This is a genomic window from Azonexus hydrophilus DSM 23864, from assembly GCF_000429605.1.
GTDB lineage: Bacteria > Pseudomonadota > Gammaproteobacteria > Burkholderiales > Rhodocyclaceae > Azonexus > Azonexus hydrophilus.
Genome location: NZ_AUCE01000011.1, coordinates 169,341 through 223,230 on the forward strand (window position 1 = coordinate 169,341; position 53,890 = coordinate 223,230).

Consider the following 53,890-nt stretch of genomic DNA (forward strand, 5'->3'; position numbering starts at 1 on the left):
TCCGGCATCAGTGCCAGCAGTTCGGCAGCACGGGCGCTCATGACCATGAAGTCGGCGCGCGTACCCCAGTGGAACAGCGAGTACTTGGTCTTGTGACGCTCGACCTGCAGCGTGAATTCCTGACCGTTGCAGGTACCGACGAACAGCGACTCGCCCAGCTTCCAGTCCGACAGGATTTCGTAGGGCTGGCCGTTGTACTCGACGTGGTAGCCACCGGGGATCGGACGGGCCGTCACCGGGTGGTTTTCCTTCTGGTCACCGTTCAGGCGGACGACCATCCACTGATCGCCGACGATGCGCTCATGGCCTTGCAGCTGGCCGCTGATCGAGGCGGAGCGGTCGGTGAAGGCACGGTACACGTAGGCAGCAACCGAGACCAGCAGCGCCGGATCGTCGTGCGGCACCATCGAGGCGTCGAAGCCGGTCGGGTAGTGCTTGGGGATGAAACCGGTGTCGAAGATGCCGGAGTGGAACACCGGGTGCTGCATGAGCGCGGCCTGGAACGGAATGTTCGAGGAAATGCCGCGGATCACGAAGGCGTTCAGCGCATCGCGCATGCGGGCGATGGCGGCGTTGCGATCCTTGCCGTGCACGATCAGCTTGGCGATCATCGAATCGTAGAACATCGAGATTTCGCCGCCGTCGTAGACGCCGGTATCGACGCGGGTCGTGCCCTGGGCGTCGGTCGTCTCGGCCGGCGGCAGGAACTTGACCAGACGGCCGGTGGAGGGCAGGAAGCCACGGAACGGGTCTTCCGCGTTGATCCGGCATTCCATCGACCAGCCGTTGATCTTGACGTCGGCCTGGGTCAGCGGCAGCTTCTCGCCGTAGGCAACGCGGATCATCTGCTCGACCAGGTCGAGGCCGGTGATCAGTTCGGTAACCGGGTGCTCGACCTGCAGGCGGGTGTTCATTTCCAGGAAGTAGAACTCCTTGGTCGCGCCGGAGACGACGAATTCGACCGTACCGGCCGATTCGTAGTTCACCGCACGGGCCAGGGCCACGGCCTGTTCGCCCATCGCCTTGCGCATTTCCGGATCGACGAACGGGGACGGCGCTTCTTCGATGACTTTCTGGTGACGACGCTGGATCGAGCAGTCACGCTCGTTCAGGTACACGTAGTTGCCGTGGCTGTCGCCGAGCACCTGGATTTCGATGTGGCGCGGCTCGAGCACGTATTTCTCGATGAAGACGCGGTCGTCGCCGAAAGAGTTGCGCGCTTCGTTGACGCAGGACGAGAAGCCTTCGTGCGCTTCGGCGTCGTTGTAGGCCACGCGCAGACCTTTACCGCCGCCGCCGGCGGAGGCCTTGATCATCACCGGATAACCGATCTTCTTGGCGATTTCCACGGCGGCGTCAGGGCCGTCGATGGCATCGTTGTGGCCGGGGATGGTGTTGACCTTGGCTTCGATGGCCAGCTTCTTCGATTCGATCTTGTCGCCCATCTTGGCGATCGAGTAGTGCTTCGGCCCGATGAACTTGATGCCTTGTTCTTCCAGGCGGCGCGAGAACTCGGCGTTTTCCGACAGGAAGCCGTAACCCGGGTGCACCGCTTCAGCGCCGGTCTGCTTGCAGGCGGCGATGATCTTGTCGGCGACCAGATAGGACTCTTTCGAGGCCGCCGGACCGATGCAGACGGCTTCGTCAGCCAGGTCGACGAACAGGGCGTCCTTGTCGGCCTCGGAATAGACGGCGACGGTGGCGATGCCCATCTTGCGGGCGGTCTTGATGACGCGGCAGGCGATTTCACCGCGGTTGGCAATCAGAATCTTTTTAAACATGAGAGACCCTCAATTCGGAGTTACTGAGTAATTTGGGGCGCGCAGGGCGAGGCGGCGACGCTGGCTGCGACGAGACAGTACGCCAGTACGGCGAGGAGCAGACGAGGAAGCCAACGAAGCCATGCGCGATGCCAAATTGCTCAGAGGGGGATGTTGCCGTGCTTGCGCCAGGGATTTTCGAGTTTCTTGTCGCGCAGCATGGCCAGCGAGCGGGCGATCCGCTTGCGGGTGGCGTGCGGCATGATCACGTCGTCGATGAAGCCACGGGCGCCGGCGACGAACGGATTGGCGAACTTTTCCTTGTACTCGGCTTCGCGCTGGGCGAGCTTGGCCGGATCGTTCTTTTCCTCGCGGAAGATGATCTCGACCGCGCCCTTCGGGCCCATGACGGCGATTTCAGCCGACGGCCAGGCGAGGTTGACGTCGCCGCGCAGGTGCTTGGACGACATCACGTCGTAGGCGCCGCCGTAGGCCTTGCGGGTGATGATGGTGACCTTGGGCACGGTGCATTCGGCGTAGGCGTAGAGCAGCTTGGCGCCGTGCTTGATGATGCCGCCGTATTCCTGCGTGGTGCCCGGCATGAAGCCCGGGACGTCGACGAAGGTGACGACCGGAATGTTGAAGGCGTCGCAGAAGCGGACGAAGCGGGCAGCCTTGATCGACGACTTGATGTCCAGGCAGCCGGCCAGGACCAGCGGCTGGTTGGCGACGATGCCGACCGGATGGCCATCCATGCGCCCGAAACCGATGATGATGTTCTTCGCGTAGTCGGGCTGGATCTCGAAGAAGTCGTTGTCATCGACGACCTTGATGATCAGCTCCTTCATGTCGTACGGCTTGTTGGCGTTGTCCGGCACCAGGGTATCGAGCGAATAGTCGAAGCGGTCGACCGGATCGTTGGTCGGCGTGACCGGCGGCTTTTCCTTGTTGTTCGACGGCACGAAATTCATGAAACGACGCAGCATCGACAGCGCTTCGACGTCGTTCTCGAAGGCCAGGTCGGCGACACCGGACTTGCTGGTGTGGGTCACGGCACCGCCCAGTTCCTCGGCGGTCACGTCTTCGTGGGTCACGGTCTTGACCACTTCCGGACCGGTCACGAACATGTAGGACGAGTCCTTGACCATGAAGATGAAGTCGGTCATCGAAGGCGAATACACCGCGCCGCCGGCGCAGGGGCCCATGATCATCGAAATCTGCGGCACGACGCCGGAGGCCATGACGTTGCGCTGGAAGACGTCGGCGTAGCCGCCGAGCGAGGCAACACCTTCCTGGATGCGGGCGCCGCCCGAATCGTTGAGGCCGATCACCGGGGCGCCGACCTTCATTGCCTGATCCATGACCTTGCAGATCTTCTCGGCGTGGGTTTCCGACAGCGAGCCACCGAAAACGGTGAAGTCCTGCGAGAAGACGAAGACCAGACGGCCGTTGATCGTGCCATAGCCGATGACGACACCGTCACCCGGGGTCTTTTCGGCCTGATCCATGCCGAAATCGACGCAGCGGTGTTCCTTGAACATGTCCCATTCTTCGAAGGAACCCGGATCGAGCAGCAGCTCGATGCGTTCGCGGGCAGTCAGCTTGCCCTTCTTGTGCTGGCTGTCGATGCGCTTCTGGCCACCGCCGAGGCGGGCCATTTCACGCTTTTTTTCCAGCTGGCGGATGATGTCATGCATAGAAAACTCCCAAAATGGAACGGGTGATCAGTGTTTCAGATAGTCGAGCAGCGCATACGCGGCGGCAGCCGGCGTCGTATGCCCCGACTCGACGGAACGGGTCAGCGCGGGCAGATTTTCCTGCACGCGCGGATGATTGCGGAAATGTTGGCGCAGGCCGGCGTCGATCAGTTGCCACATCCAGGCCAGCGACTGGTGCTGGCGCTTGGCGTCGAACTCGCCGGTCGGCTTGAGCGCGGCCTGGTATTTTTCGACTTCGGCCCAGAACTCGGCGATGCCCTGCTTATGCAGCGCCGACAGCGCGATCACCGGCGGCGCCCAGTTGGGCGAGGCCGGGCGCAGCATGTGCAGCGCGTTACGCCACTGGGCACGAACGACGGCGGTCGCCTGCTTGTCGATGTCGGCCTTGTTGATGACCACCATGTCGGCGATCTCGACAATGCCTTTCTTGATCGCCTGCAAGTCGTCGCCGGCGTTCGGCAACTGCAACAGGCAGAACATGTCGACCATGCCGGCGACGGTCGTTTCCGACTGGCCGACGCCGACCGTCTCGATGATGATCACGTCGTAGCCCGCCGCTTCGCAGAGCAGCATGGCTTCGCGTGTCTTCTCGGCAACGCCGCCGAGCGAACCGGCCGACGGGCTCGGACGGATGAAGGCTTCCTCGCGCTGGCTCAACAACTCCATGCGCGTCTTGTCGCCGAGGATGGAACCGCCAGAGACTGACGACGACGGATCGACGGCGAGCACGGCGAGTTTCTTGCCCTGCTCGATCAACCAGACACCGAGCGCCTCGATGAAGGTCGACTTGCCGGCCCCGGGCACGCCCGAGATGCCGACCCGGATCGCGTTGCCGGTCTTCGGCAGCAGCGCGGTCAGCACCTGTTGGGCGCGCTGCTGATGATCGACACGGGTCGATTCGATCAGCGTGATCGCCTTGGCCAGCGCCCGACGCTGACCCTGGCTCACGCCATCGACCAGCTGCCGGTCGGCATCCGAGAGGAGATTCGCCTTCACCGGCGCCTCGTCCAGTTTCATCCCGGCCTTAGCCGCGCGCCTTGCGGATTTCTTCGAGCACGCGCTTGGCCGAATCCTCGATCCGGGTGCCCGGGCCGAAGATCGCCTTGGCGCCGGCCGCGTACAGCGCATCGTAGTCCTGCGCCGGAATCACGCCGCCGGCGAAGACGATGATGTCGTCGGCGCCCTGGGCTTTCAGCGACTGGATGATCTGCGGCACCAGCGTCTTGTGGCCGGCGGCCAGCGAGGAGCAGCCGATGGCATGGACGTCGTTCTCGATGGCCTGGCGGGCAGCTTCTTCCGGCGTCTGGAAGAGCGGGCCCATGTCGATGTCGAAGCCGAGGTCAGCGTAGGCCGTGGCGACGACCTTGGCGCCACGGTCGTGGCCGTCCTGGCCGAGCTTGGCGATCATGATGCGCGGGCGACGGCCTTCTTCTTCGGCGAACTTGGCGACATCGGCCTTGATTTCTTCCCAGCTTTCCATACCTTCGACAACGCCTCCGTAAACTCCGGAAATGGTCTGGTTATTGGCGCGGAAACGGCCGAAAACCTTTTCCAGCGCATCCGACACTTCGCCGACCGTGGCGCGCAGGCGGATCGCCTTGACGGTCAGGTCGAGCAGGTTGCCTTCTCCGCTTTCAGCGGCTTTCGTCAGCGCGTCGAGCGCAGCATTGACGGCGGCGCTGTCACGGCTGGCGCGAATGCTCTTGAGGCGGGCAATCTGCGCTTCGCGGACGGCGTGGTTGTCGATATCGAGGATGTCGATCGCGTCTTCCTTGGCCAGCTTGTACTTGTTGACGCCGACGATCACGTCCTTGCCCGAGTCGATGCGCGCCTGCTTGTCGGCGGCGCAGGTCTCGACCTGCATCTTGGCCCAGCCGGATTCGACGGCTTTGGTCATGCCGCCCATCGCCTCGATTTCCTGGATGATGCCCCAGGCCTTGTCAGCCATGTCCTGGGTCAGCTTTTCCATCATGTAGGAACCGGCCCACGGATCGATGACGTTGGTGATGTGCGTCTCTTCCTGGATGATCAACTGCGTGTTGCGGGCGATGCGCGCCGAGAACTCGGTCGGCAGCGCGATCGCTTCGTCGAGCGCGTTGGTGTGCAGCGACTGGGTGCCGCCGAAGACCGCCGCCATCGCTTCGATGGTGGTGCGGACGACGTTGTTGTACGGGTCCTGCTCGGTCAGCGACCAGCCGGAAGTCTGGCTGTGCGTGCGCAGCATCATCGACTTCGGGCTCTTGGCCTCGAACTTGGTCATGATGCGGTGCCACAGCAGACGGGCGGCGCGCATCTTGGCGATTTCCAGGTAGAAATTCATGCCGACGGCCCAGAAGAAGGACAGGCGGCCGGCGAAGGTGTCGACATCCATGCCCGAGGCGATGCCGGTGCGCACGTATTCCATGCCGTCAGCCAGCGTGAAGGCCAGCTCGATGGCCTGGTTGGCGCCGGCTTCCTGGATGTGATACCCGGAAATCGAGATCGAGTTGAACTTCGGCATGTGCTGCGCGGTGTAGCCGAAGATGTCGGCGATGATCTTCATCGACGGCTTGGGCGGATAGATGTAGGTGTTCCGCACCATGAATTCTTTGAGGATGTCGTTCTGGATCGTGCCGGACAGCTTGTCCTGGCTGACACCCTGCTCTTCGGCGGCAACGATGTAGCCGGCGAGGATGGGCAGCACGGCGCCGTTCATCGTCATCGACACCGAGACCTTGTCGAGCGGAATGCCGTCGAACAGGATCTTCATGTCCTCGACCGAGTCGATCGCCACGCCGGCCTTGCCGACGTCACCGGTGACGCGGACGTTATCCGAGTCGTAGCCGCGGTGCGTGGCTAGGTCGAAGGCCACCGACACCCCCTGACCGCCAGCAGCCAACGCCTTGCGGTAGAAGGCGTTGGAGGCTTCGGCCGTGGAGAAGCCGGCGTACTGGCGGATGGTCCACGGCTTGACCGCATACATGGTCGGCTGCGGGCCGCGCAGGAAGGGCGCGACGCCCGGCAGGGTGTCGGCGAATTCGAGGCTCTCGACATCCTTCTTCGTGTACAAGGCCTTGACCGCAAGGCCTTCGGGGGTATTCCACACCAGGTTGTTGACGTCACCACCCGGGGACTGCTTGGCCGCAGCCTTTTCCCAGACATCCAGGTTATTGGAATCAAAGAACTTTTCAGACATGAAACACCTCTCGCCGATTCGATTTTTTCGGGCCGATGATGCAGAATTCAAAATTCTACGCTTTCGCACCCGGCTTGACATGGTCAGCCCTACATAATACTGTATCCATAATTATGGAAGCAAGTCGGCAACGCACCGAGCTTGCCCACCGAGACCACACCATCACCATGAATCGCATTGCACCCACCGCGCTTTACCAGGAAGTCGCCGAACGACTGCGGCAACGCATCTTCGCGCACGAACTGACACCCGGCATGTGGATCGATGAGCAGAAGCTCGCCGAACAATATGGCATTTCACGCACCCCGCTACGCGAGGCACTGAAAGTCCTGGCCTCGGAAGGGCTGGTCGAGCTCAAGCCGCGCCGCGGCTGCTACGTCACGGAAATTTCCCGCCGCGACCTCGACGACATCTTCCCCCTGATGGCCATGCTTGAAGGCCGCTGTGCCTTCGAGGCCGTGAAGCGGGCCAAGACCGCCGATCTGGCGGCACTCAAGGCGATTCACGAAAAGCTGGAGTCGGCTGCTCGCGACGGTCGCATCGACGCCTTTTTCGAAGCCAACCAGGAATTTCACAAGAAAATCCAGGAATTGTCCGGCAACCGCTGGCTGCTCTCGGTCATCCAGGACCTGCGCAAGGTGCTGAAACTGTCGCGCCTGCACTCGCTGTCGCTGGAAGGTCGCCTGCAGCAGTCGCTCGACGAGCACCGGGCCATCCTGGCCAGCATGCTCTCCGGCGACGCCGCCAAGGCCGAGCGCGAAATGCACGATCACCTGCTGTCCGGCCGCGAAGCGCTGGCGCGCATGGATGCGCAGAACCTGAAAAGCGCTTGACCTGAAAAACACCTGATACAAAAACAAAACCCCCTGACGAGGCAACTCGTCAGGGGGTTTCTACTTTCAGTACCGCTTAGTGGTTGGATGCAGAGGCTGCACCGAAACCGGTCTGGGCACGCACATACTGGTCGCCGAAGGCTTCCTTCTCGGCCTGCGCGCGAACGCTGGCGTCGCTCGTCGAACCGATCCAGGCCAGCAGGAAGGCGATCGGCATGGCGAACAGGGCCGGCTGGGTGTAGGGGAACAGCGGGGCGGCATTGCCCAGCACGTCGACCCACACCGACTTCGAGAAGAGCACGAACAGCACGGCGGAAACCAGACCGCCGTAACCGCCCCACAGCGCGCCGCGGGTGGTCAGGCCCTTCCAGTACATCGACAGGATCAGCACCGGGAAGTTGGCAGCTGCGGCAACACCGAAGGCCAGGCCGACCATGAAGGCGATGTTCTGCTTTTCAAAGGCGATGCCGAGAACGATGGCAACGAAGCCGAGGCAGATCGTGGCGATCTTGGAAACGCGGATTTCAGCCGCTTCCGAAGCCGTACCCTTCTTGATCACGCGGGCGTAGATGTCGTGCGAGATCGCCGAAGCACCAGCCAGCGCCAGACCCGAAACGACGGCCAGGATGGTGGCGAAGGCCACGGCAGCCAGGAAGCCGAGCAGCATGTCGCCGCCGACCGCCTTGGCCAGGTGCATGGCAACCATGTTGCCGCCACCGATCAGCTTCTTGCCGATTTCGCCGCCTTCGAAGAAATCCGGGTTCTGGCCGACGATGATGATCGCGGTCAGACCCATCAGGAAGATGACGTTGAAGAAGTAAGCCACGAAACCGGAAGCGTAGAGCACCGACTTGCGGGCTTCCTTGGCGTCGGTCACGGTGAAGAAACGCATCAGGATGTGCGGCAGGCCGGCAGTACCGAACATCAGGCCGAGACCCAGCGAGATGGCGGTAATCGGATCGGCGAGCAGGCTGCCCGGATGCATCAGCTTCTCACCCAGCTTGTGCACCGACATCGCCTGGTCCATCACATTGGTAAAGGAGAAGTTGAAGTAGGACATCGCCAGGAACATGACCAGCGTACCGCCGGACAGCAGCATGACGGCCTTGATGATCTGCACCCAGGTCGTCGCGACCATGCCACCGAACGTGACGTAAACCATCATCAGGATGCCGACGGCGAAGATGGCGACGTTGTAGTCCAGACCGAAGAGCAGCTTGATCAGCTGACCGGCACCGACCATCTGGGCGATCAGGTAGAAGCAGACGACGGTCAGCGAGGAGATCGCGGCCATCGTGCGCACCTTGCCCTGGTCGAGGCGATAGGCAGTGATGTCGGAGAAGGTGAACTTGCCCAGGTTGCGCAGGCGTTCAGCCATCAGGAACAGGATGATCGGCCAGCCGGCGAAGAAGCACAGCATGTAGATGTAGCCGTCGTAACCCTGCATGTAGACCATGGCGGTCAGACCGAGCAGCGTGGCGGCCGACATGTAGTCACCGGCAATCGCCAGACCGTTCTGGAAACCGGTGATACCGCCGCCGGCCGTGTAGAAGTCCGACGTCGACTTGGTGCGGCTGGCCGCCCAGTAGGTGATGCCCATGGTCAGCGTCACGAAGATGCAGAACATGATGATGGCGTGCCAGTTGGTCGCCTGCTTTTCGGTCGCACCAACCGCGTCGGCGGCGATGGCGAGGGTGCACAGGCTCAGCAGCCCGAGTGCGGAAACGATCTTGCGCATTACTTGTTCTCCTTCCAGGCTTCACGAACGATCTCTTGCGAGAGCGCGTCGAACTCGGTGTTGGCCTTGCGGACATAAACGGCCGTCAGCACCCAGAAGAAGATAAACATGAAAAGTTCGGCGACCAGGCCGACGGTCCAGCGGGACCCTTCGGCAATCGGCTGGCCCAGCGATTCGGGCGCGAAGGCCACGACCATCACGAAGCCGTAGAACATGGTCAGGACGATGGCTGCCAAGGTCCAGGCGAAACGTCCCCTCTTGGCGACCAGCTCACGGAATTTGGGATTTTCCCGCATCCGCTCATACATAACGCTGCTCATTCTGTTCTCCTTATTAATTAATAATTACCGATGTAAATCGGCCGCAGCATTGTATCTTATATAAGACTTAACAACCTGACGGCATGTAAGACTTTTGCACTAAATGCCGCAAAAACGGAGAACCATGATGGGCAAGATCAATCGGACAAACGAAGGGGAAATCGCCACCCTGACCCTGGACAATCCGGGGAAACTCAACGCCATCGACTTGTCGATGTGGCAGACGCTGAGCCAGTACATGCGCGAGCTGGCCGCCGATCCGGGCATCCGCTGCGTGGTCATCCGCGGTGCCGGCAACGAGGCCTTCGCCGCCGGCGGCGACCTGGAAGAGTTCGTCACCGCCCGGGCAACGCTGGCACAGGCGCTCCACTACCACGGCGAGGTTGCCGCCGCCCTGAATGCCATTGCCGACTGCCCGCATCCGACCGTGGCCCTGATCCAGGGCGCCTGCATCGGCGGCGGCCTGGAAATCGCCGGCGCCTGCGACCTGCGCATCGCCGGCGAAAGCGCGCGCTTCGGCGCACCGATCAACAAGCTCGGCTTCTCGATGTACCCGGGCGAAATGGAAGGCCTGCTGCGTCTTGCCGGGCCGGCGGTGGTCAAGGAAATCCTGCTCGAGGGCCGCATCCTGAACGCCCGCGAAGCCTATGAAAAAGGCCTGCTGACGCGCGTCGTTGCCGACCCGCAGGTCATCGACGAAGCCTATGCCACGGCCCGCCGCATCGGCCACGGCGCCCCGCTGGTCGCGGCCTGGCACAAGCAATGGATCCACCGCCTGCTCGACGGCCGCCCGCTGAGCGACGAAGAAAAAGCCGCGTCCTTCGCCTTCCTTGACACCGAGGACTATCGGGAAGGGCTGGCGGCTTTCCTGGAAAAGCGCAAACCGGTGTTCAAGGCGCGCTGATCAGCTGCCGAAAACGGTGTGCAGCATCTTCGCCGAGAGCAGGATCAGCACACCGGCAAAGACCTTCTTCAGGGTTGCCACCGGCAACCGATGCGCCAGACGGGCGCCGAGCGGCGCAGTGAAGGTCGACACGGCGCTGACCAGCACCAGTGCCGGCAGATAGACGTAACCGATGGACCAGTCGGGCAGGCCGCTGCTGCCCCAGCCGTTGATCAGGTAACCGAGCGCCCCGGCCAGCGCAATCGGCAAGCCGATCGCCGCCGAAGTACCGATGGCGTGCTGCATCTTGACGTTGCACCAGGTCATGAACGGCACCGACAGCGAGCCGCCGCCGATCGCCACCAGCGCCGAGACCAGCCCGATGCCGCCACCGACGCCGACCATGCCAGCCTGACCGGGCAGTTCCCGGGTCGGCTTGGGTTTGACGTTGAGGATCATCTGTAGCGACACATAGGCCATGAAGCAGCCGAAGAAGATCGCCAGCGGCGCGCTATCCACACGCGAGGCGATGAAAGTGCCGCCGAAAGTGCCGAGCAGCACACCCGGCGTGATGCCGCGCACGATGTCCCAGCGCACCGCGCCATGGGCATGATGCGCACGCAGACTGGAAATCGAGGTCATCACGATGGCTGCCATCGACGTTCCCAGCGCGACATGAACCAGATGCTCGCGGGGAAAGCCTTGCGCAGCGAACAGCGTGGTCAATACGGGGACCATGATGCCGCCGCCGCCCACACCGAGTAGACCGGCAAAAAACCCGACAAACGCGCCCAACAGCAGATAGGCCAGCAGCCACTCGATTTCCATCACCACCCTGCAAATGAAAACAGGTGGCAGAAGCTGCCACCTGTTTGGTAAAAGTCCCCGCGAGTGCCGTCAGGCCGGCATCCTGAACCTGGGTTCAGAGTGGCTGCTTTCCTTCCGCATCAGGCACATTCGACGAAGAACGCGCACAACAGCGAAGTCTTGGTCCGCAACCGATGCCAATCAGCATTGGTTCAAGGAATATATGGCCTTAACAAACACCGCAGGGAACACTCGGCGGGCAATCCCGCAGCGACTCAGAGGTCCAGTTGCTGCTGGGGTGCCAGCACGGCATCGAGCCGTGCTCCCATGTCTTCGATTCTACGCTTCGTGTCGGTCGACGCAAGCGCTTCTTCGGCAGCCTCGCCAGCCGGCGCTGCCAGGCGTTCGTGGGCGATGTTCAGCGCGGCCATCACCGCCACGCGTTCGGCAATGGTGCTCTTGGTCTTCTGGGCGATTTCGCGCATCTTGTTGTCGACCAGATCGACCGCCGCCAGCAGCGCATCGCGCTCCTCCGGCCGGCAGGCAACGCGGTATTCGCGGCCCATGATCTTGACGTCGAGGAAATTCTGCTCGGCACTCATCTCAGGCATCCTCGGGCAGCTTGTCCATCAGGCCTTCCAGCCGCTCGCGGGCAGCCGTCATCGTCGAGCGCAAGTGCAGACGCTCGGCCTCGGCCGTGGCTATCTGGTTCTTCAGGACCTCGTTCTCGGCACGCAACTGGTGCACCAGGGCGACGACCTGATCGATCTTGGCTTCGAGCGCTTCGAATTCGCTATTCATGGCGCGCACTATAGAGGGACAAATGCTGCCCGGTCAAGGACTAAGCAGCTATTTTCAAAGTGTTTTATCGGCTGTCGACGCCATTGGCATTCGCATCTCCCGGCCAGGCGCGCTAGAATGCGCGCCGTGTCAGGTGCTGCGCGCGGTTTTCACCAAGCGCAGTTAAACGGGAAAGCGGTGCGTCTCCAACGAGACCAAGCCGCTGCTGCCCCCGCAACGGTAAGCAAGTGCGGGCGTATCACGAAGCCACTGGGGAAACCTGGGAAGGCGATACGTCAAGACTTGTGAGCCCGGATACCGGCCTTGCACACCTAGCGGAAGTACCACGGGGTGGTGGTGCCGGTTCCTGACCAGCCCTCTCCCCTGCGCACTTCCTTGTCAATGCATTCCGGCATGCGGGGACGCCTGCCGGAAAGGGGAAATCCATGAACTCACGTTTGAAGCCGCTGGCGGTATTGTTACCGCTCGCTTTTTGCCAACCACTGCAGGCCACGGAGCAGCTTGCCAGCCTCGACACCATGGTGGTCACCGCGACACGCCAGCCGATGCGGGTCAGCGAAGTGTTGACCGATGTCAGCGTGATCGAGCGCAACGAGATTGAAGCCGCCGGCCACACCAATCTCGAACAGATCCTGGCTGCCCAGCCGGGCATACAGATCGTTGCCAACGGCAGCTGGGGCGCCGAATCATCGCTGCTCATCCGAGGCACTAACGGCAAACACGCCCTGCTTCTTGTCGATGGCATGCGAATGGGCTCGGCAACTAACGGGAACGTTTCCTGGTCTCGCATTCCCGTTGCGCAGATTGAACGCATCGAGATCATCCGCGGTCCAGCCTCCGCAATGTACGGCAGTGACGCCATCGGCGGCGTGGTCCAGATCTTCACCCGACGCAGCGAAGAAACCTTTCATTTCTCCGCCGAAGCCGGTGCCGGTAACTACGGTACGCAAAATGGCAGTGTGAGCATGTCTGGCAAACAGAATGGCTGGAACTATGGCGCAACCGTGTCTCACGAGAGCACCAAGGGCTTCAACAGTCGCCCCTGGACAACTACAGCCAACCCGGACAAGGATGGTTTTCACAACCTCGCGGCATCGGCGCGTCTGGGTTATACCTTCGCTCCGGGCCATGAAGTGCTGCTGTCGGCACTTCATGCGGACGGAATGAGCCGTTATGACGGCAGTGGCGCTACCAACGACTGGGTGAGCAAGACCCGGAACGGCAACGGCTCCTTGGTATTGAAAAACAAGATCAACCCGAACTGGAACAGCACACTCACATTCGGGCGCAGCAACGATTATTCCGACAACCTGCGTAACGGTTTGTTCGATAGCCGGTTCAACACCGATCAGAATCTGTATTCGTGGCAACACGACCTGAATACTCGCTGGGGCAATCTTCTGGTCGGACTGGAAAGCACGCGACAATCCATCACGACGTCGGACAAGTACGCGGAAAAAACACGCCAAAACGATTCCGTTCAACTGGGCTGGAACCGCGGCTTTGGCCAACATCGCCTGCAGGGAAGCATTCGCCATGATGACGACTCGCTTTTCGGTGACAAGACCACCGGCTCCCTTGCTTATGGCTATCGTCTAACGCCCAATTGGCGAGCCAGTGCCAGTATTGGCACGGCGTTCAAAGCGCCTACGTTCAACGATCTCTATTACCCCCTGAAAAACGGCAACATCGGGAACCCGGACGTACGTCCAGAATCAGCAGTAAACCGCGAAATAACGATTCACCATGAAGCCGGAAATCACGCTCTGTCACTGACCTGGTATCTCAACCACATCAAGGACATGATCTCCTGGACCCAGGTCGGCGCAGTCACCACCCCGACCAATATCGACACCGCCAGAATTGAAGGCGCCACTTTGAACTGGCAAGGCAGACTGCGCGGCTTCGATCTGGCCTTCAATTACGACTGGCTAGACGCAAAAGACCAGAAGAACAGCAGGCAATTGCCCAGGCGCGCCCGGCATTCGGCCAACGCTTCAGCTGGGCAGGAGATTGGTCCATGGAACTGGCGAACCGAATTCCAGTTCACTGGCAAACGTCATGAGTATCCGTCCACCGGCCCGAAAGTGGATATGGGCAGCTATACACTGGTCAACCTCTACGCCGCCTACCGCTTTGCCCCGGCCTGGAGCGTATTTGCCCGCGTCAACAACCTCTTTGACCGGGACTATATACTCGTCAACACCTACGCCACCCCGGGGCGCAACGCCTTCATCGGCATCCGCTACAGTCCGAAATAATCCATGCCCACCCGCCGCCGTGCCTTCCTGATTCTCTCCGCGCTCAGCCTGCTGGCGCTGGCGAGTTTCGCCTTGGCCCTGTCGGCGGGCAGCCTCAAGGTGCCGCTGCCCGACATCGTCGCCGCGTTGTTCGGGCACGGCGACGGGGCGGCTGACATGGTCGTGCAATTGCGCCTGCCACGAGCACTCGCCGGCTTCGCCTGCGGCGGCTTGCTGGCGCTGGCCGGGGCGCTGATGCAGGTGCTGCTGCGCAATCCGCTGGCCGATCCTTACGTGCTCGGTATCTCGGGCGGGGCCGGCGTCGGCGCCATGTTCGGCATCCTGATCGGGCTGCCGCTGCTGGCTATCGACGGACTCGCCTTTGCCGGCGCGCTCGGTGCCATGTTCCTGGTCTTCGGACTGGCGCATGGCGACGGTAGCTGGACGCAGACCCGCCTGCTGCTCACCGGCGTCATCGTCGCCGCCGGTTGCGGCGCGCTGATCGCGCTGATGCTGTCGATTGCCGACGAAGGCAAGCTGCACGGCATGCTGTTCTGGCTGATGGGCGATCTCGGCCAGACCTTCACCTGGTGGCCGGCAGCACTGGCGCTGGTGGTCGCACTGGCCTGCGCCATGCCGTTTGCCCGCGAACTCAACCTGCTGTCGCGCGGCCTGATGCAGGCCCAGGCACTGGGCGTGGCGGTCGGGCGGCTGCGCTACACCGTCTATCTGCTGGCTTCGGTGGCCACCGCCGCTTCGGTGACCACCGCCGGCTCGATCGGCTTCGTCGGCCTGGTCGTCCCGCACCTGGTCCGGCTCGCCACCGGCAACGACCAACGCCTGCTGCTGCCAGCCACCGTACTCGCCGGCGGCTCGCTGCTGGTGCTGGCCGACACCGCCGCCCGCACAGTCATCGCGCCAATGCAACTGCCGGTCGGCGTGCTGACCGCGCTGATCGGCGTGCCGGTTTTCCTGTTCCTGCTGTCAAGGCAGCCGAAATGAGCGCCCCCTTGCTCGAAGCCCGCCAGCTCAGCGTCGAAATCGGCGGCAAGACCGTCGTCGACTGCCTCAACCTCAGCCTGCAGCCGGGCGAACGGCTGGCCATCCTCGGCCGCAACGGGGCCGGCAAGTCGACATTGTTGTCCACGCTGGCCGGCCTGCGCCCACCGCAGGCCGGAGCCGTGCTGCTCGACGGCGAGGACTGCGCCTTGCTGCCGCCGCGCCAGGCGGCACTGCGCCGGGCCTGGCTCGGTCAGTTCCAGAACGATCCGTTCGGCTCGACCGTGCTCGAAACCGCGCTCACCGGCCGTCATCCCCATCTCGGCCGTTGGGACTGGGAATCGACGCGCGATGCCGAACTGGCGAGGGGTGCCCTGAAAGCCCTCGGCCTGGCCGGCATGGAAGCCCGCCAGGTGCACACACTGTCCGGCGGTGAACGCCAGCGCCTGTCCATCGCCACCCTGCTGACCCAGGCGGCGACGCTCTACCTGCTCGACGAACCCTTGTCGCACCTCGACCTCAACCACCAGATGGCCGTCCTCGAACTGTTCGCCGGCACCGCCCGCGACTGCGGCGCCGCCGTCGTCATGGTCCTGCACGATCCGGCACTGGCCCACCGCTTCTGCGACCGGGCATTGCTGGTCTACGGCGACGGTCGTTGCGCACAGGGCGCAGTCGACGACATCCTGACCGCGGCAACGCTGTCCGAACTCTACGGCCACGGCCTGCGGCAGATCGAAGACCGCGGCCAGCGCTGTTTCATCCCGGAGTAAGCCTGATGACGATCAGCCACGAACAACGCATGCAGAAAAAGAAGGCCGTGATCGACGGCAAGATCGACGCCGCCCAGCAGGAACGCGGCGTGCTGGTGATCAACACCGGCAACGGCAAAGGCAAGTCGTCGGCCGCTTTTGGCGTCGTCGCCCGGGCGCTCGGCCACGGCCTCAAGGTGGGCGTCGTCCAGTTCGTCAAGGGCCGCTCGGATACCGGCGAGGAAGCCTTTTTCCGCCAGCAGCCGAACGTCGCCTGGCATGTTGGCGGCGAAGGCTTCACCTGGGAGACCCAGGACAAGGAACGCGACGCCAAGGCCGCCCAGGCTGCCTGGGACGTTGCCTGCCAGCACCTGGCCGACCCCGAGATCAGCCTGGTCGTCCTCGACGAAATGACCTACGCCTTCAAGTACGGCTGGCTCGACCTCGATGCCGTCATCGCCAAGCTGCTCTCGCGCCCGGCCATGCAGCACGTCATCGTCACCGGTCGCGCCGCACCGCAGGCACTGCGCGACGCGGCCGATACGGTCAGCGACATCGGCATGGAAAAACACGCCTTCCAGGCCGGGGTCAAGGCGATGCCGGGGCTGGAGTGGTGATTCCCCGGGACTAAGCGAGGCGTTTCGACTACGGCCGGAACGCGCCCGAATTCCGGCGGAACAGTCGGCTCAGCAAACCGATGAACACAAGTACCGCCATGGTCCAGCCGAGCACACGGGAAATCGGCAACTCACCCTCGCGCGCCGCCCCCACGAAGAAGAGGACAAAGGCCAGCAGATGCAACGCCCAGCGTTGGCAGAGCATCCAGTACGCCCTGGTCTGCCAGGTCCAGGCCAGGCAGACGTCAATCACCCACCAGACGGCGAATACGGTGTCCAGACGCGGCACGGTGACCCGGGGAGTGTTCAGGATGCGCGACCAGTCGTTGTCGAAAATGATGACCACGGCCCAGTAGAAGTGCACGGCGAACACCACCAGGGAAGCACTCCAGCTGATGCGCCACCAACGCCAGGCCTGGCGCGAGCGGTTGATGCTGGGCAACAGCGCCAGCGCTGGCGCGGCCAGCAGCAACGCGGCCCAGATGGTGAAAAAGGTCAGGTGCAGGTCCTGGCGCAAGGACTCGGCCATATCGGCGGGACCGCCGCCCGGCGGCGAGAGGGAGAACAAAGGCGTTCCCGCCGTCGATTCGGCAGCACCAAAACAGAGGGCGAGAAAAAGGCAAGCCAGCAGCAGGCTCAGACCGGCATCGCGTTGGGTCGTCGTGATCATGGTGTAGTCGTTGTTCGGGTACTCAGGGTCTGGATACGGGCGACCATGGCCTCGTTCAGTGGGGCGCGGCGACCTAGCCGCTCGGCCAGACGCACGATCTCGCCGCAGAGCACGTCGATCTCGGTCGGCCGCCCGGCAGCCAGATCATCCGCCATGCTGGAACGGGCCTGCGGATCAATACGCAGCAAGCGAGCGGCAATCAGGCGAAACAGCGGCGTCGGCAAGCACAGGATACGGATCAACAGATTCCAGGGCAGGGGCGTCAGCGCGGCCGGCTCTGCCCCGTCCAGCCGCATCAGCGCCAGCGCCTCGCGCATCAAGCCGGCAAACTGCCGGCGGTGCCCCGCGTCCAGCAATTGGGCACGTAACGGCTGACCGGAAAGCGCATTGACCGGATTGTTGAGGTTGAGCAGCAGCTTGCCCCGTTGGATCGGTTTCAGGTCGGCGTGCAGGGCCAGCGGCACACCGGCTTGGGCAAACCAATCGGCACTGCGAGCTAGCGGGGCATGCTCCTCGGCTGCCAACTGGCCATCGCTGCCACGGTGAAAACAGCCCGGGCCGATTTCGGCAATATTGAACGGCACCATGCCAGCCAGCCAATTCAGACCTGGCGCCACGGCTTGCGCCAGCGTCACGTTGTGCAGGCCATTCTGCAGCGACAGCACCGGGGTGCCTGCTGCCAGATGGCGTTCAAGCTCCTGCGCAGCCGCTTCAGTGGCACGGCTTTTGACACACAGCAACACCAGATCGGGATGACAAGCAGTGGGAACCTGCTCGTGAAGCCGCAATTGCGCCGGCGCCAGGAACTGGTTCCGACCATCGCGGTCGCTCAGGCGCAGGCCGTGCGTGCGCAAGGTCTGCAGCACAAGGGGCCGACCGACGAAATCGACCTGCGCGCCCGCATGCTGCAGGCAGCCCCCCAGGTAGCAGCCAACGCTGCCGGCGCCCATGACCAGAAAGCGTGGCGCTGGTTTCATGCCTGCCCGGTCGGACGAGGGGTCTGGCGCGCCACCGGGCCGGCTTCGGCGTCGATCTGATCGCGCAACGACTTGCCGCCCCCCAGCGCAAACCAGACTTCGGCCGTCACAAACATGGGGCCGACGAGCAGACCGCGGATGTCATCGACAAAAGCAGGCTTGCGCCCCTCCCAAACATGCCCGACGAGCTGGAATGCCCAGCCGACGACGAAGCTACCCAGGCCAACGGCCAGCCAGGGAAGCAGCGCGGCCTGAGCGAACGGCTGCGCAAACATCACCAGCAGGCCGGTCACGGCGATGGTCGCCATGGTCACCACGCTCACGCCTTGGTAGAGGTACCAGGCGGCAGCCAATGCCCAGACCGTCACGGCGCCGTTCAGGGGTAATCCGAGCAGGGAAAACTGCAGGCGCCCCAGCAGAACGCCAATGGCAAAGATGATCAGGGGGATGCCCGCGTAGTGGGTGGCAATATTGCGGGGGTCGCGGTGATAACGCGCGTAGCTCACCAGCAGGGTGGTCGAAGGGGTCATCATGGTCTCCGTGTTGTTTGTACGCAGGATGCACCACGGGCCGGCCAGAGTCTGTCAGAATTTTGACAATGCCGACGATGGACCCGTTGCCCTCCGCCCCGAAGACTTTGCAGGCCGCGCTGCAGAGCGACGACTGGTTTGCGAGTTGCCCACCGCCGTTGCAGCAGGCCTTGCTGAGCATGGCCGTTGTGCGCCGCCTGGAGGTGGGCGAAGCACTGTTCACCCGGGGCAGCCCGGCCAGCGGCATGTACTGCGTGATCGCCGGCGCCGTGCACATTGGCGCCCATGATGCCGATGGTCGGGCCGCAGTCCTTGCTCACCTGGAGCCCTACCAGTGGTTTGGGGAAATCTCGGTGATCGATGGCCAGCCACGCACCCACGACGCCATCGCCGATCTCCCCGGCGAAGTCCTGGTGATACCCGGGGCCGGACTGGAACGATGGCTGGAAACCCGTCCGCAATACTGGCGCGACATCGCCCGCCTGACCTGTCGCAAACTGCGGGTGAGCTTTGCCGTGCTCGAGGAGCTGGCGCAACTCCCCCTTGAGGAGCGCGTACTGCGGCGGTTGCGCCTGCTGGCGCAGGGCTATGGCAGTCGTGATATCGCCCGCCAGCGCATTCGTATCGGTCAGGAAGTTCTGGGGCGGATGCTGGGCATCAGCCGCCAAAGCGTCAACCAGGCGCTCAAGCAACTGGCGGCAAAAGACCTAGTCCGCCTGCACTACGGCGAAATCGAACTGCTCGATTGAGCAACCGCGATCAGGCACACCGCCGAAGGGCAGCCTGAATCTGGTCTCGCGTGCGAGAATCCCGCCGGCTATCAACACAACTGTCTGCTAATCACTGATGCCCGCCTGCCCCGCCCTGCTCATCGCCGCCCCTGCCTCCGGCCAGGGCAAGACTACCGTTACCGCCGCGCTGGCGCGGCTGCATGCGCGCCAGGGACGGCGCGTCACCGTTTTCAAATGCGGTCCGGATTTCCTCGATCCGCAGATTCATGCCTTCGCCAGCGGCCGGCCGTGCCAGAACCTCGACCTCGGCATGTGCGGCGAGGCTGATGCGCGCTGGCGGCTGGCGCGGGCGGCGGCCGAGTCGGACCTGATCCTGATTGAAGGCGTGATGGGTTTGTTCGATGGCAAACCGTCGGCGGCCGATATCGCTGAACGCTTCGGCATCCCCGTGCTGGCGCTGATCGACGCCGGCTCCATGGCCCAGACCTTCGGCGCGGTGGCTCACGGGCTGGCCACCTACCGGCCCGGCCTGCCGTTTGCCGGGGTGCTGGCCAACCGCGTTGCCGGCGCCCGCCACGCCGAGATGCTCAAGGAATGCCTGGCGCCCGGCGTGGGCTGGTTCGGCGCCTTGCCGAAAAGCGGCGACAGCCTGCCCGAACGCCACCTCGGCCTGCTCCAGGCAGCCGAGATCGACGATCTCGAAGCCCGCCTCGACCGGCTGGCCGACGCGCTGGCTGAAAGTGCCACCGTCGACCTGCCTGAACCGGTATCTTTCGGCGACGCACCACCGCCGACCGTGCCGCCGCTACTTGCCGGCCGGCGCATCGCCATCGCCCGCGACGCCGCCTACGGCTTCATCTACCCGGCCAACCTGGAAACCCTGCAGGCGCTTGGCGCCGAGCTGCGCTTCTTTTCGCCAGTCGCCGGCGATGCGCTGCCTGAGTGCGACGCTGTCTGGCTGCCCGGCGGCTACCCGGAACTGCACGCCGCCGCACTGAGCGCCAACGCCGGCCTGTGGCAGGCATTGCACGCCCACGTCGACGCCGGCAAACCGCTACTCGCCGAATGCGGCGGCATGATGAGCCTGTTCGAGGAAGTCGTCGACAAAACCGGCCAAGCCCACCGCTTCGCCGGCCTGCTGCCCGGGCGGGCGGTCATGCAGCAGCGGCTGGCAGCGCTCGACACGCAATTCGCCGAACTGCCCGAAGGCCGGCTGGCCGGCCATACCTTCCATTACTCGAAGAGCGAAACACCGCTGCCGCCACTGTGCCGCGCCGTCACTGCCGACGGCCGTGAGGGCGAGGCCATCTACCGCCGGCAACGGCTGACCGCCTCCTACGTGCATTTCTATTTCCCCGCCGATCCGGCGGTGGCAGCGGCCCTGCTGCAAGCCTGACCGTCAATTTTTTTCGAAACATACTGCAGCGACACGCTGTTTTTACTAGATGCTTCGGCTGCGTACAATCGCGGAACATCACTGTCCGAAGGAGACAAACATGAACAAGTTCATTGCAATGGCGGCAGCCGTCGTTCTCGGCTTCACGCTGAACATCAACGATGCGGAAGCCAAGCGCCTCGGGGGCGGTGGCTCGACCGGCATGCAACGCCAGGCCACGCCGCCGAGCAACAATTTCAACCAGGCCCAGCGCCAGCAACCGGCCGCAGCCCCGCAAGCCCAGCCGAAGCGTTCCTGGATGGGCCCGGTCGCCGGTCTGGCTGCCGGTCTTGGCCTGGCCGCGCTGGCCTCGCACCTCGGTTTCGGCGAAGAGCTGGCCAATTTCATGATGATCGCCCTGCTCGCCATGGTCGTCATTGGCGCCATCGCCTTCTTCATGCGCAAGAAGGCCGGCGCCCAGGCACAAGGCGGCATGCAGTACGCCGCTGCCGGCGCCAACTACGGCAGCCAGCCGGGCAATGTCACCCGTCCGGACTTCACTCCGGCCGGCGGTTCTTCTGGCTTCACGCCGGCAGCCGAAGCGCTTGAGTCGACGGGTAGCGGCAACATCCCGGCCGATTTCGACGCCGAGGGCTTCGTGCGCAACGCCAAGGTCAACTTCATCCGCCTGCAGGCCGCCAACGACGCCGGCAACCTCGACGACATCCGCGAATTCACTTCGCCGGAAATGTTCGCCGAGATCAAGATGGCCATCGCCGAGCGCAACGGCGCGACGCAGGAAACCGATGTCGTCCAGCTCGACGCCCAGGTCATCGACGTCGCCGAGGAAGCCAGCCGTTACGTCGTCAGCGTGCATTTCAGCGGCCAGATCCGCGAAGAACGCAACGGCCCGGTCGAGAACTTCTCGGAAATCTGGCACATGATGAAGCCGACCGACGGCAGCCGTGGCTGGGTGATCGCCGGTATCCAGCAAGTTCAGTAAGCGTAAAACATCACGCCAAGGCCGGCCGGGGCAACCCCGCCGGCCTTTTTGTTGCCCGTCGGCCGGTCTTCGAAGCGCTTCACCCCGCCATCGCTGCCCACGCCTGACGAATCCCATCCGCCAGCACTCGCGCTTCCTCCGCCCCCTGAATACCGGACTGGCGGGCGAAGACGAAGGTCGGTACGGAGCTGACGCCCCAGCTTCGGGATTCGCGTTCCATTTGCTGGACGGTGGCGGCGTCCTCGCCGGATTCGAGGTAGGCGAGCATGGTGGCCGGGTCGTGACCGCAGGCGGCGGCGACCCGGGCGAGGACTTCTGGGTCGCCGACGTTTTCGCCCTGTTCGAACTGGGCCTTGAACAAGCCTTCGACCAGCCCGGCGGCATCGCCTTGTTGTTGCGCCCAGTGGATCAGGCGGTGTGCCGCTAGCGTGTTGGCGCGCACCTCGATTTTCTCGAAGCGGTAGTCGATGCCGAGCGGGGCGCCAATTTCGCGGACCCGCTGCCAGATGCCTTCGACTTGCGCCCGGCTGCCGAATTTCTGCACCAGGAAGGGCAGGTAGGGTTCGCCTGCCGGCGGCGTGTCCGGGTTGAGGAAGAAGGGGCGCCAGCGGATTTCATGCCGGAAATCGGGCACCTCGGCGCGCACGATATCGATGGCGCGCGCCAGCCGGCGCTGGCCGATGAAGCACCAGGGACAGACGACATCCGAGACAACTTCGATGAGCAGGGGGTTTTCATTGTTCATGCGTTTCTCCATTCGGCAACGAAAGCTCGGACCAGCCTGTCCGTGAATTGGTGCCGTTCTTCGGCGCTCCTTGGCAGCTTAGCGTGCTTCAGTCGCTGTCGAGCAGCCGCTCGCATTCGATCATCAGCTGCTGGGCCAGTTCCGAATGATAGTTGGGGTCGAGCGCCTGCATCATTTCGTGGGCGGTGAACAGGCCGGCTTCGCGGGAGAGCGTGCTGCGCATGGCGCGCGCCATGTCGTCGCTCAGGCGGGAGAGATGGAGGCGATCTTCCTGGGCCAGACTGCGCCAGCTGCGGGCGAGCCAGTCGGCGGCGAGGGTGGCACCCTGGGCCGGGGTGAGTTCCTGGCCGTGTTCGTAGTAGCTGTCGAGACGCTGGGCGACCAGCGCGAACAGCAGGGCGATGCGGGTTCCCCGGTCGGTGCCTGCCGATACCGGGCTTTTCGGGCGCTGCATCGGCTATTGGTCTTTTTTGAGCAGTGATTTCAGCGCGGCGAAGGGCGAGTGCGTGGCCATCGAGGCGTTGTTGCGGCTGTCGGTATAGCCGCGGTCGGCCTCGATCTGCTTCTGGTGTTCGTTGTCGTGGCAGTACAGACACAACAACTCCCAGTTGCTGCCGTCGGCCGGATTGTTGTCGTGATTGTGGTCGCGGTGATGCACGGTCAGTTCGCGCAGGTTGGTGTGCGTGAATTCGCGGGCGCAGCGACCACATATCCACGGGTAAAGCTTCAGCGCCCGTTCGCGGTAGCCCTTCTCGCGTTCGTCTGCGGCCTTGCGGGCGGCGGCGACGACCTGGTCGAGGCGTTGATGATCGAGCTTTTTCATGCGTTTTCCGTTTCAGAAGGCAGCGGCTTCGGCTTCCAGGTAGGCCAGGCTGACGTACTTGCCGATGTTGCTGTCGAAGCCCTTGGTCGTGCGTGCCTGGCTGGCGACACGCGGGTCGCGCAGAACCAGTTCCTTGGCTTCTTCCATCGGCTGACCAGCCTCCACCGCCTTGACGCAGCTTTCGTAAATGCCCTCGAACAGGCTGCGATTCCAGGCCAGAACATTGGCCCCGGGTTCGCCGTGGCCGGGCAGCCAGATTTTCGACGGCGCGTTCTTTTCCAGCGCCGCGTAGGTTTTCAGCGTGCCGACGTAGGAGCCGTCGTCCATGTTGGCGATGCGACCGTTCATGGCGACATCGCCGACACAGGTCAGGCCGTCGCCGACGACCTCGACGCAGATGTCGGACGGCGTGTGCGCCTTGCCGTAGTGGTGCAGGCGGAGCACGACGTCGCCGAATTTCAGTTCCTGGCCGTGATCGACCGCGACAGTCGGCGCCACGACCTTGGTGCCCATCGTCGCCTGATTGGTCCATTGCTCCATCAGGCGCCGCCAGGTGTTGCCTTCCATGCCCTTGATCTGCTCGATGGTGCCGGCGTGGGCGTGGATCGGCATGTCGCCGTAGGCTTCGACAAAGGCCTGGTTACCCAGGAAATGGTCGCCGTGATAGTGGGTGTTGATGATCGCCACGACCGGCTTGTTCAGTTTCTGCTTCAACTGGCGGATGGCCATTTCGCCGATCTGCACCGAAGCGCCGGTGTCCACCGCAACCAGCCCCTTGGGCGTGTCGATGAAGGTCAGGTTGCACATCATCCCCTGGTTTTCCGGGGTCGGGAAACCATCGGGCGAGAAGATCATCCACACATGTTTCGACAACTGGCGCAGCGGGTGATCCTTGACCGCCGGGCCACGGACGAAATTGTCGAGATCGTTGGCAAAGGCGCTGACCGCATGCCAGGGTGCGAATTCGGCAGCACCGACGACTCCTGCAGCAGCCAGCGAACGAAGGAAGTGGCGGCGGTTCATCAGTGTCTCCTTGTTTATTAAAATAGGTGCCTATCTTCGCGCCGAACCGGCCGTTCGTCTACACTCCCGCCATGCACCGCTATCCGCTTTCCTTCCTGATTCTTACCGCCCTCGGCATCCTCTGTGCCATTCCCGGACTGGTCAGCCTGTTTGGCTTCGGCGCACTAATCCACCCGGTACTCGACGATCCGATGGCCGGGCTGGCCTTCATTGTCTCGGCGGTGGCGCTGATCGGTTCCGGCGCCTTCCCGCTGGTGATTGCCAGGCTGAAGGCCGGCGAGGACGCTTAGGCCTCGCGCATCATCCGCCAGTACTGGACCTTCATGGCCACGACCGAGCCGACCAGGATGGCCGCCAGGGTGATGAAGGAACCCAGCGCCAGCGTCGAGATGCCGGTAATGCCCTGGCCGACCGTACAGCCGAAGGCGAGCACGCCGCCAAAGCCCATCAGCGCAGCGCCGATCAGGTGGGTCGCCGTGTCTTCGACATTGGCAAAACCTTCCCAGCGGAACGAGCGGGTCGCCAGCGACCAGGCTGCCGAACCGGCGATGACACCGAACACGGCGGCAATGGCGACGGTGACCACACGGCTGCTGTCCGACCAGAGCATGAACAACTCCAGCGTGTAGGCAACCGGCGCGACGAAGGTCAGCGATTCCATGCGCCCGCTGTTCGTTCTCAGGAAAGCTTCTTCCAGCGTGTCCGGATGTTCGGCGATGTAACCGAGGTGACCGCTCACATACCAGGCGAGCACGACCAGCAGGCCGGTACCGATGCCGCCGAGCAGATTGTCCAGGGTCCAGAAGTCACGGCGCAGCAGGCAGAAGGCAGTCAGGCCGCCGCCGATGGCGATGACGGCCAGGGTGGAAGCCGTTGCCTCATCGAGACCGAAACCGGCGAGCAGCGAGGGAATGTCCTGTCCTTCCGGCATGGCAACGGCAACCGGGTCGATGTAGCTGACGCGGAAGACGCCGAAGACACCGCGCATGGTCATGTAGGCGAACAGGCCGAGGACGAGGAAGACGACCAGCGACTTGAGGTTGCCGGCGCCGATGCGGATCAGCGTCTTCGAGCCGCAGCCGGACGCCAGCACCATGCCGACGCCAAAGCTGAAACCGCCGAGGATGTAGGACAGCCAAGTCAGGCTGGTGGTCCGGTAGATCGACTTGTCGAGATCGATCAGCCCGGCACCGTGCAGTGCGCCAGCGCCGAGGATGGCGACGCCCATGGCCAGCAGCCACATGCGCATGCGGCTCCAGTCGCCCATGTTGAGGATGTCGGACACCGCACCCATGGTGCAGAAATGGGTCTTCTGGCCGATGGCGCCAAAGACGAAGGCCAGCGCGAAGGTCAGCCAGAGCACGAGGTTGGGGGAGACGTCAGCTTCCATGTCAGGTCCGGTAAGGCGTGGGGTCGGGGATGCCGGCGGCGGCGAAACCCTCGGCGCGCAAACGGCAGGAGTCACAGACAGCGCAGGCGCGCCCAAGTTCATCGGCCTGATAACAGGAAACGGTCAGGCCGTAATCGACGCCGAGTGCATGGCCGGTGCGGATGATTTCGGCCTTGGACAAATTGATCAGCGGCGCGTGGATGTGCAGTTTCTGCCCCTCGACCCCGGCCTTGGTGGCGAGGTTGGCCATGGTTTCGAAGGCGGTGATGTATTCCGGGCGGCAATCCGGGTAGCCGGAGTAATCGACGGCATTGACGCCAACGAAGATGTCGCGGCTGCCGAGCACTTCCGCCCAGGCCAGGGCCAGCGACAGCATGATGGTGTTGCGCGCCGGCACATAGGTAACCGGGATGCCGGCCTGCACACCGTCGACCGGCACGGCAATCGAGGTATCGGTGAGCGCCGAACCGCCGAACTGCGCCAGACCGAAGTTGATCACCCGATGTTCGACCGCCCCCAGCGCCTTGACGACGCGGTCGGCAGCCTGCAATTCGGCGCTGTGCCGCTGACCGTAATCGAAGGACAGGCAGTAGCAGTCGAACCCCCGATTGCGGGCAATGGCCAGGCAGGTCGCGGAATCGAGCCCGCCGGAGAGAAGAACCACGGCTTTTTCATTCATGGGGCGCGAATATACCCGAATTTGCCCCATCTCCGCGACGGTATCTGCTTGTTCCTGCGCTACAATTTGCCGCTTGACCCCATTTTCTTGGAGAACAAGATGTCGATCCGCCTGACCGCCCTCGCCGCTGCCTTGATGCTCGCCGGTTCCGTCCACGCTGCCGACCCGATCAAGGTCGGCTTCGTCTCCACCCTGTCCGGCCCTGGCGCCGGCCTCGGCGTCGACATCCGCGACGGCTTCAACCTCGGCATGCAGCACCTGGGCGGCAAACTCGGCGGCCTGCCGGCCGAAGTCCTGATCGCCGACGACCAGCAGAACCCGGACATCGCCAAGCAGGCAACCGACCGCTTCCTCAAGCGCGACAAGGTCGATTTCATGACCGGCATCGTCTTCTCCAACATCATGCTGGCCGTCGGCCCGGCGGTGTTCCAGAACCAGACCTTCTACATCTCGGCCAACGCAGGCCCCTCGCAATACGCTGGCGCACAGTGCAATCCCTTCTTCTTCAACGTCGCCTGGCAGAACGACAACCTGCACGAAGCCGTTGGCAAGGTGGTTCAGGACAAGGGTTTCAAGAACGTGATGATCGTCACCCCCAACTACCCCGGTGGCAAGGACGCAGTGTCGGGCTTCAAGCGCTTCTACAAGGGCAAGACCGAGGAGATGTACACCAAGCTCGGCCAGCTCGATTACGCCGCCGAACTGGCGCAGATCCGCGCCGCCAAGCCGGACGCGCTGTTCTTCTTCCTGCCGGGCGGCATGGGCATCAACTTCGTCAAGCAGTTCGTCGCCGCCGGCCTGTCGCGCGACACCCAGTTGTTCGCCCCCGGCTTCTCGGCCGACGAGGACGTGATCAAGGCTGTCGGCGAGCCGATGATGGGCATGTTCAACTCATCGCACTGGGCGCACGACATGGACAACGCCGAGAACAAGCGTTTCGTCGCCGATTTCCAGAAGGCCTACGGCCGCCTGCCGTCGCTGTACGCCTCGCAGGGCTACGACGCGGCGCTGATGATGGACGCCGCAGTGCGTGACGTGAAGGGCAATGTCGCCGACAAGAAGGCGCTGCAGAAGGCGCTGGAAGCCAAGCGCTTCAAGTCGGTACGTGGCGAATTCAAGTTCAACAGCAACCACTATCCGGTACAGAACTACTACCTGCGCGCCATCGGCAAGGATGCCCAGGGCCGCGTCACCAACAAGACCATGGGCACTATCTTCACCAATCATGCTGACGCCTACGTGGCTCAGTGCAAGATGAAGTGACCCAGCTGGTTCTCGAGCAGGCCCTCAACGGCCTGCAGTTCGGCCTCATGCTGTTCCTGCTGGCCGCCGGGTTGACGCTCGTCTTCGGCATCATGGACTGCATCAACCTGGCCCATGGTTCGCTGTACATGGTCGGCGCCTATTTCGTCGCTGCCGCCGCCCAAGCGGCCGATTCGTTCTGGATCGGGCTGGGCGCCGGCATCGCCGGCGCGGCCCTGCTCGGGCTGCTGCTCGAACTGTCGCTTTTCCGGCAGTTGTACCGGCGCGACCACCTGTCGCAGGTGCTTGCCACGTTCGCCCTGATCCTGATCGCCAACGAAAGCGTACGCGTGATCTGGGGGCCGGCGCCGCTGATGCTCAACCCGCCCGAATCGCTGGCCGGGCCGGTGGAGATTGCCGGCTTCTTCTACCCGGCCTACCGGTTGGTGATCATCGGCGTCGGTCTGGTCGTCGCCGCATTGCTCTACCTGCTCGTCGCGAAGAGCCGGGTCGGCATGTGGGTTCGCGCCGGCGCCGCCAATCGCGAGATGACCGAAGCACTGGGTATCAACGTGCGCGGCTTGTTCACCGCCGTGTTCGTGTTCGGCGCCGCCTTGTGTGCGCTGGCCGGCGGCCTGCTCGGGCCGCTGCTGGCGGTTCAGGTCGGCATGGGTGAAAGCGTGCTGATCCTGGCTTTCGTCGTCATCATCATCGGCGGCATCGGCTCGATCCGAGGCGCCCTGGTCGGCGCGCTGATCGTCGGCACGGTCGATACGCTCGGCCGGGCGCTGCTGCCGACCTTGCTGCGCGCCACGCTGCCGGCGGACGCCGCCGCCACGCTCGGCCCGGCGCTGGCGTCCATCCTCATCTACCTGCTGATGGCGGCGATCCTCTTCTTCAAGCCGCAAGGCCTGTTCCCGGCGAGGGCGTGATGGCGTTCTACCGACCCGCCCGCTGGCAGAACGCTGCCGTCAGCGTCAGCTTGGCAATGTTGATCGCCCTGCCCGAACTGCTGACGGCGCTCGACCAAAGCTATTACACCGGCTTCGCCACCCGTGTCCTGATCTTCGCGCTGGCGGCGAGCAGCCTCAATCTGGTACTCGGCTTCGGCGGCATGGTTTCGCTCGGTCATGCCGCTTTCTTCGGCATCGGCGCCTATGTCGCGGCGATCTGCTACGACGCCGGCATCCACGAAGGCCTGCTGGTGCTGCCGCTGGCGGCACTGGTCGCCGGCCTGTTCGCGCTGCTGGTCGGCGCCATCAGCCTGCGTACGCGCGGCGTCTATTTCATCATGATCACGCTGGCCTTCGCCCAGATGACCTACTACCTGTTCATTTCCTCCAGCGCCTGGGGCGGCGACGACGGCATGCCAATCTACGAACGCATGCAGTTCGCCGGCTTCAGCCTGCTCGCAGATGAGGCGTTGTACTACTTGGCGCTCGGCGTGCTCGCGCTGTGCATGCTGCTTTTCGCCCGCCAGGCCCAGGCCCGCTTCGGGCGTACCGTGCAGGCGATCCGGGAAAACGAGACACGCATGGAAGCGCTCGGTTACCCGGTCTTCCGCTACCGCCTGGTCTGCTTCGCCCTCGGTGGCGCCGTCGCCGGACTGGCCGGCGCCCTGCTCGCCAACCTGACCGGGATGGCCAGCCCCAACCTGCTGCAATGGACGCAATCGGGCACCCTGCTGGTGATGGTCATCATCGGCGGCGTCGGCTATCTGTGGGGCGGCCTGGTCGGTGCCGTCGTCCTGCTCCTGCTCGAAGAATTCCTGCTCGCCTGGTTCGAGCACTGGCACATCGCGCTCGGCCTGCTGCTGATCGGCATCGTCCTCTTCGCCCCGCGCGGTGTCGCCGCCCTGTTCGGGAAACACCATGGCTGACGCACTGCTCGAAGTCCGCGCACTATCGCGCCGTTTCGCCGCCGTCGATGCGCTGCAGGGCGTCAATTTTTCGGTGACGGCTGGCGAAGTGCACGCGCTGATTGGCCCCAACGGCGCCGGCAAGACGACCTTCATCCACCATGTCTCGGGCGCTTTGCGGCCGGACAGCGGCAGCATCCACTTCGCCGGCCGCGAGGCCACGCGCCTGTCGATGCACGAGCGGGTCCGCGCCGGCATGGCGCGCTCCTACCAGATCACCAATGTTTTCACCGGCCAGAGCGCGCTCGACAATGTCGCGCTGGCCGTCCAGGGCCGCCCCGATGCCGGCAGCAGCTTCCGCTTCTGGCGCCCGGTGGCAGCCGAGCGGCGCCTGTTCGACGAGGCCGTCGCTTTCCTTGAACAAGTCGGCCTGGGCGATAAAGCCGGGCAACTGGCCGGTCACCTGTCGCATGGCGAACAGCGGGCGCTGGAACTGGCGATGGCGCTGGCCACTAAACCGCAATTGCTACTGCTCGACGAACCGATGGCCGGCACCGGCCCGGAGGAGTCGGCGCGCATGGTCGAGCTGATCGAACACCTGGCGCGCCACGTCACCATCCTGCTGGTCGAGCACGACATGGACGCGGTGTTCCGCCTGGCCGACCGCATTTCGGTGCTGGTCAACGGTCGCCTGATCTGTACCGGTCTGCCCGACGAGGTCCGCCAGGACGCCGAAGTGCGCCGCGCCTACCTGGGAGACCACCTGTGAGCAGCCTGCTCGAAATCCGCGGCCTGGAAGTCGCCTACGGCGCCAGCCAGGTGCTGTTCGGCATCGACCTGGCGATGGCCGAAGGCGAAGCCGCCACCCTGCTCGGGCGCAACGGCATGGGCAAGACCACCACGCTGCGCGCGCTGTGCGGGCTGGAACCGGTACGCGCCGGCAGCATCCGCTTCCTGGGCGAGGACATCACCGGCTGGCGCCCCGACCGCATCGGCCGCGCCGGCATCGCGCTGGTGCCGGAAGGCCGGCAGTGCTTCCCCAACCTGACGGTCGACGAACACCTGGTCGCCTTCTTCGCCAACCGCCGCCAGGTCGCCGAGCCCTGGACGCCGGCCCGCGTCTATGCGCTGTTTCCGCGCCTGGCCGAGCGCAAACGCAATCTCGGCAACCAGCTCTCCGGCGGCGAACAGCAGATGCTCGCCATCGGCCGGGCGCTGGTCACCAATCCGCGCCTGCTGGTGCTCGACGAAGCGACCGAAGGCCTCGCGCCGCTGATCCGTGACGAGATCTGGGCCTGCCTGTCAGCTTTACGGGCGGCCGGACAGAGCGTGCTGGTGGTCGACAAATACGTGGAAAAACTGATCGCCTTGGCCGACCGGCATACCGTGATCGAACGCGGCCAGGTCGTGTGGCGTGGCAGTTCAGCCGAACTCGATGCCGATCACGGCATCTGGCATCGCTATCTGGGCATCTGAACATCCGTCGAGCATCGCCTCGAACTGCGACAGAGCTTGCGGGCGGCCGAACATGTACCCCTGGAACAGAGTACAGCCGTGCTCGATCAGGTAAGCGTACTGTCCCTCGGTCTCGACCCCCTCGGCGACCACGCTCAGGCGCAGCGAACGCCCCATGGCGATGATCGCCCGAATGATCGCCGCATCATCGGGATCGCTCATGATGTCGCGGACGAAGGAGCGATCAACCTTGAGCTGGTCGAACGGAAACTTCTTCAGGTAGGACAGCGAAGCGTAACCAGTCCCGAAATCATCCAGTGAAAAGCGCACGCCGAGCAGGCGCAGCGCCCGCATCTTGAACACGACTTCGTCCACCTTGTCGAGCAGCAGGCTTTCCGTCAGCTCCAGCTTGAGCCGGCGGGGATCGGCTCCGTGCCGGGCCAGCGCGGCGCAAACCTGGTCGACGAAATCCGGCTGACGGAACTGGCGTGCGCTGACATTGACCGCCAGGTACAGTTCGCGCAATCGTGGATCGTCGTCCCAGCGACGCAGGGTGGCGCACGCCTGGTCGAGCACCCACAAGCCGATCGGAACGATCAGGCCACTCTCCTCGGCCAGGGGAATGAAATCGTCGGGCGGCACCAGTTTCTGCCCGTCCGGCAGCCAGCGCAGCAACAGTTCGGCACCAACCAGGCCGCTGTCCCGGTCGACCAGCGGCTGGGCATGCAGGACAAACTCATCGCGCACCAGGGCATGGCGTAACCCCGCTTCCAGTCGCGCCCGTCGATCAAGCGTGGTCTGCATCGCCTGGTCGAAGAAGCGAATCGCATTCCGCCCGGCCTCCTTGGCCTTGTACAGCGCGATATCCGCCTGCTTGAGCAGGGTATCCACGGTCTTGTCCTGCCCGTGGAAGAGCGTGACGCCGATGCTGGCAGTACAGTAATACTCCTGCCCCTGGGCCAGCATCACCGGGCGCGCCAATTCCAGACGCAATTTCTCGGCGATGCTCTCGGCACTGATCGCGGCCATCTGAGGATGGGGGTCCAGCGCCCCGATCATCACCGCGAACTCGTCGCCCCCCTGACGAGCCGCCGTATCGCAGTCACGGATGCACGCTTTGAGGCGGCAGGCGACCTCGATCAGCAGATGGTCACCGATATCGTGCCCAAGCGTGTCGTTGAGAATCTTGAAATTATCGACATCGATGATCAGCAAGGCCCCGTGCTCGGCCTTGCGCTTACCGGACATCCGCGCCTGTTCCAGGCGATCAAGCAGCAGACGACGGTTGGGGAGCGCGGTCAGCGGGTCGTAGAAGGCCAGGTGCTGAACCTCCGACTCGGCATGCTTGAGCTTGCTGATATCGGCGAAAGTCGCCACGTAACCGCTGACCTCGCCGGTGTCATTGCGCAGCACATTAATGATCAACCATTCCGGGTAGATTTCGCCGGACTTCCGACGATTCCAGATCTCGCCTTCCCAGGTATCGTGCTCGCGCAGCGACTCCCACATCCGGGTATAAAACCCCGGACCTTGCCGACCGGAAGCAAGAACTCTTGGCGTTTTGCCGATGACCTCTTCCGGGCGATAACCCGTCAACCGGCAAAAGGCCGCATTAACCCGACGGATGCACTGCTGCGCGTCGGTCAGCAGTACCGCTGCGCCAACGTGATCAAGTACGAACGCCTGATTCCACCTGTCGCCATCGACGCCCTGGTGGCCAGCCGCCGGATTCAAGTGATTTGACATGACACTCCCACATGCCAGCTATCGTTACGCCAGTATCCATGTCTGAGGCATGGTTATCGGCAGTATGCCCCAAGGCATATGCCGATTTCAACACCGTCCGTCGTATTTTTCAGCCGTGGGAGAGCAGGCTGATTTCACGCTCGAGCAGGTTTTCGTCGCCGAGATTCAGTTCGACCAGGCGGCGCAGATGGGTGGCACTGTCGAGATCGATTTCGTGGTTGGCCAGCCCATAGCTGTCGCCCTGGTGGTGAACGACGGTGACCCCGGTACGAATGTCCGTGCCGCCGTTATCCAGCGTTAGATGGAGCACCCCGTTGCTGCCGACCTTGACGAACATCGGCTGGATTGGACGAATCAGTGCGCCCTTGAGCGAAATATCGAGGATTTCGACCGCGTGCTCGCCGTCGGCAAGGAACAGTCGGCCCGGGCTCTGGAAGCTGATACGGGTAAATTGCCGGCGATTTTCGCTCATGGTCGTCTCCTCGGACTCATTTGCCTTGCATGTTACCCCAAAGCAGCTTGTGCAACTGCAACTGGAAGCGCACCGGCAGGCCGTCTTCGAGTATCCAGCCGGCCAGCGCCGCCGGTTCGATACTGCCCTGCGCCGGCGAAAACAGTACCGCGCAGCGGCTGTCCAGTTGATGCGCCTGGAGTACCTCGCGCGCCCACTCGTAGTCCTCACGCGAAGCGGTGACGATCTTGATCTCGTCCTTGGGCTTGAGGTGCGCCAGGTTGGCCCACAGGTTCTTGCCCGACTCGCCGGAATCCGGCGCCTTCAGGTCCATGATGCAGGCAACGCGCGGGTCGACCGGGGCGATGTCGAACGCTCCCGAGGTTTCCAGCGAGACGTCGTAACCGGCGTCGCACAGTGCCGTCAGCAGCGGCAGGCAGGCTTTCTGGGCCAGCGGCTCGCCACCGGTGACGCACACCTGACGGACCGGATACTTGGCAACTTCGGCCAGCACCTCGGCCTGCGTGCGCATCTCGCCGCCGGTAAAACTGTAGGTGGTATCGCACCAGGTACAGCGTAAGGGGCAGCCGGTCAGACGGATGAAAACCGTCGGCAAGCCGACGCGCGATGCTTCACCCTGCAAGGAGTGAAAGATTTCGGTGATGCGGAGATCCAATTCCTACTTCTTCTTCAGGCGTTCGCGGGCCTTGTCGGCAGCCGGCGAACTGGGGTGTTTCTCGATCAGGCTGGCCATCGTCTGACTGGCAGCCTTGCGATTACCCATTTCCTGCTGGCAGGTGGCGATCGACAGCATGGCATCCGGCACCTTGTCGCTCGCCGGATAACGACTGACCACCTGGCTCTGCGCCTCGATCGCCTTGGCGCAATTGCGCTGCGCATACCAGGCATTACCCAACCAGTACTGGGCATTGGCGGCCAGCGAACCGTTCGGGTATTTCTCGACGAAACCGGCAAAGGCCGCGGCAGCTTCCTTGTACTTGGTCGCCTTGAACAATTCGAGCGCGGCATCGTAGGCCGCCGTTTCCTGGGCCGGATTGGCGGTGCCGCCAATCGCCGCCGCCGGGCCAGCTGCCGGATCGGCAGCCGCCGCAGGCTGTTCGGCGACTTGCGGCTCAAACCGCCGGAGCCGGCTGTCGAGATCGAGGTAGAAGTCCTGCTGGCGCTTTTTTGCCTGCTCCAGTTCCCAGGTCAAGGTCTCGATCTGACCGCGCAAACGTGCAATCTCTTCCGCCTGGCGCTGGATCAATGCCGACAGTTCGAGCTGGGCGCGCGCCTGCTGATCGAAGCGTGCCTCGGTCTGGATCTTCTGATCCGCGATCTGGCGGCGCGCTTCCTTGTCGTCGAGGAAAGCCCAGGCAGAACCACTACCCAGGCTGGCGATCAGGAAAACCAGCGGCAGGCGACGCATGCTCAGAACTCGCCGCGGCCGTCAGCAGCGCGATAGAGAACGTCGGCGCGACGGTTTTCGGCAAAGGCCGCTTCGTCACGGCCGGTATTGCGCGGCTTTTCCTCGCCGAGGCTGACCGATTCGACCTGGTTTTCCTGGGCACCGAGCAGGATCAAGGCGCGCTTGACCGCATCGGCACGCTTCTGGCCCAGCGACAGGTTGTATTCACGCGAACCGGTTTCGTCGGTGTTGCCCTGGATCAGGACCTTGAAGCCACGGTTGGCGACCAGGAACTTGGCGTGCGCGGCAACCAGTGCCTGGTATTCGCCCTTGACCTCGTACTTGTCGACGTCGAAGTAGATGCTGCGCTGCGACAGCTGGCTCTTCGGGTCGGTCAATTCACGCGGCAGGCCGCTGGCGTCGAGGTCGCCGGCAACCACCGGCTTGACGTCGGTGCTGCCGCTGCGGCTTTCCACCGGGGCGCCGGCATTTTCATCGGGCACCGGGGTGGTGCTGCAACCGGCGAGTACGGCAAGGAACAGGCTGAGGGACAGGATTTTTTTCATGATGGGTTTTCTCCGAGAGGGAATTACTTGAGGAAGGGGCCCCATGCCGGTTCGCGAACATCGCCCGCGGCAATGGATAGTCGTTGTTTGATCCGGCCGTCAACTGAAACGGCTGAAAGCACGCCGCGTCCGCCAATTTCGGTGGCGAACAGGATCATCCGGCTGTTGGGTGCAAAACTGGGGGATTCATCACGGTGCGAGTCGGTCAGCACCTGCACCTGGCGGGAGGCAATATCCATGACTGCCAGCTGAAAACGGCCTTCGCGGCGGGTGATGAAAGCCAGGCTGCGGCCATCCGGCGACGGCCGCGGGGAAACGTTGTAGCTGCCGTCGAAAGTCACGCGCTGGGCGGCACCGCCGCTGGCATCAACGCGATAGATCTGCGGGCTGCCGCCCCGATCCGAAGTGAAGTAGATGTGCGCACCGTCGGCCGAATAACGCGGCTCGGTGTCGATGCCGGGCGACGAGGCAAGGCGCTGCAGGCCACTGCCGTCGGCATTGACCGTGTAAAGCTGGGAGTTGCCGTCCTTGGACAGGACCACGGCCAGCTTGCGGCCGTCCGGCGACCACGCCGGTGCCGAATTGGAACCCTTGAAATTGGCGACGATGTGGCGCTGCCCGGAAGCCAGCGAATGCACGTAGATCACAGGCTTCTTCTTCTCGAAGGAGACATAGGCCAGACGCGAACCGTCCGGCGACCAAACCGGCGAAATGATCGGCTCGGTCGAGGTCAGCGCCGTCGCCGCGCCCTGGCCGTCAGCATCGGCAATCTGCAACAGGAACTGGCCGCGCGACTTGACGACATAGGCGATGCGCGTCGAGAAGACGCCCTTCTCGCCAGTCAGCTTCTCGTAGATGTAATCGGCAATCCGATGGCCGGCCATACGCAACTGGGCACTCTGGGTCACAAAGGCCGCGCCGCCCAGGGTTTCGGATTTCTGTGCGTCGTACAAGCGGAAACGCGCCTCGATGCGGCCGTCGGCGGCGCGGGTAATGCTGCCGGCCGCCAGCGCGTCAGCGCCGCGTGCCTTCCAGGCCGGCAGATCGACCGGGGTGTTTTCGTCGAGCGCGGCACCGGCCGGATCGACCAGCCGGAACAGGCCGCTGCGCTCCAGGTCAGCGCGCACGGTCCCGACCACGATGCGCGACAGCGTCGGATCGCCGGCAAAGTCGGCAATCGCCACCGGAATGCGGCTGGCGCCGGCGCCGGTGATCTCGATCGACAACTGCGCCTGGGCCAGACCTGCGGTCAGCAGGCCGCAGAGCAGGAAAATACGGCGGGAAATTCTGGACATGGCGTTCATCTTCGGTGAAATTGGCGCGATTTTACTCTTCAAACGGCTTGTATTTGATTTCGAGGACCCGCTGGAACAAGGCCGGATTGTCCGGTTCCGGCAAGGGCGATGCGCTGCGGATCGCCCGCTCGATCGCCGCATCGAGCGCCGGCACGCCGCTCGAACGTTTCATGCGTACGGATAGAACGTCGCCCCCGGGCAATTGGTTGACCTCGAAAACCGCCTCCGGATTACCCTGGATGCCAGGCGGCAGGACGATCTTGTTGCGGATGGCGATACGGATCTTGCTCGCGTAGCTCTCCAGCCCGCGCCGGCTGGCCGCGGCCCGCTGCTCCTTCTCGGCCAGCGCCGCCAGCCGGTTCTGTTCGGCCACGGCCTGGCGCTCGCGGGTTTCGCGTTCGAGCATTTCCTTGAACGGATCGACCTTGGGCGCAGGTTTCGGCTCCGGCTTCACCGGCTCGGGCTTCTTGGGCTCGGGTTTCGGCGGTTCAGGCTTTTTCGGCTCCGGCGCCTTTTTTTCCTGCTTGACGACGATATCCGGCTTTTTCTGCACCTCGACCTTCACCGGCACCGGCTCCGGCGGTTTCGGCGGCGCTTCGACCGGCTTCGGCGGTTCCACCGGCGGCGCCACCCGGGTCGCCTTGACCGGCGTCGGCGACCACAATTCGACCTGCATCGCCTCGGGCTCGCTACGCTTCCACTGGACGCCCAGGAACAGGCCGCCGATCAACAGCAGGTGCACGGCCAGCGTGAACAGCATGGCCTTCTTTTTGCCAGGTTCGGTTGGGCGGTCGGGGATCATCGGATCATTTCACCGAGGTTTCCAGGCCAACCGACGAGAACCCCTGCTTCCTGACCTCTTCGAGCGCCTGCATCACGCTACGATAGGGTACTTCCTCATCGGCTGAGACCAGCACAGCGATATCAGGATTTCGTTGACGTTGGCCAGCCAGCGCACCACTCAACGAGGGCAAGCCATCAAGTTTCTGCTCCTTGTTCTCGACATCAAACAGGGATAGCCCGCCATCCTTGGCAACCTCCACCCGCAAAAATTTGTCTGGCTTCTGCGGCGCTGTACCGCTTGAGGGCAATTTGACCTCTCCGGTACTCATCATTGGCGTCGCCACCATGAAGATGACGAGCAGCACCAGCATCACGTCGATGTAGGGGACGACGTTGATCTCGTTTTTCAGGCGGCGCTGGCGCATGGCCTTACCTCATCTGGCGCTGGAGGATGTTCGAGAACTCCTCCATGAACGACTCGTAGCGCACGGCGATGCGGTCGATATCGTGCGAGAAGCGGTTGTAGGCGAGTACCGCCGGAATCGCCGCGAACAGGCCGATGGCGGTGGCAACCAGGGCTTCGGCGATACCCGGGGCAACCGAGGCGAGCGTTGCCTGGCCGACGTTACCGAGCGCCCGGAAGGCATGCATGATGCCCCAGACGGTACCGAACAGGCCGATGTAAGGCGACACCGAACCGACCGAGGCAAGGAAGGCGAGGTGGGCTTCCAGCGCGTCCATCTCGCGCTGATAGGTGGCGCGCATGGCGCGGCGCGAACCGTCGACGATGTCCTTGGAATCGAGGTTCTTCTGGCCGCGCAGCTTGGTGAATTCGCGGAAACCGGATTCGAAGATGCGTTCCATCGAACCGGCGTTGTGACGGTCGTTGATCGCGCTCTGGTAGAGGTTGTTGAGATCGCCGCCAGACCAGAAATCGCGCTCGAATTCCTCGGTCTTGCGCTGCGACTGCTTGACCGCGAACCACTTCATCGCGATGTAGTACCACGACATCAGCGAGACGCCGGCGAGCAGCGCCATGACCAGTTGCACGACGGCGCTGGCCTCGAGGATGAGGTGGAGGATGGACATGTCCTGGGTGACGTTCATTTCAATGCTTCCAGCTTGGCATGGAGGTAATCGGGAATCGATGCGGGGCTCATCGTCGCCATGTTCACGCAGGCAATCTCGACGTTGCCGGTGACCAGGAGATCGTCGCCGCGACGCGCCCACTGGCGGAAGATCACCCGCACCCGGGTCAGTTTCTCGACTTCGAGCCCGATGCTCAGCACGTCGTCGAGACGGGCCGGCTTCAGATATTCGCAAGCCGCCTTGCGGGCGACGAAGCCGATGCCGGCTTCGGCAGCCAGTTGCGCCTGGCCGTACCCGGCGTGACGCATCCATTCGGTGCGGCAGCGCTCGAAAAAACGCAGGTAATTGGCGTAGTAAACGACGCCACCGGCATCCGTATCCTCGTAATAGACGCGGACCGGAATGGAAAAGGCGTTGGCACGGGCAATCTCAGTCATCCCGGGATTTTACCTTGCGCCGCAACAACGATGTGTAACGGCCTGTTTCCTTTTGCCAAATTGGGTGACTGGCGTTCGCTGCCGGGCTACCGCATAATCCCGCCATGTCCCGGTCCATCCGCATCTTCGATCGCCGCAGCCTGATCCTGCTGCTCGGCCTGCTGCTCAGCGGCGGTTTCTTCGCGACCACACTGTTCGGCTATTTCGTTTCCAAGGAAGCGATCCGCAGCGCCATCATCGGTCAGGACCTGCCGCTGACCTCAAGCAACATCTACTCGGAAATCCAGAAAGATCTGGTCCGGCCGGTACTGATTTCCTCGACCATGGCCCACGACACCTTCCTGCGCGACTGGGTCCTGCGCGGTGAAGACAAGGTCAGCGAGATGTCGCGCTACCTGGCCGAAATCAGGCAGCGTCACGGCGCCTTCAGCAGCTTCTTCGTTTCCGAACACAGCGGCAATTACTACACCGGCGAAGGCGTGCTCAAGCAAGTGCGCGAGGACGAGCCGCGCGACGCCTGGTATTTCCGGGTGCGCGACATGCGCGATGAGTACGAGATCAACGTCGACCCCGATCTCGCCAATCTCGACGCCCTGACCATCTTCATCAACTACCGGGTGTTCGATTTCGACCAGCGCTACATCGGCGCCACCGGCATCGGCCTGACCGTGGACTCGGTGCGCCGGCTGATCCGCGACTACCAGGCCCGGTTCCAGCGCACCATCTATTTCACCGATGCCACCGGCAAAGTCATCGTCCACGGCGGCGAAACGGCCCCCGACCTGCGCCAGCGCCCCGGACTGGCCCAGCAACTCGATCGCATCCTGCTTGAGCGCACTGGCTTCTATCAGTTCGAGGACAACGGAGACAACCACATCCTCAACGTCAATTACCTGCCCGAGCTGAAGTGGTACCTGTTCGTCGAGCAGAACGAGGATGTCGCGCTGGCCGGCATCCGCCAGACCCTCTACGTCAATCTGATCATCAGTCTGGTGGTGACGCTGATCGTCACCTTCCTCGCCTACCTGACGCTAGGTGCCTACCAGTCGCGGATCGAGAAGATGGCATCGACCGACAAGCTGACCGGCCTGCTCAACCGCCACGCCTTCGGCATCCTGATCGAGAAGCTGCTGGCCGGAAATCGCCGGGCGCCACGCCCGATCAGCTTCCTGCTCGCCGACATCGACCATTTCAAGGACATCAACGATCGCCACGGCCACCGCATCGGCGACGAGGTGCTGAGCAACATTGCGCAGCAGCTCAAATCAACGCTGCGCGAGGCCGATTTTGCCGTTCGCTGGGGAGGGGAAGAGTTCCTGATGGTCCTGCCAGGCTGCCCGCTCAACGAAGCGCTCGTCGTCGCCGAGAAATTGCGACACGCCATTGCCAGCGCCCAACTGGCGCCGGGCGAACCAACCATCCGCGTCACCCTGAGCCTGGGCGTCAGCGAACTTGACGACAGCGAAACCGCCGACCACGCCATCAGTCGGGCAGACGATGCGCTGTACGCTGCCAAGCGGGCTGGCCGCAACCAAGTATCGGCAGCCCCGCCGCTGGGCTGATCAAACGTCGGAGAGCAGGTCGCGCGCCGCCGCGCCAGGCGGTTCGGCGAGGCCGAGATGGCGATAGATGGCCGGCGTGGCAATGCGCCCGCGCAAGGTCCGCTGCAGGTAACCCTGCTGGATCAGGTAGGGTTCGAGCACATCCTCGATCGTGTCGCGCGCTTCGCCGATGGCTGCCGCCAAGTTATCCACGCCGACCGGCCCGCCGCCGAACTTGTCGATGACGGCATGCAGCAGCTTGCGGTCCATCAGGTCGAGACCTGCCGGGTCGACGTCGAGCATGTGCAGCGCCCGGTCGGCAATGTCGCGGCCGATGCTGCCGTCGCCCTTCACTTCGGCGTAGTCGCGCACCCGGCGTAACAGGCGGTTGGCAATACGCGGTGTGCCGCGCGAACGTTTGGCGATTTCCAGCGCACCGGCCGGATCGATCGGCGCGTTCAGGAGCGTCGCCGAGCGGGTGACGATGCTCTGCAATTCCTCGGCATTGTAGAACTCCAGCCGGGCGACGATACCGAAACGGTCGCGCAGCGGATTGGTCAGCATGCCGGCACGGGTGGTCGCGCCAACCAGCGTGAACGGCGGCAGATCGAGCTTGACCGAGCGCGCCGCCGGGCCTTCGCCGATCATGATGTCGATCTGGAAGTCCTCCAGCGCCGGGTAGAGGATTTCCTCGACCACGGGCGACAGGCGGTGGATTTCGTCGATGAACAGCACGTCGTGCGGCTCGAGGTTGGTCAGGATCGCCGCCAGGTCGCCAGCGCGTTCGAGCACTGGGCCGGAAGTCTGGCGCAGGTTGACGCCCATTTCGGCGGCAACGATGTGCGCCAGCGTCGTCTTGCCCAGGCCAGGCGGGCCGAACAGCAGCACGTGGTCGAGCGATTCGCTGCGATTGCGGGCGGCCTGGATGAAGATTTCCAGTTGCTCGCGGATTTTCTGCTGGCCGGTGTAATCGGCCAGCCGCTTCGGCCGCAGCGCGCGTTCCAGTGCCTCTTCCTGCGCCGATTTGCTCTGCGGCGCGATGATGCGCTCCAGCGGCGCCAGCTTGTCGGTTTCGATCATGTTGGGGATTCCTCGCGCAACCAGCGTATCAGGAGCATGTGGCCGAGCGCCAGCAGCACCGGCCCAAGAAAGATGCCGATAAAGCCGAACACCAGCACGCCGCCGAACACGCCGAGCGCGACGATGAGTACCGACAGTCCGGCGCCGCGCGCCATCAGGATGGGTTTGACGACGTTGTCGATGCTGCTGATGATGAGTAAACCGTAGAGTGCCAGGAAAATCGCCCAGCCGAGCTCGCCCTGGCCGTAGAGCCAGAGCGCGGCGCCGCCCCAGATCAGCGGCGGACCGACCGGAATCATCGACAGGAAGAAGGTCGCGAAGGCGAGCAGCACCGGCGCCGGCGCACCGGCGATGAAGAAGCCGATCATCGCCACCGAGCTTTGCGCGGCGGCGGTGCCGACGATGCCAAGCATGACCCCGAGGACGGTGCCGCGCGCCTTGTCGACCAGGCCTTCGCCGAGTTCACCGCCGAGCTTTCGGGCACCGCCGTAGAGCGCCGCGGCGACGACTTCGCCGTCACGGTAGAGGAAGAAGACGACGAACAGCACCAGCGCCAGTTGCAGCAAGCCGTTGGCGGCAACACCACCAGCCGCCAGCAGGAACTGCCGGGCCGGCGCGACGCCCTGGGCGAGCAGGGTGTTGAGTGCTTCGCGGCTACTCGCCACCTCATGCCAGAAATCGACGAGTTGCTGGCCGAACAGCGGAATTGCGGCGATCCAGCCGGGTGGCTCGGCCGGCAAGCCCTGGTCGAAGTAAGGCTTGACCAGATCAATGACCCGGTCGGCACCACTGGCCAAGGCGCCGGCCAGGAAAACCGTCGGCACCAGCAGGATCAGCACCAGCAACACGACCATCAGCGAAGCGCCGAGCGCGTCGCGCCCCCCCAGCCGTGGCAGCACGCGCTCACGGTAAATATCCCAGGTGCACACCCAGATCACCAGGGCAAACAACAGCGCCCCGACAAAAGGCAGCAGCACGGCGATGCTGCCGACAATCAGCAGCACCACCAGCGCAATCTGCGCCAGTCGCCGGGTATCGCAATCGTTGAGCATCAGGCCTTGGACAACAGCTTGAGTGCCTGGCGGATGCCGTCGGAGGTTCCGACGTCGGCCGGCAACTGCTTCATCGCGGCGGCGGCTTCCTTCTCGTTGTAGCCGAGCGCCAGCAGCGCGTTGGAAATGTCGGCGCGGGGATCATCGGCGGCGGCAATGTTCAGCGTCATCCCGGTGGCGTCGGCCAGCTTGCCCTTGAGTTCAAGCAGCAGGCGCTCGGCGGTCTTCTTGCCGATCCCGGGCACCTTGATCAGGCGCCCCAGCTCCTGCTGCGCGACGGCCGCCGCCAAGTCATTGACCGACAGCCCGGAGAGCACCGACAACGCCGTCCGGGCGCCGATCCCGGAGACCTTGAGCAACTGGCGGAAGGCGAAGCGCTCGGCCTCGCCGAGGAAGCCGTAGAGGAAATGCCCGTCCTCGCGCACCGCGAAATGGGTGAGCAGCGTCACCTTTTCGCCGACCGAGGGCAGGTTGTAGAAAGTGCTCATCGGCACGTCCAGCTCGTAGCCGACGCCGTTTACGTCAAGCACGATCTGCGGCGGGTTCTTTTCGACGACGAATCCGGTGAGTCTTCCAATCATGGGGCAATCCGATACTGTATGTCCAAACAGGTTCTCATCCTATCAGCCGCCCGCCGCGAACGCGATACCCCGCCGTCGCCAGCGCCCCCAGCCCCTGGCCGCCGTGCGCGTGGGCAATCGCGCAGGCGAGCGCGTCGGCGGCATCCGCCGTCGGTGCGCCGGGCAGGCTCAAGAGGCGGACGACCATCTCCTGCACCTGCTCCTTGGCCGCCTTGCCGTGCCCGACCACCGCCTGCTTGACCTGCAAGGCGGTGTATTCGGCGACCGGCAGGCCGCCATGCACCAGCGCCGACATCGCCGCGCCGCGCGCCTGGCCGAGCAGCAGCGTGGACTGCGGATTGACGTTCACGAACACCTTCTCGATCGCCGACTGGTCCGGCCGGTAGGTCGCGATCACCTCGCCGATGCCGGCGAACAGCGTGCCGATGCGCTCCGGCAGCGACTGCTTGTCGTTCGACTTGATGCAGCCGCTGGCGACATAGATCAGCTGGTTGCCGTGCTTCTCGATGACGCCAAAGCCGGTCACGCGCAGGCCGGGGTCGATGCCGAGGATGCGCACGCCGCTCATTTCGCCGGCCTCGCCACCAGCCAGACACCGGCCACCGCGACGGCCATGCCGACCACCGCGACCGGCGCCAGCGTCTCGCCGAACACCGCCCAGGCGATCAGTGCCGTGGTCGGCGGCGTCAGGTAGAACAGGCTGGCGACATTGACCGCGCTGCCGCTGCGGATCAGCAGGTTGAGCAGGCTGATCGCCCCGAGCGACAGGACCAGCACCAGCCAGCCGAGCGCGAACAGGAATTCGCCGGTCCAGTCGATGCGGTAATCCTCGAACAGCGCAACGGCGATGGCCGTCACGATGGCCGTCGGCACGAACTGGATGACCGAACCGGTGCGCAGGTCGAAGCGGGCGCAGAAACGTTTCTGGTAGAGCGTGCCGGCGGTGATCGCCAGCAGCGCGACGACGGCCGGCCACAGCATCGGCCCGAGCGCGGCATCGCCGAACTTGCCGGAAACGACCAGGCCGACGCCGACGAAACCGAGCGCCAGCCCGCCCCACTGGCGAGCACTCACTTTCTCACCAAGCAGCCAGCCGGCACTGCACGCCGTCAGCAAGGGCTGCATGCCAACGACCAGCGCGGTGATCCCGGCCGGCAGGCCGTGGGCGATGGCGACGAAGACGCCGCCGAGATAGAAGGCATGCACGAGCACGCCGGAAACGCCGATGTGCAGCCACTGCGCCGGGTCTTTCGGCCACGGCGCGCGCATGATCAGCGCAATCGCCAGCATCAGGCCGATCACCAGCCCGTAGCGGGTGAGCAGGAAGGACAGCGGTTCGGCGTAAGGCAGGCCGAACTTGGCACCGATGAAACCGGTACTCCACAGGAAGACGAAGAGCAGGGGATAGGCGCGCTGCATCGCGGCTCAGATGTTCCAGTCAGGCCGGCAGCGCTTGCGCGTTTCGGCAAAGGTTTCGAACAGGGTGCGCGCATCGCCGCTGGCGCGGTGGCGGCGCAACTGCAGGCGCAGTTCGACGGCCGCGCGGGTGGCGTGCCAGTTGGTCATTTCGCAGTCGCCAAGGATTTCGCGCAGGTCCTTGAGGCGGAAGCTGGGCACCAGATCGACCGCGTCGTAGAGCCGGCCGAGCCAGGCGTAGTCGGCGCCCCAGGCGTCGCTGTAGAGCGTCTGGCCGCGAAATTTCTGGTTAAGGTGCCCGGCCACCTCGGCGGCCGGCTTGCCATGCTGCTGCAGGATTTCCCGGCTGACGCCGTGCACCTTCTCGGCGCCGCTGTCCCAGTGGGTCCAGCCAGGTTCCGGCCGGATCAGCGAGCAATACATCTCGCCGCCCGGCAGGTAATAGCCGACCTCGATCGGGTAGCTGCCCGCACCGAAACCCGAGGCTTCGATGTCGATGATCGCGGGCAGCTCCGGTGGCCGGCTGGCGGTCACTCCTCGATGACCGCCGTGGTGTAGATTTCCTGGACGTCGTCCAGGCCTTCGAGCGCATCGAGCAGCTTCTGCATCTTCACCGCGTCGTCGCCCGTGAACACGTTCTCGCCTTCCGGCTTCATCGTCACTTCGCCAAACTCCGGCGTGAACCCGGCAGCTTCGAGCGCGTCCTTGACGGCAACGTAGTCGGCAGCGGCGGTGATGACTTCGATCGAACCGTCGTCGTTGGTTGCCACGTCCTCGGCACCGGCTTCGATGGCGGCATCCATCAGCGCCGCTTCGTCGGTGCCCGGGGCGAACAGCATCTGGCCGCAGTGCTTGAACTGGAAGGCCACGCACCCGTCGGTGCCCATGTTGCCGCCGTACTTGTTGAAGGCATGGCGCACTTCGGCCACGGTGCGGGTCTTGTTGTCGGTCAGGCAGTCGACCATGATCGCCGCGCCGCCGATGCCGTAGCCCTCGTAGCGGACCTCGACGTAATCGACGCCTTCGAGCTCGCCGGTACCTTTCTTGATGGCAGTGTCGATCTTGTCCTTGGGCATGTTCACGCCCTTGGCCTTGTCGACCGCAACGCGCAGACGCGGATTGAAGCCGGGATCACCCCCGCCCATCTTGGCCGCCACGGTGATTTCCTTGGCGATCTTGGAGAAAGCCGCACCACGCTTTTCGTCCTGACGACCTTTACGGTGCTGGATGTTGGCCCACTTGGAATGACCTGCCATGCTCTTTTCCTGAATGCGAATAACGAAGAAGGCGAGATTTTACCCGTCCGGCGTTTTCCCGTCAGGCCGGCGTGCATTGACCCACCTGCCGGGTCTGCTTGTTGCTTCGAAACCCTTTTTTCCCGCCCGAAACGACAAGCCCGATGCGAAAACCCACCCTCTACCAAAGCCTGAAAGCCAAACGGCGCAGCCAGCAACTGGTCATCGGCGTCACCTGGTACACCCCGGAAAGCTGGGCCGCAGTCAAGGCCACGGCCACCGATCCGGAATGCTTCGAAGACAGCTTCGATAAATGGAAAACCATGGCCGTGGCGGCCCGCCGCAATTTCCAGCGCTCCGGCGTGATGGCCCTGGAATGCCAGATCGACCCTGCCGCCTTCGCCGCCTGGTGCACCGCCAACCAGCAGGAAAACAACTCGACGGCGCGCGGCGAATACGTCTCCGAAGTGCTCAGCGCCGCCCACAACAAGGCGGACTGAAAACGCGCCGGCTTGTCGCAAAGCAGACAAGCCGGCGTCCCCGGCAATCGCCGATTCCCCTTTCGCCGCCACCTGTGGCAGGCTGACGCCAGCATCCGCCAGAAAGGGAAACCATGTCCGCCATCCAGCGCATCGCCACCCGCGAAACCGAACTCGGCGCCGGCCTGAGCATCCGCCGCGCCCTGCCCACCCGCCACCGGCGCATGGTCGGCGCCTGGTGCTTCCTCGACCACATCGGCCCGATCGACTTCGCCCCGGACGCCGGCCTGCATGTCGGCGCCCACCCGCACATCGGCCTGCAGACCTTCACCTGGCCGGTGGCCGGCGAAATCCTGCACCGCGACAGCCTGGGCAACGAACAACTGATCCGCCCCGGCCAGGTCAACCTGATGACCGCCGGCCACGGCATCGCCCACACCGAAGATTCTCCGCAACCCGGCCAGCACCTGCACGCCGCCCAACTGTGGATCGCCCTGCCGCCCGAACAACGCGACTGCCCGCCCGACTTCGCCCACTACCCCGACCTGCCAACCTGGACCGCCGACGGCGCCCAGTTCACGCTGCTCGCCGGCGATTACCAGAACAAGCACGCCCCCACCCGCATCCACACCCCCCTACTCGGCCTGGACATCGCCACCACCGCCGACGTCACGCTCGACCTGCCGCTGAAAACCGAATTCGAATACGGCCTGCTCCCCCTGCTCGGCCAAATCACCGCCGCCGGCGAAACCCTGGGCAGCGGCGAATTCCTCTACCTCGAACCCGGCCGTAACCACCTGCAACTCAAGCTGCCCGCCGGCAGCAAAATCCTGCTGCTCGGCGGCAAACCGTTCACGGCACCGCTCCAGATGTGGTGGAACTTCGTCGCCGGCGACCGCGCCAGCATCGCTGAGGCACAACGACAGTGGGAAAACGGCGATCCGCGCTTCGGGCCAGTCGGCGATGGCTGCGCCCAACGGCTGATGCCGCCGGCGCTGCCGTCGGGGTGGGGTTGAACGCAACATCAACAATACTCACCGGAAAATCAGCAACTAAATCAGGGAGAACATCAATGGAACTCTCGCAACTGGACCGCACTACGCTCAAGCTTCGAGTCACCCGAATAGATCGACAGGGAACAGATCGATTGATCAATCTTGCAAACGAGTTCGCCTCCAGCATATCTACGAAAGTACTCGAATCGCTCGAAAAGGGCGATTGCTCGAGTTCATTTGCAGATATTGCTGAAGCCGCCAAAACCAAGTTCTGTCTCTATTGCCTAGCAATAATCAATTGCTACGCGACGTTGGAAAACAATAGAAACGAAATCGTTGGCCAAAAATTCGCAAATTTGAAAAAGCTTGACCCTTTCCTAAAGGCAAAGGGAATCAACCATGAAAAAGTACTTTGCCATAAGACAATGGAAGAATTTCGACAAGTCAATAATGCCGTAAAGCATCATCGATTGAGCGAAGCAACAACAATCATCACCGAAAGCGGCAAACGTTACGGCACAAAGCAGTTGGAATCCCTGTACAAAAGATCCAGACGCTTGGATTCATACTTGACGGATTTATTCAGAAAATTTGCCAACACTCAATAATGAAACCGCAACTGCGCAATCAACAGCGCATCCCCTTCCACCCGATAAACCATCCGATGTTCATCGGTTATCCGTCGTGACCAGAACCCGGACAGCGCATGTTTCAGCGCTTCCGGTTTTCCCACTCCGGCAAAGGGGTCGCGCTGCGTTTCGCGGATCAGTTTATTGATCCGTTCGACCATGCGTCTGTCCTGCTTCTGCCAGTAGAGATAGTCCTCCCATGCCTCGTCGGCGAAGACCAGCTTCACGCGGCGAGTTCCCGTTCCGTGCCTTTGCCGGCATTCAGTTGCGCGGCAGCCGAGAGCAGTCGTTTGGCGTTGGCCGGGGTGCGCAGGAGGTAGGCGGTTTCCTCCAGCGCCTTGTAGTCTTCGAGCGACAGCATGACCACGGCTTGGTCGCCGTTTCGGGTGATGATCAGGGCTTCGTGGTCGTCACAAACGCGATCCATGGTGCTGGCGAGATTCGCGCGCAGCGTGGTGTAGGTCATTGCATCCATTTCAAGCCTCCGTACATGTACGTTTTAATGTACATACCTCACCACCTATTGTCCAGCCCCGCTTTACCCTCCTTAACACCAGCCCGCCGCCGCAGCGCTAGAATGCCGCCATCTGATCCTTTCCGGAGTCACCGTACCATGTCCGAACCGCTCTACCTGGCCAAGTCTGCCGATGATTTTCCCGCGCTGCTGCCGCAGATGACTAATCGCCACGGCCTGATCACCGGGGCGACCGGGACCGGCAAGACGGTGACGCTGCAGACGCTGGCCGAGCGCCTGTCGTACATCGGCGTGCCGGTGTTCATGGCTGACGTGAAGGGCGACCTGTCGGGTATGGGCGCGGCCGGTACGGTGTCGCCGAAGCTGCAGAAGCGCATCGACGAACTGGGCCTGGAGGGCTATGCCAATTACGCTAACACCGTGGCCTTCTGGGATGTGTTCGGCGAGAACGGCATTCCGGTGCGGGCGACCATTTCCGACATGGGGCCGCTGCTGCTGGCGCGCCTGCTCAACCTCAACGACACCCAGGCCGGCGTGCTGCAGATGGTGTTCAAGATCGCCGACGACCAGGGCCTGCTGCTGCTCGATCTCAAGGATCTGCGGGCGATGGTCCAGCATGTCGGCGATAACGCGGCGCAGTTCAAGACCGAGTACGGCAACGTGTCGACGGCGTCGATCGGCGCCATCCAGCGCGGCCTGCTGACGCTGGAAGAGCAGGGCGGCGATGTCTTCTTCGGCGAACCGATGCTCGACATCAACGACCTGATGCAGGTCGACAGCAACGGCCGCGGCGTCATCAACGTGCTCGCCGCCGAGAAGCTGATCCACGCCCCGGCGCTGTATTCGACCTTCCTGCTCTGGCTGCTGGCCGAACTGTTCGAGCAGTTGCCGGAAGCCGGCGACCTCGACAAACCGAAGCTGGTGTTCTTCTTCGACGAGGCGCACCTGCTGTTCGACGGTGCGCCGGCGGCGCTGGTGGACAAGGTCGAGCAGGTGGTGCGGCTGATCCGCTCGAAGGGCGTCGGCGTGTTTTTCGTGACCCAGAACCCGCTCGACGTCCCGGAAAAAATCCTCGGCCAGCTCGGCAACCGCGTCCAGCATGCGCTGCGCGCGTTCACGCCGCGCGACCAGAAGGCGGTGCAGTCGGCCGCGCAGACCATGCGCGCCAATCCGAAATTCAATGCCGCCGAGGTCATCACCGAACTCGGCGTCGGCGAGGCGCTGGTCTCCTTCCTCGACGAGAAGGGGCGGCCGAACATCGTCGAGCGTGCGTTCATCTTCCCGCCGGCGTCGCGCCTCGGCCCGCTGACCGAAGCCGAACGGCGCGCCAACATCGAAGCCTCGCCGCTGCTCGCCACCTACGGCGAGACGGTCGATCGTGAGTCGGCCTACGAAATCCTGCGCGGCCAACCGGCGGCCGCCAAGAAGACGGGCCCGGGCGCAATTCCGGCACCGGCCGCCCCCGGCGCACCGGCCCGACCGGCCAGCGCGCCGCGTCCGCAACCTGCCGCCGCCCCAGAACCGGCCCCGGCCGAAAGCGACGGCGGCCTGTTCGGCAGCCTGGGCAGCATCCTCGGCGGCAGCACCGGACCGCGCGGCGGACGCCGCGAGGGCGTGATCGAAGCTGCCGCCAAGAGTGCGGCGCGTGGGGTTGCCGGGACGGTCGGCCGGGAAATCGGCCGGCAGATCCTGCGCGGCGTGCTCGGGTCGATTCTCGGCGGGCGGCGCTGAATCTTACCCGCAGCCATTTTTCGCCCCCTTGGGCAATCGGCCGCAATACAATGGCGAACCAATCCTTCGTCATAGTCTGTGAGAATCCGATGACCCGACTCCGCCTGCTGATCACCGTCCTGCTTCTTTCCGCCACTGCTGCCGGCGCCGCCGAACCAGCCAGCGAAGCCTCGATCCGGGCGCTGCTCTCGGTCACCCAGGCGCGCCAGCTGGTCGACAGCATGAACGGCCAGCTCGAGGAATCGATGAACGCCGGCGTCCGCATGGCGCTCGGCGAGCGCAAGCCGACGCCGAAGCAGCAGCAGGCGATCGACAACATGAAAAAGAAGATGCTCGTGGTGATGCGCGACGAACTCGCCTGGGAGCGGATGGAGCCACTGTACATCCGCATCTACCGCGACTCGCTGAGCGAGGACGAAGTCGCCGGCATGCTCGATTTCTACCGCACGCCGGCCGGCCAGGCGCTGATCCGCAAGATGCCGGTGATGATGCAGAAGATCACGCCGGAAATTCAGGGCCTGATGGCCTCGGCGATGCCGAAGATGCAGCAGGTCCAGCGCGAATTCATGGCCGAGATGAAGGCCGCGGGCGAATGATCCGGCAATGAACGACCTGCCGCCGCTGCATACGCTGCCCGCCTTCGAGGCAGCGGCCCGCCTGGGCAGTTTCCTGGCGGCGGCGCAGGCGCTGCACCTGACACCGTCGGCGATCAGCCACCGCATCCGGTTGCTTGAGGAACACCTTGGCCAGGCCTTGTTCGAACGCCGCCACCGAACGGTCACGCTGACGCCGGCCGGCCGGCGCTACCTGGTCGTCGTCCGCGATGCGCTGCTGCGCCTGGACGAAGCCAGCGCCCAGCTCCGTGCGCCGCAGCAGGAACGCCTGCGCATCTCGGCGGCACCGGCGCTCGGCAGCCGCTGGCTGGTGGCGCGCGTTGCCGCCTACCAGGCGCAACACCCCAATCTGGAATTCACCTTGTCCACGGCTACCGGCCTGGGTCCGCTGCTCGCCGGCGAGGCCGATATCGGGCTGCGCTACGGCGAAGAGGAATGGCCCGGCCTGCTGGCCTGGAAGCTGTTCGAGGAGCGCATTTTCCCGGTGTGCAGCCCGGCACTGGCGGCCAACCTGAAGCAACCGGCCGATCTCGACCACTGCCGCCTGCTGCGCCACCCGCTGCTGTCCTGGCAGCGCTGGTTCGCCGCCGCCGGGCTGAAGCGCAACGAGCCGACGCATGGACCGCGTTACGAAGATGCGCTGCTGATGCTCGAAGGCGCTGCTGCCGGCCATGGCGTGGCCTTGATGGCCGGCAGCCTGGCCGCGCCCTACCTGAGCGACGGACGGCTGTGCCAGCCGTTTGCCACGGCCTGCCCGGACCGCAGCTTTTATGTGGTGGCGCCGCCGGCCATCCAGGAACGCCCGGCGGCGATGGCTTTCATCCGCTGGCTGGTGCGCGAGGCACACGACTGAATTCAGTTCACTCGTAAAGCAATTAATTCGTTTGAATTCACCTTTTGGTGATTGCATCCTGCATGCACCGCCTTCCTCCGCCACGCCCCGCCTACCCGGCACCGGCCGCCCGGACTCCGTTGCGCCCACCCCCGCGCTCTTCGAACGACTGCCCCATATTCGAGGAACATCATCATGCAAGACAAGGACGGATTCATCTGGCTTGACGGCCACTGGTTGCCCTGGCGCGACGCCAAGGTGCACGTACTCACCCACACCCTGCATTACGGCTACGGCTGCTTCGAGGGCCTGCGCGCCTACGCGACGCCGACCGGCCCGGCGATCTTCCGGCTGGCCGAGCATCTCAAACGGCTCGAGGAATCGGCACACATCCTGTCCATCGACCTGCCGTTCGACCGGGCGACGCTGGCCGCCGCCTGCCGCGAGGCGGTGACGCGCAACGGCCTCAACAGCGGCTACATCCGGCCGCTGCTCTTTCTCGGCGCCGAGAAGATCGGCGTCGATCCGGCCGGCGCCGCGACCCACGCCGTGGTCGCCGCCTGGGACTGGGGCGCCTACCTCGGCCAGTCGGCGCTGGACAACGGCATCCGCGTGCGCGTCTCGTCGTATGCGCGGCACCATCCGAACGTACAGATGTGCCGGGCCAAGGCCATTTCGATGTACGCCAACTCCATCCTCGCCGTGCGCGAAGCGCGCCGCGACGGTTACGACGAGGCGCTGCTGCTCGACACCGAGGGCTACGTCGCCGAAGGTGCCAGCGAGAACCTTTTCCTGGTCCGCGACGGCGAGCTGCTGCAGCCGGAAACCACCTCGGCGCTCGACGGCATCACCCGCCGCACGGTGTGCACGCTGGCCGGCGAACTCGGCCTGCCGGTGCGCAGCAAGCGCATCACCCGCGACGAACTGTACTGCGCCGACGAGGTTTTCCTGACCGGCACCGCCGCCGAAATCACGCCGGTGATCGAGGTCGACCGCCGGAAGATCGGCAGCGGCCGGCCCGGTCCGCTGACCCGCCAGTTGCAGCAGGCCTTTTTCGCCTGCGTGCGCGGCGAGGATGCGCGCCACGCCGACTGGCTGACGCCGGCCTGAGGCCTCAGCCGCCGCCCATCGTCGCCAGATGGTCGAACAGCGCGCGCGCGGCCGGACTGAGCGCGGCGCGTTCGCGGACGCACAGGTGAAGGTCGCGCGGCGCCCAGGCGTCGGCGATCTCCACCGTCTTCAGGCGTTCGTCGGCGGCGACCGACGAGCGCGGCACCATGCCGATGCCGACCCCGGCGCCAACCATGCGGCAGACGGCGGCGAAGCTGCGCACCTGGATGCGCACGTCGAGCCGGCCGCCGAGGCGTGCCGCGTGGTTCATCATGAAGGTGTGGATGGCGCTGCCGGCGTGCAGGCAGACGAAGGCTTCGTTGAGCACGTCGGCGAAGGCGATTTCCCGCTGGCCGGCCAGTGGATGCTCGGCGGCGACGATCAGCACCAGGCGGTCGCGCCGGTAGGGCGTGACGGCCAGCCCGCCGAAATCGCCCTCGGCGGCAACGACGCCGATATCGACCTGGCCGGCGGCAACTGCGCCGACGATGGCCGGGCTCGGCTGTTCTTCCAGGCTGACACGGATTTGCGGATGCTCGCGCAGGAAGTCGCCGAGGTCTTCGGGCAGGAAGCAGTTGATCGCATTGGTGTTGGCGAACACCGTGACCTGGGCGTTCAGCCCGCTGGCGTAGGGGGCGAGGTCGGCGTGCATCTGTTCGAGCTGGGCGAACACCTGGCGGGCGTGACGGAGCAGCGATTCGCCGGCGACGGTCGGCGTCAGGCCGCGCGCATGGCGTTCGAAGAGGGCCACGCCGAGGCTGGCTTCGAGCTGGCTCAGCCGATGGCTGGCCGACGACGGAGCGAGGTGCACACGCTCGGCGGCACGGGTCAGGGCGCCGCTGTCGGCAATCGCGGCAACGAGCCGCAAGTCGGGAAGGTCGTAGTGCAAGGTTTCGTCCTGATCGAATGCTTGCTTGCGATAATACCAATTGCCAGCGGCAGCGCCAGGGCGTTCAATCACTGCCACGCCCCTGGTTACGGAAACCGCCTTGTTCGCTCGCCGCTTCTCCCTCACGCACGATGCCCGCATCACCCTGGCCCTGTCGCTGGCCGGCTTCGCCTGTTTCATGCTGCTTTACGGCACGCAACCGCTGCTGCCGCAGCTGACTGCCGCCTTCGCCGTGACGCCGGGGCAGGCCAGCCTGAGCGTGACCGCCGGCACCGGTCTGGTGGCGCTGCTGCTGATTCCGCTGAGCCTGAT

At 64.0% G+C, this 53,890-nt stretch carries 63 protein-coding genes, 1 other RNA gene and 1 riboswitch (2 of these 65 only partly in view); of the genes, 25 read left to right on the forward strand and 39 right to left on the reverse strand.

Going from position 1 to position 53,890, the window contains the following annotated elements; all coding sequences use genetic code 11:
• From accC to scpA, 4 genes are all read right to left on the reverse strand, one after another.
• On the reverse strand, positions 1-1,781 hold the 5' portion of the coding sequence (gene accC, locus G471_RS0101365; RefSeq protein ID WP_028993729.1) for an acetyl-CoA carboxylase biotin carboxylase subunit. It extends 232 nt beyond the left edge of the window; only the first 1,781 of its 2,013 coding nucleotides appear in the window; it begins with the start codon at positions 1,779-1,781; the stop codon falls past the left edge of the window.
• Positions 1,782-1,921: 140 nt separating this feature from the next.
• The gene (locus tag G471_RS0101370; RefSeq protein ID WP_028993730.1) at positions 1,922-3,457 is read right to left on the reverse strand and encodes an acyl-CoA carboxylase subunit beta; all 1,536 of its coding nucleotides are present in this window, start codon (positions 3,455-3,457) and stop codon (positions 1,922-1,924) included.
• A 27-nt stretch (positions 3,458-3,484) separates the two neighbouring features.
• Positions 3,485-4,495, reverse strand: coding sequence for a methylmalonyl Co-A mutase-associated GTPase MeaB (gene meaB, locus G471_RS0101375; RefSeq protein WP_051295204.1), 1,011 nt, complete (start codon positions 4,493-4,495; stop codon positions 3,485-3,487).
• A 7-nt stretch (positions 4,496-4,502) separates the two neighbouring features.
• Positions 4,503-6,653 carry a methylmalonyl-CoA mutase gene (gene scpA, locus G471_RS0101380; RefSeq protein ID WP_028993732.1) on the reverse strand — a complete coding sequence of 717 codons (2,151 nt, stop codon included), beginning with the start codon at positions 6,651-6,653 and terminating at the stop codon, positions 4,503-4,505.
• A 161-nt stretch (positions 6,654-6,814) separates the two neighbouring features.
• On the opposite strand from scpA, the gene G471_RS0101385 reads away from it, so the two are divergent.
• Positions 6,815-7,486, forward strand: coding sequence for a GntR family transcriptional regulator (locus G471_RS0101385; protein WP_028993733.1), 672 nt, complete (start codon positions 6,815-6,817; stop codon positions 7,484-7,486).
• A gap of 76 nt (positions 7,487-7,562) precedes the next feature.
• Here G471_RS0101385 and G471_RS0101390 read toward each other — a convergent pair whose 3' ends face one another.
• The gene (locus G471_RS0101390) at positions 7,563-9,224 is read right to left on the reverse strand and encodes a cation acetate symporter (RefSeq protein WP_028993734.1); all 1,662 of its coding nucleotides are present in this window, start codon (positions 9,222-9,224) and stop codon (positions 7,563-7,565) included.
• Entirely contained in the window at positions 9,224-9,544 is a 321-nt protein-coding gene (locus G471_RS0101395; protein ID WP_245580480.1) for a DUF485 domain-containing protein, read from the reverse strand. Before G471_RS0101395 ends, G471_RS0101390 begins: the two co-directional genes overlap by 1 nt.
• Positions 9,545-9,668: 124 nt before the next feature.
• Between G471_RS0101395 and G471_RS0101400 the strand changes: the two genes are divergently transcribed.
• A complete protein-coding gene (locus tag G471_RS0101400; RefSeq protein WP_028993736.1) occupies positions 9,669-10,448 on the forward strand; it encodes an enoyl-CoA hydratase/isomerase family protein in 780 nt (259 codons plus the stop codon).
• On the opposite strand, the gene G471_RS0101405 is transcribed toward G471_RS0101400, so the two are convergent.
• The 4 genes from G471_RS0101405 to G471_RS0101415 form a co-directional block, all read right to left on the reverse strand.
• Positions 10,449-11,255 carry a sulfite exporter TauE/SafE family protein gene (locus G471_RS0101405; protein ID WP_028993737.1) on the reverse strand — a complete coding sequence of 269 codons (807 nt, stop codon included), beginning with the start codon at positions 11,253-11,255 and terminating at the stop codon, positions 10,449-10,451. It abuts the gene before it with no gap.
• Positions 11,256-11,305: 50 nt separating this feature from the next.
• A non-coding RNA gene (gene ssrS / locus G471_RS18555) (6S RNA) lies at positions 11,306-11,485 on the reverse strand.
• A 24-nt stretch (positions 11,486-11,509) separates the two neighbouring features.
• A complete protein-coding gene (locus G471_RS0101410) occupies positions 11,510-11,836 on the reverse strand; it encodes a cell division protein ZapA (RefSeq protein WP_028993738.1) in 327 nt (108 codons plus the stop codon).
• Position 11,837: 1 nt separating this feature from the next.
• On the reverse strand, positions 11,838-12,035 hold the full coding sequence (locus G471_RS0101415) for a hypothetical protein (RefSeq protein ID WP_028993739.1): 198 nt from the start codon (positions 12,033-12,035) through the stop codon (positions 11,838-11,840).
• Positions 12,036-12,149: 114 nt separating this feature from the next.
• Positions 12,150-12,355, forward strand: a riboswitch (cobalamin riboswitch).
• 105 nt (positions 12,356-12,460) lie between these two features.
• On the opposite strand from G471_RS0101415, the gene G471_RS0101420 reads away from it, so the two are divergent.
• The 4 genes from G471_RS0101420 to cobO are packed head-to-tail and all read left to right on the forward strand — an operon-like array spanning position 12,461 to position 16,643.
• Complete coding sequence (locus G471_RS0101420) at positions 12,461-14,296, forward strand: TonB-dependent receptor domain-containing protein (RefSeq protein WP_028993740.1); 1,836 nt, start codon at positions 12,461-12,463, stop codon at positions 14,294-14,296.
• 3 nt (positions 14,297-14,299) lie between these two features.
• On the forward strand, positions 14,300-15,277 hold the full coding sequence (locus tag G471_RS0101425; RefSeq protein WP_028993741.1) for a FecCD family ABC transporter permease: 978 nt from the start codon (positions 14,300-14,302) through the stop codon (positions 15,275-15,277).
• Complete coding sequence (locus G471_RS0101430) at positions 15,274-16,047, forward strand: ABC transporter ATP-binding protein (RefSeq protein ID WP_028993742.1); 774 nt, start codon at positions 15,274-15,276, stop codon at positions 16,045-16,047. Before G471_RS0101425 ends, G471_RS0101430 begins: the two co-directional genes overlap by 4 nt.
• 5 nt (positions 16,048-16,052) lie before the next feature.
• A complete protein-coding gene (gene cobO / locus G471_RS0101435) occupies positions 16,053-16,643 on the forward strand; it encodes a cob(I)yrinic acid a,c-diamide adenosyltransferase (RefSeq protein ID WP_028993743.1) in 591 nt (196 codons plus the stop codon).
• Between the two features lie 28 nt (positions 16,644-16,671).
• On the opposite strand, the gene G471_RS0101440 is transcribed toward cobO, so the two are convergent.
• Genes G471_RS0101440 through G471_RS0101450 form a run of 3 tightly spaced genes read right to left on the reverse strand, consistent with a single transcriptional unit; the run spans position 16,672 to position 18,820 of the window.
• Positions 16,672-17,313 carry a hypothetical protein gene (locus tag G471_RS0101440; protein WP_028993744.1) on the reverse strand — a complete coding sequence of 214 codons (642 nt, stop codon included), beginning with the start codon at positions 17,311-17,313 and terminating at the stop codon, positions 16,672-16,674.
• Positions 17,310-18,290: a 2-dehydropantoate 2-reductase gene (locus tag G471_RS0101445; protein ID WP_028993745.1), complete on the reverse strand. Its 981-nt coding sequence runs from the start codon at positions 18,288-18,290 to the stop codon at positions 17,310-17,312. Before G471_RS0101445 ends, G471_RS0101440 begins: the two co-directional genes overlap by 4 nt.
• Positions 18,287-18,820, reverse strand: coding sequence for an Mpo1 family 2-hydroxy fatty acid dioxygenase (locus G471_RS0101450; RefSeq protein ID WP_028993746.1), 534 nt, complete (start codon positions 18,818-18,820; stop codon positions 18,287-18,289). Before G471_RS0101450 ends, G471_RS0101445 begins: the two co-directional genes overlap by 4 nt.
• A gap of 68 nt (positions 18,821-18,888) precedes the next feature.
• Between G471_RS0101450 and G471_RS0101455 the strand changes: the two genes are divergently transcribed.
• The 3 genes from G471_RS0101455 (at position 18,889) to G471_RS0101465 (ending at position 21,929) form a co-directional block, all read left to right on the forward strand.
• On the forward strand, positions 18,889-19,569 hold the full coding sequence (locus G471_RS0101455; RefSeq protein WP_211226362.1) for a Crp/Fnr family transcriptional regulator: 681 nt from the start codon (positions 18,889-18,891) through the stop codon (positions 19,567-19,569).
• 97 nt (positions 19,570-19,666) lie between these two features.
• Entirely contained in the window at positions 19,667-20,947 is a 1,281-nt protein-coding gene (locus tag G471_RS0101460; protein WP_028993748.1) for a cobyrinic acid a,c-diamide synthase CobB, read from the forward strand.
• 100 nt (positions 20,948-21,047) lie between these two features.
• Positions 21,048-21,929, forward strand: coding sequence for a Tim44 domain-containing protein (locus G471_RS0101465; protein ID WP_028993749.1), 882 nt, complete (start codon positions 21,048-21,050; stop codon positions 21,927-21,929).
• Positions 21,930-22,008: 79 nt separating this feature from the next.
• Here G471_RS0101465 and G471_RS0101475 read toward each other — a convergent pair whose 3' ends face one another.
• The 4 genes from G471_RS0101475 to G471_RS0101490 all read right to left on the reverse strand — a co-directional run bounded on the left by G471_RS0101475 (position 22,009) and on the right by G471_RS0101490 (position 24,520).
• Positions 22,009-22,674, reverse strand: coding sequence for a DsbA family oxidoreductase (locus G471_RS0101475; RefSeq protein ID WP_028993750.1), 666 nt, complete (start codon positions 22,672-22,674; stop codon positions 22,009-22,011).
• A gap of 88 nt (positions 22,675-22,762) precedes the next feature.
• Positions 22,763-23,128 (reverse strand): hypothetical protein, encoded by a 366-nt coding sequence (locus G471_RS0101480; RefSeq protein ID WP_028993751.1) that lies wholly within the window; start codon positions 23,126-23,128, stop codon positions 22,763-22,765.
• Between the two features lie 3 nt (positions 23,129-23,131).
• Positions 23,132-23,497: a YajD family HNH nuclease gene (locus tag G471_RS0101485; RefSeq protein WP_028993752.1), complete on the reverse strand. Its 366-nt coding sequence runs from the start codon at positions 23,495-23,497 to the stop codon at positions 23,132-23,134.
• 12 nt (positions 23,498-23,509) lie between these two features.
• A complete protein-coding gene (locus G471_RS0101490) occupies positions 23,510-24,520 on the reverse strand; it encodes an MBL fold metallo-hydrolase (RefSeq protein ID WP_028993753.1) in 1,011 nt (336 codons plus the stop codon).
• Positions 24,521-24,591: 71 nt separating this feature from the next.
• On the opposite strand from G471_RS0101490, the gene G471_RS0101495 reads away from it, so the two are divergent.
• Positions 24,592-24,810, forward strand: coding sequence for a hypothetical protein (locus G471_RS0101495; RefSeq protein WP_028993754.1), 219 nt, complete (start codon positions 24,592-24,594; stop codon positions 24,808-24,810).
• Here the strand turns inward: G471_RS0101495 and G471_RS0101500 are convergent.
• Positions 24,807-25,910, reverse strand: coding sequence for a YeeE/YedE family protein (locus tag G471_RS0101500; protein ID WP_028993755.1), 1,104 nt, complete (start codon positions 25,908-25,910; stop codon positions 24,807-24,809). The genes G471_RS0101495 and G471_RS0101500 overlap by 4 nt on opposite strands.
• A gap of 1 nt (position 25,911) precedes the next feature.
• Positions 25,912-26,589 carry a 7-cyano-7-deazaguanine synthase QueC gene (queC, locus tag G471_RS0101505; RefSeq protein WP_028993756.1) on the reverse strand — a complete coding sequence of 226 codons (678 nt, stop codon included), beginning with the start codon at positions 26,587-26,589 and terminating at the stop codon, positions 25,912-25,914.
• A gap of 99 nt (positions 26,590-26,688) precedes the next feature.
• Here queC and G471_RS0101510 point away from each other — a divergent pair, with 99 nt between their 5' ends.
• Genes G471_RS0101510 through G471_RS0101530 form a run of 5 tightly spaced genes read left to right on the forward strand, consistent with a single transcriptional unit; the run spans position 26,689 to position 31,165 of the window.
• Positions 26,689-27,852, forward strand: a complete 1,164-nt coding sequence (locus G471_RS0101510) for an ABC transporter substrate-binding protein (RefSeq protein WP_028993757.1) — start codon at positions 26,689-26,691, stop codon at positions 27,850-27,852.
• Positions 27,849-28,763, forward strand: coding sequence for a branched-chain amino acid ABC transporter permease (locus tag G471_RS0101515; RefSeq protein ID WP_028993758.1), 915 nt, complete (start codon positions 27,849-27,851; stop codon positions 28,761-28,763). The genes G471_RS0101510 and G471_RS0101515 overlap by 4 nt, the downstream gene beginning before the upstream one ends.
• Entirely contained in the window at positions 28,763-29,710 is a 948-nt protein-coding gene (locus G471_RS16370) for a branched-chain amino acid ABC transporter permease (protein ID WP_043420595.1), read from the forward strand. The genes G471_RS0101515 and G471_RS16370 overlap by 1 nt, the downstream gene beginning before the upstream one ends.
• Positions 29,703-30,458, forward strand: coding sequence for an ABC transporter ATP-binding protein (locus G471_RS0101525; RefSeq protein WP_028993759.1), 756 nt, complete (start codon positions 29,703-29,705; stop codon positions 30,456-30,458). Before G471_RS16370 ends, G471_RS0101525 begins: the two co-directional genes overlap by 8 nt.
• Positions 30,455-31,165: an ABC transporter ATP-binding protein gene (locus tag G471_RS0101530; protein ID WP_088177941.1), complete on the forward strand. Its 711-nt coding sequence runs from the start codon at positions 30,455-30,457 to the stop codon at positions 31,163-31,165. Before G471_RS0101525 ends, G471_RS0101530 begins: the two co-directional genes overlap by 4 nt.
• Here the strand turns inward: G471_RS0101530 and G471_RS16375 are convergent.
• On the reverse strand, positions 31,112-32,770 hold the full coding sequence (locus G471_RS16375) for a putative bifunctional diguanylate cyclase/phosphodiesterase (protein ID WP_245580497.1): 1,659 nt from the start codon (positions 32,768-32,770) through the stop codon (positions 31,112-31,114). The two genes, G471_RS0101530 and G471_RS16375, sit on opposite strands and share 54 nt — an antisense overlap.
• Between G471_RS16375 and G471_RS19425 the strand changes: the two genes are divergently transcribed.
• The gene (locus G471_RS19425) at positions 32,675-32,887 is read left to right on the forward strand and encodes a hypothetical protein (RefSeq protein WP_245580500.1); all 213 of its coding nucleotides are present in this window, start codon (positions 32,675-32,677) and stop codon (positions 32,885-32,887) included. The two genes, G471_RS16375 and G471_RS19425, sit on opposite strands and share 96 nt — an antisense overlap.
• Before the next feature lie 112 nt (positions 32,888-32,999).
• Here the strand turns inward: G471_RS19425 and G471_RS0101540 are convergent, their stop codons facing one another.
• Genes G471_RS0101540 through ybgC form a run of 9 tightly spaced genes read right to left on the reverse strand, consistent with a single transcriptional unit; the run spans position 33,000 to position 38,919 of the window.
• Positions 33,000-33,362 (reverse strand): PilZ domain-containing protein, encoded by a 363-nt coding sequence (locus G471_RS0101540; protein ID WP_028993761.1) that lies wholly within the window; start codon positions 33,360-33,362, stop codon positions 33,000-33,002.
• A gap of 16 nt (positions 33,363-33,378) precedes the next feature.
• On the reverse strand, positions 33,379-34,017 hold the full coding sequence (queE, locus tag G471_RS0101545) for a 7-carboxy-7-deazaguanine synthase QueE (RefSeq protein WP_028993762.1): 639 nt from the start codon (positions 34,015-34,017) through the stop codon (positions 33,379-33,381).
• Positions 34,018-34,020: 3 nt separating this feature from the next.
• Complete coding sequence (ybgF, locus tag G471_RS0101550) at positions 34,021-34,770, reverse strand: tol-pal system protein YbgF (protein ID WP_028993763.1); 750 nt, start codon at positions 34,768-34,770, stop codon at positions 34,021-34,023.
• Positions 34,771-34,772: 2 nt separating this feature from the next.
• The gene (gene pal / locus G471_RS0101555) at positions 34,773-35,315 is read right to left on the reverse strand and encodes a peptidoglycan-associated lipoprotein Pal (RefSeq protein ID WP_028993764.1); all 543 of its coding nucleotides are present in this window, start codon (positions 35,313-35,315) and stop codon (positions 34,773-34,775) included.
• A gap of 23 nt (positions 35,316-35,338) precedes the next feature.
• A complete protein-coding gene (gene tolB, locus G471_RS0101560) occupies positions 35,339-36,610 on the reverse strand; it encodes a Tol-Pal system beta propeller repeat protein TolB (protein WP_028993765.1) in 1,272 nt (423 codons plus the stop codon).
• Between the two features lie 31 nt (positions 36,611-36,641).
• Positions 36,642-37,412, reverse strand: coding sequence for an energy transducer TonB (locus G471_RS0101565; protein ID WP_028993766.1), 771 nt, complete (start codon positions 37,410-37,412; stop codon positions 36,642-36,644).
• Positions 37,413-37,416: 4 nt separating this feature from the next.
• Entirely contained in the window at positions 37,417-37,818 is a 402-nt protein-coding gene (locus tag G471_RS0101570) for an ExbD/TolR family protein (RefSeq protein ID WP_028993767.1), read from the reverse strand.
• A gap of 4 nt (positions 37,819-37,822) precedes the next feature.
• Complete coding sequence (gene tolQ / locus G471_RS0101575; RefSeq protein ID WP_028993768.1) at positions 37,823-38,500, reverse strand: protein TolQ; 678 nt, start codon at positions 38,498-38,500, stop codon at positions 37,823-37,825.
• Positions 38,497-38,919, reverse strand: a complete 423-nt coding sequence (gene ybgC / locus G471_RS0101580) for a tol-pal system-associated acyl-CoA thioesterase (protein ID WP_028993769.1) — start codon at positions 38,917-38,919, stop codon at positions 38,497-38,499. The genes tolQ and ybgC overlap by 4 nt, the downstream gene beginning before the upstream one ends.
• Before the next feature lie 104 nt (positions 38,920-39,023).
• Between ybgC and G471_RS0101585 the strand changes: the two genes are divergently transcribed.
• Positions 39,024-40,481 (forward strand): sensor domain-containing diguanylate cyclase, encoded by a 1,458-nt coding sequence (locus G471_RS0101585; RefSeq protein WP_028993770.1) that lies wholly within the window; start codon positions 39,024-39,026, stop codon positions 40,479-40,481.
• Here the strand turns inward: G471_RS0101585 and ruvB are convergent, their stop codons facing one another.
• Genes ruvB through G471_RS0101620 form a run of 7 tightly spaced genes read right to left on the reverse strand, consistent with a single transcriptional unit; the run spans position 40,482 to position 45,845 of the window.
• Positions 40,482-41,540 carry a Holliday junction branch migration DNA helicase RuvB gene (gene ruvB / locus G471_RS0101590; RefSeq protein WP_028993771.1) on the reverse strand — a complete coding sequence of 353 codons (1,059 nt, stop codon included), beginning with the start codon at positions 41,538-41,540 and terminating at the stop codon, positions 40,482-40,484.
• Positions 41,537-42,592 carry an AI-2E family transporter gene (locus tag G471_RS0101595; protein ID WP_028993772.1) on the reverse strand — a complete coding sequence of 352 codons (1,056 nt, stop codon included), beginning with the start codon at positions 42,590-42,592 and terminating at the stop codon, positions 41,537-41,539. The genes ruvB and G471_RS0101595 overlap by 4 nt, the downstream gene beginning before the upstream one ends.
• The gene (gene ruvA, locus G471_RS0101600) at positions 42,592-43,173 is read right to left on the reverse strand and encodes a Holliday junction branch migration protein RuvA (protein WP_028993773.1); all 582 of its coding nucleotides are present in this window, start codon (positions 43,171-43,173) and stop codon (positions 42,592-42,594) included. Before ruvA ends, G471_RS0101595 begins: the two co-directional genes overlap by 1 nt.
• 34 nt (positions 43,174-43,207) lie before the next feature.
• Positions 43,208-43,741: a crossover junction endodeoxyribonuclease RuvC gene (gene ruvC / locus G471_RS0101605; RefSeq protein ID WP_211226363.1), complete on the reverse strand. Its 534-nt coding sequence runs from the start codon at positions 43,739-43,741 to the stop codon at positions 43,208-43,210.
• Positions 43,738-44,592, reverse strand: a complete 855-nt coding sequence (locus tag G471_RS0101610; RefSeq protein WP_028993775.1) for a DMT family transporter — start codon at positions 44,590-44,592, stop codon at positions 43,738-43,740. Before G471_RS0101610 ends, ruvC begins: the two co-directional genes overlap by 4 nt.
• 6 nt (positions 44,593-44,598) lie before the next feature.
• Complete coding sequence (locus G471_RS0101615) at positions 44,599-45,123, reverse strand: 3'-5' exonuclease (protein WP_028993776.1); 525 nt, start codon at positions 45,121-45,123, stop codon at positions 44,599-44,601.
• Complete coding sequence (locus G471_RS0101620; protein ID WP_028993777.1) at positions 45,120-45,845, reverse strand: YebC/PmpR family DNA-binding transcriptional regulator; 726 nt, start codon at positions 45,843-45,845, stop codon at positions 45,120-45,122. Before G471_RS0101620 ends, G471_RS0101615 begins: the two co-directional genes overlap by 4 nt.
• A 143-nt stretch (positions 45,846-45,988) precedes the next feature.
• Here G471_RS0101620 and G471_RS0101625 point away from each other — a divergent pair, with 143 nt between their 5' ends.
• The 3 genes from G471_RS0101625 to G471_RS18985 all read left to right on the forward strand — a co-directional run bounded on the left by G471_RS0101625 (position 45,989) and on the right by G471_RS18985 (position 47,906).
• Complete coding sequence (locus G471_RS0101625) at positions 45,989-46,324, forward strand: hypothetical protein (RefSeq protein WP_028993778.1); 336 nt, start codon at positions 45,989-45,991, stop codon at positions 46,322-46,324.
• A 113-nt stretch (positions 46,325-46,437) separates the two neighbouring features.
• Complete coding sequence (locus tag G471_RS0101630) at positions 46,438-47,319, forward strand: pirin family protein (RefSeq protein WP_028993779.1); 882 nt, start codon at positions 46,438-46,440, stop codon at positions 47,317-47,319.
• 56 nt (positions 47,320-47,375) lie between these two features.
• On the forward strand, positions 47,376-47,906 hold the full coding sequence (locus tag G471_RS18985) for a hypothetical protein (RefSeq protein ID WP_157272423.1): 531 nt from the start codon (positions 47,376-47,378) through the stop codon (positions 47,904-47,906).
• Here the strand turns inward: G471_RS18985 and G471_RS0101640 are convergent.
• Positions 47,900-48,154, reverse strand: coding sequence for a Txe/YoeB family addiction module toxin (locus G471_RS0101640; RefSeq protein WP_028993780.1), 255 nt, complete (start codon positions 48,152-48,154; stop codon positions 47,900-47,902). The genes G471_RS18985 and G471_RS0101640 overlap by 7 nt on opposite strands.
• Positions 48,151-48,402, reverse strand: a complete 252-nt coding sequence (locus G471_RS0101645; RefSeq protein WP_028993781.1) for a type II toxin-antitoxin system Phd/YefM family antitoxin — start codon at positions 48,400-48,402, stop codon at positions 48,151-48,153. Before G471_RS0101645 ends, G471_RS0101640 begins: the two co-directional genes overlap by 4 nt.
• Positions 48,403-48,540: 138 nt before the next feature.
• On the opposite strand from G471_RS0101645, the gene G471_RS0101650 reads away from it, so the two are divergent.
• The 4 genes from G471_RS0101650 (at position 48,541) to G471_RS0101665 (ending at position 52,689) form a co-directional block, all read left to right on the forward strand.
• Entirely contained in the window at positions 48,541-50,133 is a 1,593-nt protein-coding gene (locus G471_RS0101650; RefSeq protein ID WP_028993782.1) for a helicase HerA-like domain-containing protein, read from the forward strand.
• A gap of 89 nt (positions 50,134-50,222) precedes the next feature.
• A complete protein-coding gene (locus G471_RS0101655; protein WP_028993783.1) occupies positions 50,223-50,729 on the forward strand; it encodes a DUF2059 domain-containing protein in 507 nt (168 codons plus the stop codon).
• A 7-nt stretch (positions 50,730-50,736) separates the two neighbouring features.
• Entirely contained in the window at positions 50,737-51,600 is an 864-nt protein-coding gene (locus tag G471_RS0101660; RefSeq protein WP_028993784.1) for a LysR substrate-binding domain-containing protein, read from the forward strand.
• Positions 51,601-51,774: 174 nt separating this feature from the next.
• Entirely contained in the window at positions 51,775-52,689 is a 915-nt protein-coding gene (locus G471_RS0101665; RefSeq protein WP_088177942.1) for a branched-chain amino acid transaminase, read from the forward strand.
• A gap of 4 nt (positions 52,690-52,693) precedes the next feature.
• Here the strand turns inward: G471_RS0101665 and G471_RS0101670 are convergent, their stop codons facing one another.
• Complete coding sequence (locus tag G471_RS0101670) at positions 52,694-53,650, reverse strand: LysR family transcriptional regulator (RefSeq protein ID WP_245580481.1); 957 nt, start codon at positions 53,648-53,650, stop codon at positions 52,694-52,696.
• Positions 53,651-53,678: 28 nt separating this feature from the next.
• Here G471_RS0101670 and G471_RS0101675 point away from each other — a divergent pair, with 28 nt between their 5' ends.
• Positions 53,679-53,890 carry the beginning of an MFS transporter gene (locus tag G471_RS0101675; protein WP_245580482.1) on the forward strand. The gene runs 976 nt beyond the window's last position, so only the first 212 of its 1,188 coding nucleotides appear in the window; the start codon lies at positions 53,679-53,681; its stop codon lies beyond the right edge, outside the window.

Coding starts and splice junctions, on each gene's coding strand:
- ruvB (WP_028993771.1), bottom strand. CDS start 41,540: ATGATCGAAACCGACAAGCTGGCGCCGCTGGAGCGCATCATCGCGCCG.
- G471_RS0101650 (WP_028993782.1), top strand. CDS start 48,541: ATGTCCGAACCGCTCTACCTGGCCAAGTCTGCCGATGATTTTCCCGCG.
- ybgC (WP_028993769.1), bottom strand. CDS start 38,919: ATGACTGAGATTGCCCGTGCCAACGCCTTTTCCATTCCGGTCCGCGTC.
- G471_RS0101425 (WP_028993741.1), top strand. CDS start 14,300: ATGCCCACCCGCCGCCGTGCCTTCCTGATTCTCTCCGCGCTCAGCCTG.
- G471_RS0101620 (WP_028993777.1), bottom strand. CDS start 45,845: ATGGCAGGTCATTCCAAGTGGGCCAACATCCAGCACCGTAAAGGTCGT.
- G471_RS0101645 (WP_028993781.1), bottom strand. CDS start 48,402: ATGGATGCAATGACCTACACCACGCTGCGCGCGAATCTCGCCAGCACC.
- G471_RS0101430 (WP_028993742.1), top strand. CDS start 15,274: ATGAGCGCCCCCTTGCTCGAAGCCCGCCAGCTCAGCGTCGAAATCGGC.
- G471_RS0101595 (WP_028993772.1), bottom strand. CDS start 42,592: ATGCTCAACGATTGCGATACCCGGCGACTGGCGCAGATTGCGCTGGTG.
- G471_RS0101405 (WP_028993737.1), bottom strand. CDS start 11,255: ATGGAAATCGAGTGGCTGCTGGCCTATCTGCTGTTGGGCGCGTTTGTC.
- G471_RS0101390 (WP_028993734.1), bottom strand. CDS start 9,224: ATGCGCAAGATCGTTTCCGCACTCGGGCTGCTGAGCCTGTGCACCCTC.
- G471_RS0101610 (WP_028993775.1), bottom strand. CDS start 44,592: ATGCAGCGCGCCTATCCCCTGCTCTTCGTCTTCCTGTGGAGTACCGGT.
- G471_RS0101495 (WP_028993754.1), top strand. CDS start 24,592: ATGCACCGCTATCCGCTTTCCTTCCTGATTCTTACCGCCCTCGGCATC.
- G471_RS0101480 (WP_028993751.1), bottom strand. CDS start 23,128: ATGCAGCGCCCGAAAAGCCCGGTATCGGCAGGCACCGACCGGGGAACC.
- G471_RS0101400 (WP_028993736.1), top strand. CDS start 9,669: ATGATGGGCAAGATCAATCGGACAAACGAAGGGGAAATCGCCACCCTG.
- G471_RS0101510 (WP_028993757.1), top strand. CDS start 26,689: ATGTCGATCCGCCTGACCGCCCTCGCCGCTGCCTTGATGCTCGCCGGT.
- G471_RS0101420 (WP_028993740.1), top strand. CDS start 12,461: ATGAACTCACGTTTGAAGCCGCTGGCGGTATTGTTACCGCTCGCTTTT.
- G471_RS0101660 (WP_028993784.1), top strand. CDS start 50,737: ATGAACGACCTGCCGCCGCTGCATACGCTGCCCGCCTTCGAGGCAGCG.
- G471_RS0101665 (WP_088177942.1), top strand. CDS start 51,775: ATGCAAGACAAGGACGGATTCATCTGGCTTGACGGCCACTGGTTGCCC.
- G471_RS0101565 (WP_028993766.1), bottom strand. CDS start 37,412: ATGATCCCCGACCGCCCAACCGAACCTGGCAAAAAGAAGGCCATGCTG.
- G471_RS0101445 (WP_028993745.1), bottom strand. CDS start 18,290: ATGAAACCAGCGCCACGCTTTCTGGTCATGGGCGCCGGCAGCGTTGGC.
- ruvA (WP_028993773.1), bottom strand. CDS start 43,173: ATGATTGGAAGACTCACCGGATTCGTCGTCGAAAAGAACCCGCCGCAG.
- G471_RS0101415 (WP_028993739.1), bottom strand. CDS start 12,035: ATGAATAGCGAATTCGAAGCGCTCGAAGCCAAGATCGATCAGGTCGTC.
- pal (WP_028993764.1), bottom strand. CDS start 35,315: ATGAAAAAAATCCTGTCCCTCAGCCTGTTCCTTGCCGTACTCGCCGGT.
- cobO (WP_028993743.1), top strand. CDS start 16,053: ATGACGATCAGCCACGAACAACGCATGCAGAAAAAGAAGGCCGTGATC.
- G471_RS0101475 (WP_028993750.1), bottom strand. CDS start 22,674: ATGAACAATGAAAACCCCCTGCTCATCGAAGTTGTCTCGGATGTCGTC.
- G471_RS0101525 (WP_028993759.1), top strand. CDS start 29,703: ATGGCTGACGCACTGCTCGAAGTCCGCGCACTATCGCGCCGTTTCGCC.
- G471_RS0101585 (WP_028993770.1), top strand. CDS start 39,024: ATGTCCCGGTCCATCCGCATCTTCGATCGCCGCAGCCTGATCCTGCTG.
- queC (WP_028993756.1), bottom strand. CDS start 26,589: ATGAATGAAAAAGCCGTGGTTCTTCTCTCCGGCGGGCTCGATTCCGCG.
- G471_RS0101540 (WP_028993761.1), bottom strand. CDS start 33,362: ATGAGCGAAAATCGCCGGCAATTTACCCGTATCAGCTTCCAGAGCCCG.
- ruvC (WP_211226363.1), bottom strand. CDS start 43,741: ATGAGCGGCGTGCGCATCCTCGGCATCGACCCCGGCCTGCGCGTGACC.
- G471_RS0101485 (WP_028993752.1), bottom strand. CDS start 23,497: ATGAAAAAGCTCGATCATCAACGCCTCGACCAGGTCGTCGCCGCCGCC.
- G471_RS0101655 (WP_028993783.1), top strand. CDS start 50,223: ATGACCCGACTCCGCCTGCTGATCACCGTCCTGCTTCTTTCCGCCACT.
- G471_RS0101460 (WP_028993748.1), top strand. CDS start 19,667: ATGCCCGCCTGCCCCGCCCTGCTCATCGCCGCCCCTGCCTCCGGCCAG.
- G471_RS0101465 (WP_028993749.1), top strand. CDS start 21,048: ATGAACAAGTTCATTGCAATGGCGGCAGCCGTCGTTCTCGGCTTCACG.
- G471_RS0101410 (WP_028993738.1), bottom strand. CDS start 11,836: ATGAGTGCCGAGCAGAATTTCCTCGACGTCAAGATCATGGGCCGCGAA.
- G471_RS0101395 (WP_245580480.1), bottom strand. CDS start 9,544: ATGAGCAGCGTTATGTATGAGCGGATGCGGGAAAATCCCAAATTCCGT.
- G471_RS0101570 (WP_028993767.1), bottom strand. CDS start 37,818: ATGCGCCAGCGCCGCCTGAAAAACGAGATCAACGTCGTCCCCTACATC.
- G471_RS0101370 (WP_028993730.1), bottom strand. CDS start 3,457: ATGCATGACATCATCCGCCAGCTGGAAAAAAAGCGTGAAATGGCCCGC.
- tolB (WP_028993765.1), bottom strand. CDS start 36,610: ATGTCCAGAATTTCCCGCCGTATTTTCCTGCTCTGCGGCCTGCTGACC.
- ybgF (WP_028993763.1), bottom strand. CDS start 34,770: ATGCGTCGCCTGCCGCTGGTTTTCCTGATCGCCAGCCTGGGTAGTGGT.
- G471_RS0101440 (WP_028993744.1), bottom strand. CDS start 17,313: ATGATCACGACGACCCAACGCGATGCCGGTCTGAGCCTGCTGCTGGCT.
- G471_RS0101490 (WP_028993753.1), bottom strand. CDS start 24,520: ATGAACCGCCGCCACTTCCTTCGTTCGCTGGCTGCTGCAGGAGTCGTC.
- G471_RS18985 (WP_157272423.1), top strand. CDS start 47,376: ATGGAACTCTCGCAACTGGACCGCACTACGCTCAAGCTTCGAGTCACC.
- G471_RS0101450 (WP_028993746.1), bottom strand. CDS start 18,820: ATGACCCCTTCGACCACCCTGCTGGTGAGCTACGCGCGTTATCACCGC.
- G471_RS16370 (WP_043420595.1), top strand. CDS start 28,763: ATGGCGTTCTACCGACCCGCCCGCTGGCAGAACGCTGCCGTCAGCGTC.
- meaB (WP_051295204.1), bottom strand. CDS start 4,495: ATGAAACTGGACGAGGCGCCGGTGAAGGCGAATCTCCTCTCGGATGCC.
- tolQ (WP_028993768.1), bottom strand. CDS start 38,500: ATGAACGTCACCCAGGACATGTCCATCCTCCACCTCATCCTCGAGGCC.
- G471_RS0101500 (WP_028993755.1), bottom strand. CDS start 25,910: ATGGAAGCTGACGTCTCCCCCAACCTCGTGCTCTGGCTGACCTTCGCG.
- G471_RS0101455 (WP_211226362.1), top strand. CDS start 18,889: ATGCCGACGATGGACCCGTTGCCCTCCGCCCCGAAGACTTTGCAGGCC.
- scpA (WP_028993732.1), bottom strand. CDS start 6,653: ATGTCTGAAAAGTTCTTTGATTCCAATAACCTGGATGTCTGGGAAAAG.
- G471_RS0101630 (WP_028993779.1), top strand. CDS start 46,438: ATGTCCGCCATCCAGCGCATCGCCACCCGCGAAACCGAACTCGGCGCC.
- G471_RS0101625 (WP_028993778.1), top strand. CDS start 45,989: ATGCGAAAACCCACCCTCTACCAAAGCCTGAAAGCCAAACGGCGCAGC.